61 protein-coding genes (1 of these 61 running past the window's edge) are annotated in these 55,051 nt (G+C 71.2%); 30 read left to right on the forward strand and 31 right to left on the reverse strand.

The genetic code is table 11. The annotated features are described in order from the left end of the window. Positions 1-555 precede the first annotated feature (555 nt). Positions 556-852, forward strand: a complete 297-nt coding sequence (locus AB0O28_RS06865) for a hypothetical protein (RefSeq protein WP_363637092.1) — start codon at positions 556-558, stop codon at positions 850-852. A gap of 260 nt (positions 853-1,112) precedes the next feature. Here the strand turns inward: AB0O28_RS06865 and AB0O28_RS06870 are convergent, their stop codons facing one another. The 4 genes from AB0O28_RS06870 to coxB form a co-directional block, all read right to left on the reverse strand. Continuing rightward, positions 1,113-2,282: an Ig-like domain-containing protein gene (locus AB0O28_RS06870; protein ID WP_363637094.1), complete on the reverse strand. Its 1,170-nt coding sequence runs from the start codon at positions 2,280-2,282 to the stop codon at positions 1,113-1,115. 141 nt (positions 2,283-2,423) lie between these two features. After that, positions 2,424-2,819, reverse strand: coding sequence for a cytochrome c oxidase subunit 4 (locus AB0O28_RS06875; RefSeq protein ID WP_363637096.1), 396 nt, complete (start codon positions 2,817-2,819; stop codon positions 2,424-2,426). After that, on the reverse strand, positions 2,816-4,480 hold the full coding sequence (ctaD, locus tag AB0O28_RS06880; protein WP_363637098.1) for a cytochrome c oxidase subunit I: 1,665 nt from the start codon (positions 4,478-4,480) through the stop codon (positions 2,816-2,818). Before ctaD ends, AB0O28_RS06875 begins: the two co-directional genes overlap by 4 nt. Further along, a complete protein-coding gene (gene coxB / locus AB0O28_RS06885; protein ID WP_363637100.1) occupies positions 4,477-5,172 on the reverse strand; it encodes a cytochrome c oxidase subunit II in 696 nt (231 codons plus the stop codon). The genes ctaD and coxB overlap by 4 nt, the downstream gene beginning before the upstream one ends. A 322-nt stretch (positions 5,173-5,494) precedes the next feature. Here coxB and AB0O28_RS06890 point away from each other — a divergent pair, with 322 nt between their 5' ends. Next, positions 5,495-6,628, forward strand: a complete 1,134-nt coding sequence (locus AB0O28_RS06890) for a cysteine desulfurase family protein (RefSeq protein ID WP_363637102.1) — start codon at positions 5,495-5,497, stop codon at positions 6,626-6,628. Next, positions 6,628-6,969, forward strand: a complete 342-nt coding sequence (locus AB0O28_RS06895; RefSeq protein WP_363637104.1) for a sulfurtransferase TusA family protein — start codon at positions 6,628-6,630, stop codon at positions 6,967-6,969. The genes AB0O28_RS06890 and AB0O28_RS06895 overlap by 1 nt, the downstream gene beginning before the upstream one ends. Before the next feature lie 9 nt (positions 6,970-6,978). Here the strand turns inward: AB0O28_RS06895 and AB0O28_RS06900 are convergent, their stop codons facing one another. Both AB0O28_RS06900 and erpA read right to left on the reverse strand, forming a co-directional pair. Further along, on the reverse strand, positions 6,979-7,965 hold the full coding sequence (locus AB0O28_RS06900; RefSeq protein WP_363637106.1) for a carbohydrate kinase family protein: 987 nt from the start codon (positions 7,963-7,965) through the stop codon (positions 6,979-6,981). 215 nt (positions 7,966-8,180) lie between these two features. Next, complete coding sequence (erpA, locus tag AB0O28_RS06905) at positions 8,181-8,534, reverse strand: iron-sulfur cluster insertion protein ErpA (protein ID WP_079313357.1); 354 nt, start codon at positions 8,532-8,534, stop codon at positions 8,181-8,183. Between the two features lie 200 nt (positions 8,535-8,734). On the opposite strand from erpA, the gene nadA reads away from it, so the two are divergent. Then, positions 8,735-9,889, forward strand: a complete 1,155-nt coding sequence (gene nadA, locus AB0O28_RS06910) for a quinolinate synthase NadA (RefSeq protein WP_363637108.1) — start codon at positions 8,735-8,737, stop codon at positions 9,887-9,889. A 64-nt stretch (positions 9,890-9,953) separates the two neighbouring features. Here the strand turns inward: nadA and AB0O28_RS06915 are convergent, their stop codons facing one another. The 5 genes from AB0O28_RS06915 to AB0O28_RS06935 are packed head-to-tail and all read right to left on the reverse strand — an operon-like array spanning position 9,954 to position 13,269. Further along, a complete protein-coding gene (locus AB0O28_RS06915; RefSeq protein WP_363637110.1) occupies positions 9,954-10,703 on the reverse strand; it encodes a maleylpyruvate isomerase family mycothiol-dependent enzyme in 750 nt (249 codons plus the stop codon). A 17-nt stretch (positions 10,704-10,720) separates the two neighbouring features. Beyond that, positions 10,721-11,269 carry a hypothetical protein gene (locus AB0O28_RS06920; protein ID WP_363637112.1) on the reverse strand — a complete coding sequence of 183 codons (549 nt, stop codon included), beginning with the start codon at positions 11,267-11,269 and terminating at the stop codon, positions 10,721-10,723. A 31-nt stretch (positions 11,270-11,300) separates the two neighbouring features. Continuing rightward, entirely contained in the window at positions 11,301-12,191 is an 891-nt protein-coding gene (htpX, locus tag AB0O28_RS06925) for a zinc metalloprotease HtpX (protein ID WP_363637114.1), read from the reverse strand. Then, entirely contained in the window at positions 12,191-12,469 is a 279-nt protein-coding gene (locus tag AB0O28_RS06930) for a hypothetical protein (protein ID WP_363637116.1), read from the reverse strand. The genes htpX and AB0O28_RS06930 overlap by 1 nt, the downstream gene beginning before the upstream one ends. After that, complete coding sequence (locus tag AB0O28_RS06935; protein ID WP_363637118.1) at positions 12,466-13,269, reverse strand: PspA/IM30 family protein; 804 nt, start codon at positions 13,267-13,269, stop codon at positions 12,466-12,468. Before AB0O28_RS06935 ends, AB0O28_RS06930 begins: the two co-directional genes overlap by 4 nt. Positions 13,270-13,416: 147 nt before the next feature. On the opposite strand from AB0O28_RS06935, the gene AB0O28_RS06940 reads away from it, so the two are divergent. Further along, on the forward strand, positions 13,417-14,052 hold the full coding sequence (locus AB0O28_RS06940; RefSeq protein WP_363637120.1) for a DUF3043 domain-containing protein: 636 nt from the start codon (positions 13,417-13,419) through the stop codon (positions 14,050-14,052). A gap of 28 nt (positions 14,053-14,080) precedes the next feature. Here AB0O28_RS06940 and AB0O28_RS06945 read toward each other — a convergent pair whose 3' ends face one another. Continuing rightward, positions 14,081-15,193 carry an SMI1/KNR4 family protein gene (locus AB0O28_RS06945; RefSeq protein ID WP_363637122.1) on the reverse strand — a complete coding sequence of 371 codons (1,113 nt, stop codon included), beginning with the start codon at positions 15,191-15,193 and terminating at the stop codon, positions 14,081-14,083. Positions 15,194-15,258: 65 nt separating this feature from the next. On the opposite strand from AB0O28_RS06945, the gene AB0O28_RS06950 reads away from it, so the two are divergent. After that, positions 15,259-16,257 carry an aldo/keto reductase family protein gene (locus tag AB0O28_RS06950; protein ID WP_363637124.1) on the forward strand — a complete coding sequence of 333 codons (999 nt, stop codon included), beginning with the start codon at positions 15,259-15,261 and terminating at the stop codon, positions 16,255-16,257. A gap of 102 nt (positions 16,258-16,359) precedes the next feature. On the opposite strand, the gene AB0O28_RS06955 is transcribed toward AB0O28_RS06950, so the two are convergent. Continuing rightward, positions 16,360-16,566, reverse strand: a complete 207-nt coding sequence (locus AB0O28_RS06955; protein ID WP_363637126.1) for a hypothetical protein — start codon at positions 16,564-16,566, stop codon at positions 16,360-16,362. A 175-nt stretch (positions 16,567-16,741) separates the two neighbouring features. Between AB0O28_RS06955 and AB0O28_RS06960 the strand changes: the two genes are divergently transcribed. Beyond that, positions 16,742-17,857, forward strand: a complete 1,116-nt coding sequence (locus AB0O28_RS06960; RefSeq protein WP_363637128.1) for a bifunctional adenosylcobinamide kinase/adenosylcobinamide-phosphate guanylyltransferase — start codon at positions 16,742-16,744, stop codon at positions 17,855-17,857. Positions 17,858-17,875: 18 nt separating this feature from the next. Next, a complete protein-coding gene (locus AB0O28_RS06965; RefSeq protein ID WP_363637130.1) occupies positions 17,876-18,877 on the forward strand; it encodes an adenosylcobinamide-GDP ribazoletransferase in 1,002 nt (333 codons plus the stop codon). 19 nt (positions 18,878-18,896) lie between these two features. Here AB0O28_RS06965 and AB0O28_RS06970 read toward each other — a convergent pair whose 3' ends face one another. Genes AB0O28_RS06970 through AB0O28_RS06980 form a run of 3 tightly spaced genes read right to left on the reverse strand, consistent with a single transcriptional unit; the run spans position 18,897 to position 21,279 of the window. After that, complete coding sequence (locus tag AB0O28_RS06970; protein WP_363637132.1) at positions 18,897-19,892, reverse strand: CPBP family intramembrane glutamic endopeptidase; 996 nt, start codon at positions 19,890-19,892, stop codon at positions 18,897-18,899. A 5-nt stretch (positions 19,893-19,897) separates the two neighbouring features. After that, positions 19,898-20,911: a DUF1648 domain-containing protein gene (locus AB0O28_RS06975; RefSeq protein WP_363637135.1), complete on the reverse strand. Its 1,014-nt coding sequence runs from the start codon at positions 20,909-20,911 to the stop codon at positions 19,898-19,900. Then, positions 20,908-21,279, reverse strand: coding sequence for a GntR family transcriptional regulator (locus AB0O28_RS06980; RefSeq protein ID WP_363637137.1), 372 nt, complete (start codon positions 21,277-21,279; stop codon positions 20,908-20,910). Before AB0O28_RS06980 ends, AB0O28_RS06975 begins: the two co-directional genes overlap by 4 nt. 124 nt (positions 21,280-21,403) lie before the next feature. On the opposite strand from AB0O28_RS06980, the gene AB0O28_RS06985 reads away from it, so the two are divergent. The 6 genes from AB0O28_RS06985 (at position 21,404) to lipB (ending at position 28,576) form a co-directional block, all read left to right on the forward strand. Beyond that, the gene (locus tag AB0O28_RS06985; protein WP_363637139.1) at positions 21,404-22,936 is read left to right on the forward strand and encodes a leucyl aminopeptidase; all 1,533 of its coding nucleotides are present in this window, start codon (positions 21,404-21,406) and stop codon (positions 22,934-22,936) included. A gap of 123 nt (positions 22,937-23,059) precedes the next feature. Continuing rightward, positions 23,060-24,439 (forward strand): dihydrolipoyl dehydrogenase, encoded by a 1,380-nt coding sequence (gene lpdA, locus AB0O28_RS06990; protein WP_363637141.1) that lies wholly within the window; start codon positions 23,060-23,062, stop codon positions 24,437-24,439. A 33-nt stretch (positions 24,440-24,472) separates the two neighbouring features. Next, positions 24,473-25,963, forward strand: a complete 1,491-nt coding sequence (gene sucB, locus AB0O28_RS06995; protein ID WP_363637143.1) for a 2-oxoglutarate dehydrogenase, E2 component, dihydrolipoamide succinyltransferase — start codon at positions 24,473-24,475, stop codon at positions 25,961-25,963. A 272-nt stretch (positions 25,964-26,235) separates the two neighbouring features. After that, positions 26,236-27,126 carry a TIGR01777 family oxidoreductase gene (locus AB0O28_RS07000; RefSeq protein ID WP_363637145.1) on the forward strand — a complete coding sequence of 297 codons (891 nt, stop codon included), beginning with the start codon at positions 26,236-26,238 and terminating at the stop codon, positions 27,124-27,126. A 35-nt stretch (positions 27,127-27,161) separates the two neighbouring features. Beyond that, on the forward strand, positions 27,162-27,902 hold the full coding sequence (locus AB0O28_RS07005) for a peptidase E (protein ID WP_363637147.1): 741 nt from the start codon (positions 27,162-27,164) through the stop codon (positions 27,900-27,902). A 2-nt stretch (positions 27,903-27,904) separates the two neighbouring features. Then, positions 27,905-28,576 (forward strand): lipoyl(octanoyl) transferase LipB, encoded by a 672-nt coding sequence (gene lipB / locus AB0O28_RS07010; RefSeq protein WP_363637149.1) that lies wholly within the window; start codon positions 27,905-27,907, stop codon positions 28,574-28,576. 66 nt (positions 28,577-28,642) lie between these two features. Here lipB and AB0O28_RS07015 read toward each other — a convergent pair whose 3' ends face one another. After that, positions 28,643-28,930: a DUF6204 family protein gene (locus AB0O28_RS07015; protein WP_363637151.1), complete on the reverse strand. Its 288-nt coding sequence runs from the start codon at positions 28,928-28,930 to the stop codon at positions 28,643-28,645. After that, a complete protein-coding gene (locus AB0O28_RS07020; RefSeq protein WP_363637153.1) occupies positions 28,927-29,580 on the reverse strand; it encodes a helix-turn-helix domain-containing protein in 654 nt (217 codons plus the stop codon). Before AB0O28_RS07020 ends, AB0O28_RS07015 begins: the two co-directional genes overlap by 4 nt. Before the next feature lie 81 nt (positions 29,581-29,661). On the opposite strand from AB0O28_RS07020, the gene AB0O28_RS07025 reads away from it, so the two are divergent. The 4 genes from AB0O28_RS07025 (at position 29,662) to AB0O28_RS07040 (ending at position 33,567) form a co-directional block, all read left to right on the forward strand. Continuing rightward, on the forward strand, positions 29,662-30,882 hold the full coding sequence (locus tag AB0O28_RS07025) for a hypothetical protein (RefSeq protein WP_363637155.1): 1,221 nt from the start codon (positions 29,662-29,664) through the stop codon (positions 30,880-30,882). Positions 30,883-31,121: 239 nt separating this feature from the next. Further along, a complete protein-coding gene (lipA, locus tag AB0O28_RS07030) occupies positions 31,122-32,063 on the forward strand; it encodes a lipoyl synthase (protein WP_363637157.1) in 942 nt (313 codons plus the stop codon). Between the two features lie 29 nt (positions 32,064-32,092). Further along, on the forward strand, positions 32,093-32,764 hold the full coding sequence (locus AB0O28_RS07035; RefSeq protein ID WP_363637159.1) for a DUF4191 domain-containing protein: 672 nt from the start codon (positions 32,093-32,095) through the stop codon (positions 32,762-32,764). Positions 32,765-32,769: 5 nt separating this feature from the next. Then, positions 32,770-33,567, forward strand: a complete 798-nt coding sequence (locus tag AB0O28_RS07040) for a class I SAM-dependent methyltransferase (protein ID WP_363637161.1) — start codon at positions 32,770-32,772, stop codon at positions 33,565-33,567. Positions 33,568-33,574: 7 nt separating this feature from the next. Here the strand turns inward: AB0O28_RS07040 and AB0O28_RS07045 are convergent, their stop codons facing one another. The 3 genes from AB0O28_RS07045 to AB0O28_RS07055 form a co-directional block, all read right to left on the reverse strand. Further along, the gene (locus AB0O28_RS07045; RefSeq protein WP_363637163.1) at positions 33,575-34,861 is read right to left on the reverse strand and encodes an ArsB/NhaD family transporter; all 1,287 of its coding nucleotides are present in this window, start codon (positions 34,859-34,861) and stop codon (positions 33,575-33,577) included. Between the two features lie 228 nt (positions 34,862-35,089). Further along, positions 35,090-35,548, reverse strand: a complete 459-nt coding sequence (locus AB0O28_RS07050) for a CBS domain-containing protein (RefSeq protein WP_363637164.1) — start codon at positions 35,546-35,548, stop codon at positions 35,090-35,092. A gap of 44 nt (positions 35,549-35,592) precedes the next feature. Beyond that, the gene (locus AB0O28_RS07055; RefSeq protein WP_363637166.1) at positions 35,593-35,865 is read right to left on the reverse strand and encodes a hypothetical protein; all 273 of its coding nucleotides are present in this window, start codon (positions 35,863-35,865) and stop codon (positions 35,593-35,595) included. 250 nt (positions 35,866-36,115) lie between these two features. On the opposite strand from AB0O28_RS07055, the gene AB0O28_RS07060 reads away from it, so the two are divergent. Both AB0O28_RS07060 and AB0O28_RS07065 read left to right on the forward strand, forming a co-directional pair. Then, positions 36,116-37,120, forward strand: coding sequence for a sensor histidine kinase (locus AB0O28_RS07060; RefSeq protein ID WP_363637168.1), 1,005 nt, complete (start codon positions 36,116-36,118; stop codon positions 37,118-37,120). 13 nt (positions 37,121-37,133) lie between these two features. Beyond that, a complete protein-coding gene (locus AB0O28_RS07065; protein ID WP_363637170.1) occupies positions 37,134-37,790 on the forward strand; it encodes a response regulator transcription factor in 657 nt (218 codons plus the stop codon). A 60-nt stretch (positions 37,791-37,850) separates the two neighbouring features. Here the strand turns inward: AB0O28_RS07065 and AB0O28_RS07070 are convergent, their stop codons facing one another. After that, a complete protein-coding gene (locus AB0O28_RS07070; RefSeq protein WP_363637172.1) occupies positions 37,851-38,312 on the reverse strand; it encodes an RDD family protein in 462 nt (153 codons plus the stop codon). Between the two features lie 108 nt (positions 38,313-38,420). Here AB0O28_RS07070 and AB0O28_RS07075 point away from each other — a divergent pair, with 108 nt between their 5' ends. The 3 genes from AB0O28_RS07075 to AB0O28_RS07085 all read left to right on the forward strand — a co-directional run bounded on the left by AB0O28_RS07075 (position 38,421) and on the right by AB0O28_RS07085 (position 42,027). Then, positions 38,421-39,476, forward strand: a complete 1,056-nt coding sequence (locus AB0O28_RS07075; RefSeq protein WP_363637174.1) for a hypothetical protein — start codon at positions 38,421-38,423, stop codon at positions 39,474-39,476. 169 nt (positions 39,477-39,645) lie between these two features. Next, positions 39,646-41,070, forward strand: coding sequence for a type I glutamate--ammonia ligase (gene glnA / locus AB0O28_RS07080; protein ID WP_363637176.1), 1,425 nt, complete (start codon positions 39,646-39,648; stop codon positions 41,068-41,070). Between the two features lie 219 nt (positions 41,071-41,289). Further along, positions 41,290-42,027: a hypothetical protein gene (locus AB0O28_RS07085; RefSeq protein ID WP_363637178.1), complete on the forward strand. Its 738-nt coding sequence runs from the start codon at positions 41,290-41,292 to the stop codon at positions 42,025-42,027. A 273-nt stretch (positions 42,028-42,300) separates the two neighbouring features. Here AB0O28_RS07085 and AB0O28_RS07090 read toward each other — a convergent pair whose 3' ends face one another. Beyond that, complete coding sequence (locus tag AB0O28_RS07090) at positions 42,301-42,759, reverse strand: VOC family protein (protein WP_363637180.1); 459 nt, start codon at positions 42,757-42,759, stop codon at positions 42,301-42,303. A 264-nt stretch (positions 42,760-43,023) separates the two neighbouring features. Between AB0O28_RS07090 and AB0O28_RS07095 the strand changes: the two genes are divergently transcribed. Continuing rightward, entirely contained in the window at positions 43,024-43,422 is a 399-nt protein-coding gene (locus AB0O28_RS07095) for a hypothetical protein (RefSeq protein WP_363637182.1), read from the forward strand. Between the two features lie 159 nt (positions 43,423-43,581). Here AB0O28_RS07095 and AB0O28_RS07100 read toward each other — a convergent pair whose 3' ends face one another. After that, the gene (locus AB0O28_RS07100; protein ID WP_363637184.1) at positions 43,582-44,823 is read right to left on the reverse strand and encodes an MFS transporter; all 1,242 of its coding nucleotides are present in this window, start codon (positions 44,821-44,823) and stop codon (positions 43,582-43,584) included. A gap of 83 nt (positions 44,824-44,906) precedes the next feature. On the opposite strand from AB0O28_RS07100, the gene AB0O28_RS07105 reads away from it, so the two are divergent. Then, complete coding sequence (locus AB0O28_RS07105) at positions 44,907-45,779, forward strand: LysR family transcriptional regulator (protein WP_363637186.1); 873 nt, start codon at positions 44,907-44,909, stop codon at positions 45,777-45,779. 119 nt (positions 45,780-45,898) lie between these two features. Then, complete coding sequence (locus AB0O28_RS07110; RefSeq protein WP_363637188.1) at positions 45,899-46,450, forward strand: hypothetical protein; 552 nt, start codon at positions 45,899-45,901, stop codon at positions 46,448-46,450. Between the two features lie 31 nt (positions 46,451-46,481). On the opposite strand, the gene AB0O28_RS07115 is transcribed toward AB0O28_RS07110, so the two are convergent. Together AB0O28_RS07115 and AB0O28_RS07120 are read right to left on the reverse strand one after the other, a co-directional pair. Further along, positions 46,482-46,976 carry a hemerythrin domain-containing protein gene (locus tag AB0O28_RS07115; RefSeq protein WP_363637190.1) on the reverse strand — a complete coding sequence of 165 codons (495 nt, stop codon included), beginning with the start codon at positions 46,974-46,976 and terminating at the stop codon, positions 46,482-46,484. Positions 46,977-47,074: 98 nt separating this feature from the next. Further along, on the reverse strand, positions 47,075-47,596 hold the full coding sequence (locus AB0O28_RS07120; protein ID WP_363637192.1) for a GNAT family N-acetyltransferase: 522 nt from the start codon (positions 47,594-47,596) through the stop codon (positions 47,075-47,077). Positions 47,597-47,881: 285 nt separating this feature from the next. Between AB0O28_RS07120 and AB0O28_RS07125 the strand changes: the two genes are divergently transcribed. Beyond that, positions 47,882-48,421 (forward strand): hypothetical protein, encoded by a 540-nt coding sequence (locus tag AB0O28_RS07125; protein ID WP_363637194.1) that lies wholly within the window; start codon positions 47,882-47,884, stop codon positions 48,419-48,421. A 93-nt stretch (positions 48,422-48,514) separates the two neighbouring features. Here AB0O28_RS07125 and AB0O28_RS07130 read toward each other — a convergent pair whose 3' ends face one another. Next, a complete protein-coding gene (locus tag AB0O28_RS07130; protein ID WP_363637264.1) occupies positions 48,515-48,682 on the reverse strand; it encodes a multicopper oxidase domain-containing protein in 168 nt (55 codons plus the stop codon). Positions 48,683-49,322: 640 nt separating this feature from the next. On the opposite strand from AB0O28_RS07130, the gene AB0O28_RS07135 reads away from it, so the two are divergent. Continuing rightward, entirely contained in the window at positions 49,323-49,772 is a 450-nt protein-coding gene (locus AB0O28_RS07135; RefSeq protein ID WP_363637196.1) for a LysR substrate-binding domain-containing protein, read from the forward strand. Between the two features lie 48 nt (positions 49,773-49,820). Then, positions 49,821-50,354: a nuclear transport factor 2 family protein gene (locus tag AB0O28_RS07140; protein WP_363637198.1), complete on the forward strand. Its 534-nt coding sequence runs from the start codon at positions 49,821-49,823 to the stop codon at positions 50,352-50,354. Positions 50,355-50,399: 45 nt separating this feature from the next. Here the strand turns inward: AB0O28_RS07140 and AB0O28_RS07145 are convergent, their stop codons facing one another. The 3 genes from AB0O28_RS07145 to AB0O28_RS07155 form a co-directional block, all read right to left on the reverse strand. Then, positions 50,400-50,762, reverse strand: a complete 363-nt coding sequence (locus AB0O28_RS07145) for a nuclear transport factor 2 family protein (protein WP_363637200.1) — start codon at positions 50,760-50,762, stop codon at positions 50,400-50,402. Beyond that, positions 50,759-51,997 carry an MFS transporter gene (locus AB0O28_RS07150; RefSeq protein ID WP_363637202.1) on the reverse strand — a complete coding sequence of 413 codons (1,239 nt, stop codon included), beginning with the start codon at positions 51,995-51,997 and terminating at the stop codon, positions 50,759-50,761. The genes AB0O28_RS07145 and AB0O28_RS07150 overlap by 4 nt, the downstream gene beginning before the upstream one ends. Before the next feature lie 79 nt (positions 51,998-52,076). Then, complete coding sequence (locus AB0O28_RS07155; RefSeq protein WP_363637204.1) at positions 52,077-53,381, reverse strand: hypothetical protein; 1,305 nt, start codon at positions 53,379-53,381, stop codon at positions 52,077-52,079. Positions 53,382-53,542: 161 nt separating this feature from the next. Between AB0O28_RS07155 and AB0O28_RS07160 the strand changes: the two genes are divergently transcribed. Further along, positions 53,543-54,349, forward strand: coding sequence for an SAM-dependent methyltransferase (locus tag AB0O28_RS07160; protein ID WP_363637206.1), 807 nt, complete (start codon positions 53,543-53,545; stop codon positions 54,347-54,349). A gap of 42 nt (positions 54,350-54,391) precedes the next feature. Here AB0O28_RS07160 and AB0O28_RS07165 read toward each other — a convergent pair whose 3' ends face one another. Next, positions 54,392-55,051, reverse strand: the final stretch of a protein-coding gene (locus AB0O28_RS07165; protein WP_363637208.1) for a bifunctional [glutamine synthetase] adenylyltransferase/[glutamine synthetase]-adenylyl-L-tyrosine phosphorylase. Its footprint extends 2,337 nt past the window's final position; 660 of the gene's 2,997 nt are visible here — the last part of the coding sequence; the start codon falls outside the window, past its right edge; the stop codon is at positions 54,392-54,394.

Raw genomic sequence — 55,051 nt, forward strand, 5'->3', positions numbered from 1 at the left:
GGCGCGACCGGACCCACAGGACTGACAGGACCGACCGGCGACACCGGCGCGACCGGACCCACAGGACCAACCGGAGCAACCGGAGCAACCGGAGCCACGGGCGCGACCGGACCGACAGGAGCCACCGGCGCGACCGGACCTACGGGCGACACGGGAGCCACCGGACCCACCGGAGCCATCGGCGCGACAGGACCCACGGGACCCACAGGACCAACCGGGCCGACCGGGCCGACCGGCGCAACCGGGCCCACGGGGCCGACGGGCGCAACCGGACCTACTGGACCCACCGGCGCGACAGGACCGACAGGAGCCACGGGACCGACAGGACCGACGGGCGCGACCGGACCGACAGGCGCAACCGGACCGACTGGACCCACCGGGCCGACCGGGCCGACAGGACCAACCGGAGCCACGGGCGCGACAGGACCCACGGGACCGACAGGACCCACGGGCGCATTCGGCCCCACGGGACCCACCGGGCCCACGGGCGCGACCGGACCGACAGGAGCCACGGGGCCGACAGGGCCCACCGGGCCGGCGGTGAGTAATAGCACGGTGGTCAACGACGTCAACGAGTTCATCGGGCTCGTGCAACCCGGCGGGGTGCTATTGATCCGTGATCCTCGGACGGCGCCGCCATGGCACAACCTGACAACGCTGGCCGGTTATCCCGCGGGCGTGGTTGACGTGTCCCTGTCCAGCCAGAACACCGTGGTTCATGTGACGGTCAACACGTCGACCGGTGGCGTATTTCAGACCACCTGTACGGTTCAGCCCACTCCGGGCACCAGTGGCAACCCCGCCTGGCCGGGCAACTGCACCGCGTTCATCAACGTCACTCCACCGCTGTAGGTCCGAGCGCGACCTTGAGTGCTTCGGCCTGTGCGGCAGAAGCGCAGGCCGGCGGGATAGTCGTGGTTCGCCATCCCTGTCCTCACCGGAGCGGGCTCGTACCTGCGGTGGGGACAGCGGCCCGCTCCGGTCTGGGCGGCGCACACGGTCACGTTCTCAGTCGATGAACAGTGGGTTAGGCCGGGCGGCGTCCTTGTTCGCTGCCCGGCCTGCATTCGGTGGTCGAAGGCCCGCCGTACGCCCTGAAGGATGACGGGCGATCAAAGGGCGTCGGCGGGGGCGGCGCGCAGGCGGCTGTGCCTGAGCCAGACCGGCCAGGAGTCCTGCCAGTAGCTCCAGCCGTTGGTCGCCTCCAGTCTGCGTGGCGTGCCCTCGACGATGATCGGGTCGCCGATCAGGGTGTTGTTCTTGAACCACTTGGCGTTCTCCGGGCTGACGTTCACGCAGCCGTGGCTGACGTTCGAGTTGCCCTGGTCGCCGACGGACCACGGGGCGCCGTGGACGTACTCGCCGGTGTTGGAGATGCGGACGCTGTTGTACACGGTCGTCTCGTAGTAGCCGGCCTGCCCCGGCGAGGCGTCCGGCGAGGTCATGACCGTGACGTCCTCCCTGGACATCGCCACGTGGATGCCGCTGGTGGTGTGGTGGCGGAGCACGTCGCCCATACCCGCGCTGATCGGCATGTTCTTGATCTGCTTGCCGTCCCGCTCGATCTTCATGTGGTGGGTCTGGGTGTTGGCCACGCTGATCTGCGAGCGGCCGATCTCGAAGTCCCGGACGTAGTCCTGCTTGCCGTACATGCCCTCGCCGCCCCTGGTTCCGGCCAGGCGTGCGGTGACGCGGACCTTCGTGTACGTCGGCCAGTACTTCTCGGGGCGGAAGACCACGTTCTTGTCGTCGAGCCAGTGCCAGGCGCCCTCGATGGGCTTGGACGCCTGCAGGATCAGGTTGCGCTCGACGGACACGCGGTCGGTGATCGGCTTGTCGAAGGTGATGATGATCGGCATGCCGACGCCGACCGTCAGGCCGGTGTCCTGTTTGTTGGGCAGCAGGGTGGAGATGCCGAAGGTCTTGGCGGCCGGTTTCGTCGCGAAGCGGACGGTCCTGGTGGTCGAACCGCCGGAGCCCGCGGCCGCCGCCTCGACGCTGTAGGCCGTTCCCGGGGCCATCGGGCGCTCGCTGCGCCACTGAGTGCGGTCGGGGCTGAACACCCCCGCCACGGTCCGTCCGGCGGCCTTCACGGCCACATGAGTCAGCTTGCCGTTCGCCGTGCCGATCAGGATCGGAAGCTCGGGCGGCAGATCGGCGGCGCCGTCGAGCGGACTGATGCTGATGGCCGTTCCGGACCCGCGATCGTCGTCCCGCCCACCTGACGTGGAACACCCGGCAACCACCACGAGAAGGGCCAGCGCCCCCGCACCAGCACGCACGTTCGTCCCCCTAGCGTCGCTTTCCGGGGGTTATTCCCAGGTGACTTACCGTTCGGGCAGCCTGGGGACCGCGTGGCGGCAAAGAACGCGAACGGCCGGTCGGCGAGATCGCCGACCGGCCGTCCGATGGGGTTCACGTGATCAGTGCGAGAAGTTGCCCCGGTAGTACTGGAACACGAACCCGATCATGCTCATGACCGTGCAGAACAGGCCGATGAAGAACAGCCACCAGCCGACCGCGAAGCCGAAGAAGGTCAGCGCGGCCGACAGGCACACGAACAACGGCCACCAGCTGTGCGGGCTGTAGAAGCCGATCTCGCCCGCGCCGTCGCTGATCTCGGCCTCCTTGTTGTCCTCCGGCTGGTCGCCGATGCGACGCGCGGTGAACAGCAGGTAGTAACCGATCATGAAGGCCAGGCCGACGGAGATCGCCATGGCCGTGGTGCCGGTCGGCTCCTTGGACCAGAACCAGTAGACCACGTCCGCGGCGGCGAAGAAGATGCCGCAGAGCAGGAACATCCATCCCTGGATCTTCATCGGGACTCCTCCACCAGCTCAGGCTTGGCGGTGATGTGCGGGTACTTGAGGTCGAACGCCGGACGCTCGGACCGGATGCGCGGCAGCGACAGGAAGTTGTGCCGCGGCGGCGGGCAGGAGGTCGCCCACTCGAGCGAGCCGCCGAAGCCCCACGGGTCGTCCACGGTGACCTTGGGCGCCTTCCGCCACGTCACCCAGACGTTGTAGAAGAACGGCAGCGTGGACAGGCCCAGCAGGAGCGCGCCGGCCGAGGAGACCATGTTCAGGTCGGTGAAACCGTCGGTCGCCGAGTAGTCGGCGTAACGCCGGGGGAAGCCGATGACGCCCAGCCAGTGCTGCACCAGGAAGGTCAGGTGGAAGCCGAAGAACAGCAGCCAGAAGTGAAGCTTGCCGATCTTGTCGTTGAGCATCTTGCCGGTGAACTTCGGCCACCAGAAGTAGAACCCGGCGAACATCGCGAACACCACGGTGCCGAAGACCACGTAGTGGAAGTGGGCCACGACGAAGTAGGTGTCGCTGATGTGGAAGTCCAGCGGGGGCGACGCCAGGATGACGCCGGTGAGACCACCGAACAGGAAGGTCACCAGGAAGCCCACCGCGAACAGCATCGGCGACTCGAACGACAGATGACCCCGCCACATCGTGCCGATCCAGTTGAAGAACTTCACACCGGTCGGCACCGCGATCAGGAACGTCATGAACGAGAAGAACGGCAGTAGCACCTGTCCGGTGACGAACATGTGGTGCGCCCAGACGGTGACCGACAGGCCCGCGATGGCGATGGTCGCGCCGACCAGGCCGACGTACCCGAAGATCGGCTTACGGCTGAAGACCGGAAGGATCTCGGTGATGATGCCGAAGAACGGCAGCGCGATGATGTAGACCTCGGGGTGCCCGAAGAACCAGAACAGGTGCTGCCACAGCATCGCCCCGCCCGTGGGCGAGTCGAAGATGTGCGCGCCCAGCTTGCGGTCGGCCTCCAGAGCGAGCAGCGCGGCCGCCAGCACCGGGAAGGCCAGCAGCACCAGGATGCTGGTCAGCAGGATGTTCCAGGTGAAGATCGGCATCCGGAACATCGTCATGCCGGGGGCGCGCATGGTGAGGATCGTGGTGATGAAGTTCACCGCGCCGAGGATCGTGCCGAGGCCGGACAGGGCCAGGCCCATGACCCACAGGTCGCTGCCGAGGCCGGGCGAGGTGACCGCGTTCGACAGCGGCGCGTACGCGGTCCAGCCGAACGACGCGGACCCGTTCGGGGTGAAGAAGCCGGAGACGGCGATCGTGCTGCCGAACAGGTAGAGCCAGTAGCTCACCATGTTCAGCCGGGGGAACGCCACGTCGGGGGCGCCGATCTGCAGCGGCATCAGCTCGTTGGCGAAGCCGGCGAACAGCGGCGTCGCGAACATGAGCAGCATGATCGTGCCGTGCATCGTGAACAGCTGGTTGAACTGCTCGTTGGACACGACCTGCAGCCCCGGCTGCGCGAGCTCGGCCCGCATCACCAGCGCCATGAGGCCGCCGATGAGGAAGAACACGAACGACGTGATCAGGTAAAGGTGCCCGATCACCTTGTGGTCGGTCGAGGACAGCCACTTGGCGATGACCGTCCCCTTGCGGTACGGCCGTACGGAGACGCCGACCGGTTCCTGGATGGCGGTCACTGCGCACTCCCCGCCTGGCTCTTGATGTACTGGTCGAACTCGGCCTGCGGGACGAGCTTCACGGAGAACAGCATCTTGCTGTGGTCGGTGCCGCAGAGCTCGGCGCATCGGCCGATGAAGACGCCCGTCTTGTCAAGCGTCGTGATCTGGAAGTGGTTGTGCACGTTGCCCGGGAAGACGTCCTGCTTGAACAGGAACGCCGGCACCCAGAACGAGTGGATGACGTCGGGCGAGTGCAGGTCGAACTGCACCTGGGTGTTGACCGGGAGCACGAGCTGCGGGCCCTGCGGGTTCTCCGCGCTCTGCTTGCTGAGGTCCACCGGCACGCCCGCGACCACGGCCTTCTGGCCCTGGTATTCGGTCGTGAAGCGCCAGCTCCACTGGTAACCCTCGACGGCGACCTTGACCGGGGCGGCCTTGGTGATCCGCGTGATCTCGGTCTCGTCACGGGCCGTGAAGTAGAAGAAGACCGCCACCATGATGACCGGGACCACCGTGTAGAGGATCTCGATCGGCAGGTTGTAGCGCACCTGCGGAGGCAGCTGATCGGGGCTGTTCTTCTTCTTGCGGTGGAAGATGCACGCCCAAAGGATCAGTCCCCAGACGACCACACCGGTGGCGAGAGCCGCGATCCAGCTCCCGTTCCAGAGCGTCTGAACGATGCCGGCCTGCTTGGTGACACCTTCCGGCATGCCCCCACGGGACCACTGATCGATCGCCTGGTTGCTACACGCCGTCCCGGACGCCACCAGCAGCGCCACGGCGGCGGCTCCGGGCAACCGGCGGCGTGCCCACGGTCGCCGTGTCGTACGGCGGGTCGGACTCACGGATCGCCTACCCCACAGATGAAGCCCAAGGGTTCCTCCCCTGGGCGGTTTTTCCAATTGACCCTTGGGTGAGACCGGCGCCAACGTTCTGGCCGGTCTGCCCTTTACTTGGTTGAGTTCACGCTGGGGGACACATTAGCGCGGACCGGCGCCGCCCCTCTGAGCAGCCCCCGTTAATGTCCTAACTGTGGCCTACCTCGACGCGGCTTCGACCGAGCCTCTCCATCCCGCGGCCCGTGACGCCTTGCTGGCGGCGATCGACGCAGGTTGGGCCGATCCCGCCCGCCTGTACGGCACGGCGCGCCGCGCCCAGATGTTACTGGAGCGCGCGAGGGCGGAGGTAGCCGAACTGATCGGCGCCCGGCCCGACGAGGTGTCGTTCACCACGTCGGGAACGCAGGCCGTCCACCTGGGGGTGCTCGGGACGCTGGCCGGCCGCCGCAGGGCGGGGACGCGCCTGGTGGCGGGCGCCGTCGAACACTCCAGCGTCCTGCACGCGGGCGCCCTCCACGAGCGCGCGGGCGGCGAGGTGGAACTCGTGGGCGTGAGCCGTACGGGCCGGGTGGACGCGGGCGCGTTCGCCGAGGCCGTCGCGCGGCCCGGCACGGCCCTGGCGTGCCTGCAGACCGCCAACCACGAGGTCGGGACGCTCCAGCCGGTCGAGGAGGCGGCGCGGGCCTGCCGGGAGGCGGGCGTGCCGCTGCTGGTCGACGCCGCTCAGTCGGCGGGCCGGCTGCCGGTCCCCGAGGGCTGGTCGGTCCTCACCGCCAGTGCCCACAAATGGGGCGGCCCGGCCGGGGTGGGCGTGCTGGCGGTGCGCAAGGGCGTGCGCTGGCGCTCGCCCCTGCCCGAGGACGAGCGGGAGCGGCGGCGCGTGCCGGGGTTCGAGAACGTGCCCGCGATCGTGGCCGCCGCCGCGGCGCTGCGCGCCCGGGCCGAGGAGGCGGAGGCCGAGGGGCGACGGCTGTCGGCCCTGGTCGATCGGATCCGCGCCGAGGTGCCCCGCCTGGTGCCCGACGTGGAGGTCGTCGGCGACCCCGCCATGCGGTTGCCGCACATCGTGACGTTCTCCTGCCTGTACGTCGAGGGCGAGGCGCTGCTGACGGAGCTCGACAAGTCCGGTTTCGCCGTCTCGTCCGGCAGCTCCTGCACGGCGAGTACGCTTCGTCCATCGCACGTTCTGGAGGCAATGGGCGTGCTTACGCATGGGAACGTGCGGGTATCGCTGCCCCGTGGCGCGTCCGAGGACGACATCGATCGCTTCCTCGCGGTGCTCCCGGACATCGTGCGGCGGATCAGGTCGAGCTTGGGGGTGCACTGATGTGGCGCAGACGGACGGGCGGCGGCGCCAGGCGCTCATCGGAGACGGCTCGGGAAACGGCCCGGGAGGCGGCGCAGGACGGGCCCGCCGAGCCGGTACGGCCGGCTGAGCAGCCCGCGCTGACGATCGACGCTCTGGGCCGCAAGTGCCCGATCCCGATCATCATGCTGGCCGAGCGGATCAACCAGGTGGCGACGGGCGGCGTCGTGGCCGTGCTGGCCGACGACCCCGCCGCGTTCACCGACGTTCCGGCCTGGTGCCGGTTGAAGTCACACGAGCACGTGGGGAGCTACGAGCTGCCGCAGGGCGGCTGGTCCATCCACGTGCGCCGCAACTACTGAGAGCCGGTCTCAGGCGTGGTGGCAGCGGGCGTGCGCGCCCACCTCGTCGGCCGCCTCGGAGCCGTACGCCGCCGCGAACCGCTCCAGGAAGACCCGCTGGCTCAGCTCGTACTCCTGGCAGCCGACCCGCTCCAGCACGTGGGTGGCGGTGAGGTTGCCGACCTGGCCGCAGCGCTCCAGGGACAGTCCCCACGCGAGGCCGGCGAGGAACCCGGCACGGAAGGCGTCCCCGACGCCGGTCGGGTCGGCCTTGCCCAGCTCGGGCGCCGGCGGGATGTGCAGCGGCGGCTCGCCCTTGCGGTCGATCCTGGCGCCCTTGGGGCCGAGGGTGGTCACCCGGACGCCGACCCGGTCGAGGATCTCCTCGTCCGACCAGCCGGTCTTCTGCCCGATGAGCCCCAGCTCGTAGTCGTTGCTGAACAGGTACGCCGCGCCCTCGACCAGCTGGCGGATCTCCTCGCCGGGCATGCGGGCGAGCTGCTGCGACGGGTCGGCGGCGAACGGGATGCCCCGCCGGCGCGCCTCGTCGGTGTGCCGCAGCATGGCGGCCGGGTCGTTGGGGCTGATCAGGACCAGGTCGAGCCCGCCGAAACGCTCGGCGACCGGGCCCAGCTCGATCTCCCTCGCCTCGGCCATCGCACCGGTGTAGAACGAGGCGATCTGGTTGTGGTCCTCGTCCGTGGTGCACAGGAACCGCGCGGTGTGGCGCAGTTCGGAGATGTGAACCGAGTCGCAGTCGACGCCGTGGCGCTCCAGCCAGGAGCGGTAGTCGGCGAAGTCGGTGCCGACGGCGCCGACGAGGATCGGGGCGAGCCCGAGGCAGCCCATGCCGAAGGCGATGTTGGCCGCGCATCCGCCACGGCGGATCTGCAGATCGTCGACGAGGAACGACAACGACACCCGGTCGAGCTGCTCGGCGATGAGCTGGTCGCCGAAGCGGCCGGGGAACGTCATCAGATGGTCGGTGGCGATGGAGCCGGTGACGGCGATGCGCACGGGGTCATTCTCCTCGTTGTCAGCATCAGGGAGACGGGGGGCAGGGATGGTGGTGATCCCGCCGAACCCACTGAGCGTACCGTCTCGGAACATGACGACGCCCCGCACGAAAGAATCCGTGCGGGGCGCTGCGTGCACGTCGCGCCGGGGGCGCTCCGGGCGTCGCCGGACGCGCGCCCGCCGTCGATCGCGGCGCTCGGCAGTTGCGCCGTTCGTCAGTTGAACGAGTCGCCGCAGGCGCACGATCCCGTCGCGTTGGGGTTGTCGATGGTGAAGCCCTGCTTCTCGATGGTGTCCACGAAGTCGACCGTGGCCCCGATGAGGTACGGCGCGCTCATCCGGTCGGTGACGACGTTCACGCCGCCGAAGGTGGAGACCACGTCGCCGTCCATCGACCGGTCGTCGAAGAAGAGCTGATAACGCAGGCCGGAACAGCCACCCGGCTGGACGGCCACCCGAAGCTGCAGCCCTTCCTCGCCCTGCTGCTCGAGCAGGCTCTTGACCTTGGCGGCGGCCGCGTCAGTCAGGATCAGGCCCTGCTGAGTGGTCTCGCTGCTCTCAACCGTCATGTGCTGACTCCCGCGTCTGCGCCAACCGCCCATCGGGGCGGTCGATTGGTTCCGACGTCCTACCTAGACGCTACCAACACCCGTGCGGCCCTACACATTCCATGTTCCGTTCCCCACCGGCAACCTCGCGACGAACCACGCGGCGCGTTGTGTAATGATTAGTCGTCAGTTAGACGATAAGTCCCCGAGGGGGTGTGGTCGTGACGATCACCGAGACCGGCCTTCCGCTCTTCATCCTCGGCCAGGGCACCGACCCGCACAGCGAACGCGGCGTCGACTGCCCGGGCGAGCTGCCTCCCGCGTCCGACCCGACCCTCGTGGAGCGCGCCCGCGCGGCCAAGGAGCGGCTGGGCGACCGGCTGTTCGTGCTCGGTCACCACTACCAGCGTGACGAGGTCATCCAGTTCGCCGACGTGACCGGCGACTCGTTCAAGCTGGCCCGCGAGGCCGCCGCCCGGCCCGAGGCCGAGTACATCGTGTTCTGCGGCGTCCACTTCATGGCCGAGTCGGCCGACATTCTGACCAGTGACACGCAGAAGGTGGTGCTCCCCGACCTGGCCGCCGGCTGCTCGATGGCCGACATGGCGACGTTCACCCAGGTCGAGGACTGCTGGGACGCCCTGGAGGACGCCGGCATCGCCGACCGGGTGGTGCCGATCACCTACATGAACTCCAGCGCGGACATCAAGGCGTTCTGCGGACGGCACGGCGGCGCCGTGTGCACCTCCTCCAACGCCCGGCGCGCCCTCGACTGGGCCTTCGAACAGGGCGAGAAGGTGCTGTTCCTGCCCGACCAGCACCTGGGCCGCAACACCGCGGTGCTGGAGATGGGGCTGTCGCTCGACGACTGCGTGGTCTACAACCCGCACCGCCCGAACGGCGGCCTCACCCGCGAACAGCTCGAGAACGCGAAGATGATCCTGTGGAAGGGCCACTGCTCGGTCCACGGGCGTTTCTCCGCCGCGTGCGTGGACGAGGTGCGGGCCCGTATCCCCGGGGTGAACGTGCTCGTGCACCCCGAGTGCCGCCACGAGGTGGTGACCAAGGCGGACTTCGTCGGCTCGACCGAGTACATCATCAAGAAGCTCGACGAGGCCCCGGCCGGGTCCGCCTGGGCCGTCGGCACCGAGCTCAACCTGGTGCGCCGGCTGGCGAACCGGTTCTCCGACAAAACCATCACGTTCCTCGACAAGACCGTGTGCTACTGCTCGACGATGAACCGCATCGACCTGCCGCACCTGGTCTGGGCCCTGGAGTCGCTGGCCTCGGGCGAGGTCGTCAACCAGATCACGGTCGACGCGGACACCACCCACTGGGCCAAGGTCGCCCTCGACCGCATGCTCGCCCTGCCGTGACACCCGGGCGGGCGGCCACCCGGCTCGATCCGGGTGGCCGCCCGGCGGGCCGGGTGTGATCGGCTCAGGTGATCCGGGCGCGCTCGCGCCAGAACCGCAGCAGTTCGTCGTCGCCCCGGACCGCGTCGGGCTCGCGCCGGTTCCACAGCGTCAGCATGAGGTCCCCGGCCGTCGGCGCGCTCACGGTGACGTCGGCCGGGCCTTCGGACCTCTCGTAGGTGAATCCCGTGTGGGTCAGCCGGACGAGCCAGGCCCGGCCCGTGCCGGTCCGCCAGGCGATCGCCTCCCCGTCGCGTCTCAGCTCGGCGACGAGCGGCTGCCATCGAACGTACGGGAGCACGTCGAAGAACTCCTCCACGCCGTCGGCCGCGACGTCCTCGTCGATCCGGGGGGCGATGCCGAGGGCGATCTCGGCGTCCGCGCGGTGGACGACGGTCTCGTGGAGCTGACGGCGGGACCAGAACCGGGCGTGCCGGTCCCCCGCCCATCCCCACATCTCGGTGTCCGGGTCGCGTCCCTTCAACGCGTCCGTGAGCAGGACGCCTCCCGCCTCCAGCCAGCCGGCGGCCTCGGCGAAGTCCTCGGGAAAGCCGTGGTCCATGGCCTCGCGGTCGTACCGGCGCGGCGCGGCGTCGCGCACCATCGCGGCCGCCCACCGGTGGACGGCCCCCGTGTGCTCGACCAAGGCGCGCAGATCCCAGCCGGGGCAGGTGGGGACGGGGATGGTCGCCTCCCGGCCCCGTACGGCCTCGGCCATCCGGCCGATCTCCGCGGCCGCGGCTTCGGTGTAGCGCAGGTGGGTCCACAAGGTCATGCAGGCTCCCTCAACGATCAGAGGCCGGGGGCGCCCCAGACGGGGAACCAGCTCGCCAGCTCGGGTTCGATCTTCAGCTCGCGTTCCAGGACACCACGCACCTGCAGTTCCAGCGCGTTGTCGCGGCGTGGTTCGCCGGCGGGGGCGAAGGGGTAGAACGTTCCGCGCTTGTAGAGGTACACGATCGCCAGCTTCCGGTGCGAGGGATCGGCGAAGGTGACGAGCGAGCACAGCAGCGACGGGCCGAACCCGGCCGACTCCAGTGACGAGTTGGCGGCGTGCAGGTCGGTCACGAGCCCGGCCACGTCCGGGTTGCGCACCTGCAGCCAGGTGTAGCCGTAGGAGTCCCGGGAGACCTCGACCCTGCCCATCAGGGCCTCGATGTCCTGTTCGAGCCGGGCGAAGGCGCCGCCCTCGGCGGCGCGGAAGCACACCGCGCCGGTGCCCGCCGGGGCGAAGCCGGTGGCGGCCTGCAGCGTGACGGCGGCGGACGGCAGGGCGAACAGCGCGTCCAGGTCGGGCCTGGCCGGCTTGGAACGGCCGAGCAGGGCGTCGAACCAGCCCATCAGCGTGTCCCCGGCATCAGCGGCACCCTCATCAGCGCCCCAGCGCCGCGGAGATCCTGGACAGCTGCTCCAGCCTGCGCTCCAGCGGCGGGTGGGTCGACAGCAGCGAGGCGACGCTCTGGCCCGACAGGGCGGGCGCGAAGAAGAACGCGTTGAACGGCTGGGCCTCCCGCAGGTCCCTGGTCGGGATCCTGCCGATGTCACCGCTGATCTTGACCAGGGCGCTGGCCAGGGCGCTCGGCTGCTGCGTCAGCAGTGCGCCCGCGCGGTCGGCGGCCAGTTCGCGGTAGCGCGACAGTGCCCGCGTCAGCAGGAAGCTGACGGCGTAGACCAGGCCGGAGACCGCGAAGATGATCAGCCCGATCGGGGGGCCGTTGTCGTTCCTCCGGCCGCCCAGGCCGGTGTAGAGCGCGAAGCGCGTCATCAGGCCGGCCACGACCCCCAGGAACGAGGCGATCGTCATCACCGCCACGTCCCGGTGGGCCACGTGGGACATCTCGTGGGCCAGCACTCCTTCGAGCTCCCGCGCGTCGAGCCTGCGCAGGATGCCGGTGGTCACGCAGACCACCGAGTTCTTCTGGTTGCGACCGGTGGCGAACGCGTTCGGCATGTCCGAGTCGGCGATCGCCACCCGCGGCTTCGGCATCCCCGCCATCGCGCTCAGCCGGTCGATGATCCCGTGCAGCTCGGGGGCCTCCTGCGGCGAGACCTCCCGTCCGTGCATCGCGAACAGCGCGATCTTGTCGGACAGGAAGTACTGCGCCAGCAGGAGGACCCCGGCGATCACGAGCACGGTGACCGCCCGCACACCCACCGCGACCAGGACGGCCACGAACGCGACATAGAGCAGCCCGAGCAGGAACATCGTCACGGTCATCCGGACGCTGAGGCCGCGATCAGGGGCGAACCGCGTGGAGGCCATCAGCCAGGGATGAGCCCGGTGTCCCCGAGCATCTCCCGCACTTCCTCGATCGAGGCGTCGGCCGGCGGCAGGATCAGCTCGGACGGCTCGAGCGAGTCGTCCGGCAGGGCCTTGCCGACGTGACGCACCTTGTCGAGGAGCGCGTGCAGCTTCGTGCGGAAGTCGTTCTCGTCGCCCGACTCGATCGCGGCTTCCAGCTCGCCGTCGAGCTCGTTGAGGACGTCGATGTCGGCGGCGCCGATCTCGACCTGTCCCTCACCCATGATTCTGACGATCACAGTCCCTCCCCCGGCTGGCGCAGCTGCTGCGTGTGCTGCGGGCTGGACGGCGCGGCCTGGCCCTGCTGCTGGCCGGGCTCGATCGCGCTCCTGGGCGCCGGGCCCTGGCCGAGCTCGGCCTTCATCTTGGCGAGCTCCAGCTCGATGTCCGAGCCGGCGCCCATGCGGTCGAGCTCCGCCTGGATGTCGTCGCGCTGCCCGGTGAAGTCGTCCAGGGCGCCGCTGGCCAGCAACTCGTCGATCGCGCCCGCGCGCGCCTGCATCTGCGCGGTCTTGTCCTCGGCCCGCTGGATGGCCAGGCCGACGTCGCCCATCTCCTCCGAGATGCCGGAGAACGCCTCGTTGATCCTCGTCTGGGCCTCGGCCGCCGTGTAGGTGGCCTTGATGGTCTCCTTCTTCGTACGGAAGGAGTCGACCTTGGCCTGGAGCCGCTGACTGGCGAGGGTGAGCTTCTCCTCCTCGCCCTGCAGGTTGCTGTACTGGATGCGCAGGTCGGCGATCTGGGCGTTGAGGCCGTTGCGGCGGGTCAGCGCCTCGCGGGCCAGATCCTCGCGCCCGGCCGACAGGGCCTGCCTGCTCTGGTTCTCCAGCTTCGTGGCCTGCCCTTCGAGCTGGTTGATCTGCAGCTCCACCCGCTTGCGGCTGGTGGCCACGTCGGCCACGCCCCGGCGGACCTTCTGCAGCAGCTCAAGCTGGCGCTGATAGGAGTAGTCCAGCGTCTCTCGCGGATCCTCCATCTTGTCCAGGGCCTTGTTGGCCTTGGACTTGAAGATCATGGAAAGTCTCTTCATCACGCTCATGCGCGTCGGCCGTCCCCTTCTCCAAGGTTGTGCGTGGGTGATCCCAGCCGTCTCAAGCCCCTTGTCAGGCGGCGTAACCGCCTGGGTTCACCCTACGCATAACGCGCGAGGGCGTCACTAAGTTGCACTCCCGGTAGGCTGGGCGACGTGTTCCGACGTCGCACTCAGACCTCAGCGGAGGACTCCCCCGTCCCTGTAGAGGATCCTAAGCCCCAAGGCACCCCGGGGAAGGGCCGTCCCACCCCGAAGCGGCGCGAGGCGCAGGGCCGCCGCCGCTCCCCGGTGACCGCCCCGGCCAACCGCAAGGAGGCCTACCGCCAGGCGCGCGAGCGCGACAAGGCGCTGCGCGCCAAGCAGCGCGAGGCCATGCTGCGCGGCGACGAGCGGGCGCTCCCGGCGCGCGACCGCGGCCCCGTGCGCAAGTTCGCGCGCGACTGGGTGGACTCGCGGCGGCTGCCGGGGCAGTATTTCCTGCCCGTCGTGTTCGTCATCATGCTGTTGTCGATGGTGCCGTTCCCGATTCCGGTCCGCTCGGTCGTCATGCTGGCCTACACGCTGTCGCTGCCGATCGTGATGGTGCTCGTGCTGGCCAGCTCGTTCTACGTGGCGACGAGGGTCAAGAAGGACGCGGCGGCGAGATTCCCGGGCGAGGACCTCAAGGGCATCGGCTTCTACGCGGCGATGCGCTCGTCCCAGATGCGCCGCCTGCGCTTCCCCAAGCCCACGGTCCTGCCCGGCGGCATCCCGGTCGCGCTCAAGGACACGGCCGGCGCCAAGAGGTGATCCACACGGCCGTCTGACCTCGGGCGCCTCACTCCCACTCCAGCACGCCCTCGCGCACCACGGGGACCGACCCGCCCACCGGGCCGCCCTCGGCGAGGGCGTCCGCCGTGGCCTTGAGCAGCGCGTGGTACGACGACCACTCGTCCTCGAAGTACGGCGTCTCCCAGTCCGCCGACCCCACGCCGCCGGTGGCGGAGTTCGTCACGAGGTAGTCGCCGAAGTCGGAGGAGTAGGCGAAGGGGATACCTCCGCCCATCTCGCATGCCTCGGGCCAGGAGGAGACGATCCCCCGCGCGCCCATGATCGCGTGATACGGCGGAAGCTGGAACGCCGCCGAGCCGCGGGCGCCGTTGTGGCGCAGCAGCGAGGCCCGCAGCGAGTCGGGGATGGGCGTCCCCAGCCGCGCCTCGGCCTTCGCCACCAGCCGGGGGCTCGCCGGGCCGTTCAGCGACGCGTACGTCCGGGGCGCGTGCGTCTTGAGCCATCTCTCGATGCGCCGCCACTGCCGGTTCACCGCGGTCGTCACGCGGCGCGAGATCGGCCGTACGACGGGAGTCGTCGATGCCTTCCGGACCTCGCACGCGGGAGCGGAGGACGGTGCCGGCTCCGGGGGCGCGGCCCCCGCGCCCCCGGAATCGGCGCCCGCGGGATCGGCGGACGGCGCGGAGTCAGGCGCCACCGGGCAACCGGCCGCGAGGCAGGGCCCTGCGGAGTCTCCCACGTACACCGTCCAGCCGAACGACGCCTCGGGCGCCGGGCCGAACACGGAGTCGTCCAGTATCTGCGCGCCGATGGCCAGCAGGCCGAGCGCCGCGGCCGCCACCACCCAGCGGCGCGGCACGATCCCGCGCGGCCGCTCGCCCCTGGGAAGCCCGGCGAGGAGACGAGCGATCGGCGCGCCGCCCTCCGGCCGGTCGTACCTCTCGAGGTCCTCCGCCGTGGGCCACCCGAGCACGGGCTCGGGGCCGCGCCCGGCCGGCTCCGGCACGGTCTCCCGCCGCCGGTCCGCGCGCGGAGCGGACGGCACCGGCACGGCGACGCGGCGCCGGCGAACCGCGATGACCAGCCCGGCGGCGACACCGGCGGCCAGCGCGACGGCCAGGGCCAGTCGTACAGGGCGAGAGATGATCAACCGGCGCACGCCGGGCACCCTACCGCGAACCACCCGAAGGGCTTGTCCCGGCGTGATGACCTAGGGTCAGAGGCATGGAATACCGTCATCTTGGCCGCAGTGGCCTCATGGTCAGCGAGATCAGCTACGGCAACTGGATCACCCATGGGTCCCAGGTGGAGGAGGACGCCGCCGTCGAGTGCGTCCGGGCGGCTCTCGACGAGGGCGTCACGACCTTCGACACCGCCGACGTCTACGCCGGAACCAGGGCCGAGGAGGTCCTCGGCCGGGCGCTGAAGGGCGTACGCCGCGAGTCGCTGGAGATCTTCACCAAGGTCTACTGGCCCACGGGTGAGGGCAAGAACGACCGCGGTCTGTCCCGCAAGCACATCGTTGAGTCGATCAACGGGTCGCTCCGCCGGCTCCAGACCGACTACGTCGACCTCTACCAGGCACACCGCTTCGACGTCGAGACGCCGCTGGAGGAGACCCTGCGCGCCTTCGACGACCTCGTCCGGCAGGGCAAGGTGCTGTACGTCGGCGTGAGCGAGTGGACGGCCGACCAGATCGCCCGGGCGCTCAAGATCGCCGACGAGATGGGGTTCGACCGCCTGGTGTCGAACCAGCCGCAGTACTCGATGCTCTGGCGGGTCATCGAGGCCGAGGTCGTGCCGCTGTGCGAGAAGGAGGGCCTGGGCCAGATCGTCTGGTCGCCGATCGCGCAGGGCGTGCTGACCGGCAAGTACCAGCCCGGCCAGCCGCCGCCGGCCGGGTCCCGCGCCACCGACCCCAGCGGCTCCGGCTTCATCAGCCGGCTGCTGGAGGACGACGTGCTGCGCCGGGTGCAGGACCTCAAGCCGATCGCGGCCGACCTCGGGCTCACGATGGCCCAGCTCGCCGTGGCGTGGGTGCTGCAGAACCCCAACGTGTCGTCGGCCATCGTCGGGGCCACCAAGCCCGAGCAGGTGCGCGACAACGTCAAGGCCTCGGGCGTGAAGCTCGACGCCGAGGTGCTCAAGAAGATCGACGACGTGCTCGGTGCGGTCGTCGAGCGCGACCCGGCCAAGACCGTCAGCCCGTCCGCCCGTCCCTGATCCCGGCTCCGGTCCTGCCGATCGGCGGGGCCGGCCGGGGGTGGCGGGGGCGCGACCGCGCCCGTCGTGGTCGCGCCCCCGCCGGGACCGGGCCGCGGGCGGTCATTCGGCGCGCAGCGACATCCCCGAGTATTCGACCCGCTCGTCCTCCATGAGCGAGACCTGCTCGACACCGGACTCGAGCAGCTCGCGCCAGCTCTCCCCCAGCCACGACTCCGCGTCCGACTGGCTGGAGAAGATCTCCCGCGGCAGCGGCCGGTCCGTGACCTCGCCGCCGTTCGCGTCCTCGTAACGCCACCGCCAAATCATCCGCACCCGCTCCTTCGGTTCCTCGCCGTCCCGCGCCGGGGCTCACGCCCGGGCCGGTACGGCACAAAGACCGTGCAGCCGGACCCTATCCTCTCTGCCCGGACGTTCACTCCCCCTGGCCGCCCCCTCCCGATGCGGGGGCCCGGCGACGACACGGACGTGGAAAGGCAACGGCATGAAGATCCGTCTGGAGGGGACCGCGGGCCCGGAGGGCTGGCCCGTCCCCGGCTGCCCCTGTGCGTCCTGCGGCCGGCTCGCCCCCGGCCACCGCCGCCCGGTTTCCGTCGTCGTCGACGACGGCGTACGGCTCCCGGACCCTGCAGCGGGACCGGCGCGGGGCGGGGCGGCGCCCGCGGGTGCGCCGGGACGGCCGCCCCGGCCGCGGGACCCCCTCCCCGGCGGGCATGTGATCCGCCACACCGCCGACGGCTGCGAGGTCACCGGACCCGACGGCGGCCGCCTGCTGTACGCCGTGGGGCCGGCCACCGGCTCCCCCGAGCCGGACGCGGGCGCGCCCTTCGACGTGGTGCTCATGGACCTGCCCGACCGGCCGGAGCGGCTGGGCGACCTGCGTCGTCGCGGGCGCGTCACACCTGCCACCCGGATCATCGCGCTGCACCTCGATCACCGTGTCCCGGCCGAGAGCGAGCTGGCCCGCAGGCTCGGCTTCTGGGGCGCGGCGGCCGTACCCGACGGGACCGTCGTGGAGACGGCGAGCGCGCAGGCGGTGCTCCGGGCGCAGCCACGCCGGACGCTGCTGCTGGGCGGGTCACGCTCCGGCAAGTCCGAGGAGGCCGAGCTCCGCCTGGCCGCCGAATCCGAGGTCACCTACGTCGCCACCGGTCCCTCGGGCGGGGACGACCCGGCCTGGCTCGCCCGCGTACGGGCGCACCGCGTACGGCGCCCGGCGCACTGGCGGACCATGGAGACGACCGACCTCGTGACCGTCCTGTCCGGCGGCCGGGGGACGTTCCTCGTCGACGGGCTCGGCACCTGGCTGGCCGCCGTGTTCGACGAGTGCGCCGCATGGCCGGACGACACGCGTCCGGACGACCACCGCCCGGCCCTCGACCGGGTGGCGGAGCGGTGCGACGCCCTGGTGGCCGCCTGGCGCGGCACCCGCGCCCGGGTGGTGGCGGTCAGCGACGAGGTGGGCCTCGGGGTCATCCCCGCCACTCCCGCAGGGCGGCTGTTCCGTGACGCGCTCGGCCGCCTCAACCAGGCACTCGCCCGCGAGTCGGAGGACGCCGCCCTTGTGGTCGCTGGCCGGGTCGTCCCGCTGCCCCTCTGAGAACTACGATCTTCCCCTGTGCCCGACGAACCTCGGATAAGCGGCCTCGGCGCGGCCTGGCGGCTCGCGGTCGGGACCTTCACGGTCCTCCCCGTGCGGCCGGTGGAGGTCGATCGTGCCGTGGCGGGACGCGCCATGGCGCTGGCGCCCTTCGTCGGGCTGCTGCCCGGCCTGATCTCCGCCGTGGTGCTCGTGGCCGCCGGTGCGGTGTCGGGCTCGCCGCTGATCGGCGCCGTCCTCGCGGTGGCGGCGCTGGCCTGGCTGACGCGGGCCCTGCACCTTGACGGCCTCGCGGACCTCGCCGACGGGCTCGGCAGCGGCAAGCCGGCCGACGGGGCGCTGGACGTGATGAAGCGCTCCGACATCGGCCCGTTCGGGGTCGTCACCGTCGTGATCGCTCTGTTCGCCCAGGTGGCCGCGCTGTCACGGGACGACTCCGTCGCCTGGGTCGCGCTGGTGACGGCCGTCGCGACCGGCAGGCTGGCGGTCACCTGGGCCTGCCGCGAGGGCGTGCCCGCCGCCCGGCCCACCGGCCTCGGCGCGCTCGTCGCCGGCACCGTACGGCGGGGCGTCGCGATCGGGGCCACCCTCGCGACGGCCGCGTTGATCGCGGCGCTCGCACTCGTCGCGGCCGACGGCCCCCCGGTCCTGCGCACCCCGGATCTCGGCGGGTCCGAGGTCGCGGTGGACGCCGGAGCAGCGCTCGATCCGGCGAGTTACTTCGGCGGCCTCTACACCGACTACGGCTATCCCGACCGGGCCTTGTCTCCCGGAGAGGTCTACGAGTGGGCCGCCGACGCGGGGGTGCGGCCCGCCGGCTTGCTGCACCGCCTGTCGGACGATCCGTACCTGATCACGGCGGCCGGGCTGCTGCTGGCGATGGCCGCCGGGCTGGGGGCGGCCGCGCTGCTGCGCCGCCGGGCCGTACGGCGGCTGGGCGGCGTCACGGGCGACGTGCTCGGCGCCCTGGTGGAGACGGCCACGACGGTCACGCTGCTGTCCGCCGTCCTGCTGCTGTGACGCCCGCGTGACGTGCGCGTCAGCGCGGCGCGGTGACGGGGCGGAGGCGGTGGACGAGGAGGGCGACGACCGCGAGCAGCACCCAGCCGACGACCCCGGTGATCCCGGCGAGCGCCGGGTTGGGCGGGGCCGCGGCGTCGCCGAGGAGCAGTGCCAGGCCCGTCGTGGCGTTCACCGAGGCGTGCGCGACGACCGCGGGCCACACGCTGCGCGAGCGCAGCCGCACCCAGCCGAGCAGCGCGCCGAAGATCACACAGAAGCCGATGAACACCGGCGCGGCCCAGGCGCCGAGCGCCGGGTAGTTGTACCCCTTGAGCGTGAGCGGAGCGTGCCACAACCCCCAGATCACCCCGGACAGCACCAGCGCCGGCCACACCCGGGCGGGCCGCCACTCGCCCGGGCCGCTCTCCCCCGCTACGGGGCCCGGCGAAACCGGCGCGTGGCCCGGCGACACCGTCCCGTGGCCGGGTGAGACCGCCGGGTCGCCGAGCAGGCGCGGCAGCAGCCAGCCCCGCCAGCCCCACTCCTCCCCGAATGCGGGGATCGCGTTGAGGAACGGGGCGATCAGCACGGCCTGCACGGCCTGCACGACGTACAGGACCCGCGGGTCCAGCGGCACCCGGCCGAGGGCCGCGCCCAGTTGCGCGCGGTACAGGCTCAGCCCGGCGGCATCGAGGCGCGCGACGCCCGCGGCGGCGCTGGCCAGGAGGGCGACGGCCACGAGGAGCGGCACGCCGAGCAGGGCCGCCGCCAGGAGCGCGACGGTCCTGCCCCGCTTCGGGCCGAACGTGAGACCGGTCGCCCACGCGAACTGCCTCGCCGTCGTGGCGCGCCGCCGGGTGAACCGCACAGCGAGTACGCCCAGGGAGGGCGTGAACATGATCACGATGCCGAGGAGCTGGAAGGCGGGCGTGCCCAACCGCACGGCTCCCGTCCAGACGGGCAGCGCGATCAGCCAGGAGGCCCCGAACGCGACGAGGAGGAAGAGCCAGACATCGGCGTGGCGCCGGATCACGGTCATCACCTTCCGACGAAGGGGCGACGGCGGGCGACAAGGGCGTTGATCAGGGCGGCGCCCGCGGCGGCGTCGTCCACCGTGATCGCCAGCTCGCCGCCGGAGGTGTACCGGACGACCAGGCACTCGCCACCGCGAATCATGATGGTGGCGTGTCCGGGAAGGCCGCGATAACCCCAGCCGCCCACCTGGCCCGGGTACCGCTCCTCCGCCCAGGCCCGCTCCACGCGGTCGAGCCGCACCCTGCGTGAGGGCCACCGCAGCGGGCCGGCCGACACGGTCAGCGCCTCCGGCACGACCCGCACCGAGACCGACGACAGCATCACACCGACCACGGCCGTCACCGCGAACGGCACGACGGCGCCCCAGCCGATGGACGACCGGCCGGTCAGGGTCAGCCCCGCGATCGACGCCCCGGCGGCGAGTGCCACGAGCACGAGCCAGGTCGCCCATGACGCGCTGGCGGTGGAGACCCACACCTGCCGCTTCCGCGGATCGAGGTCGATGAGGGGTCCCGTCCGCGGCGGCGCCGGGGAAACGTCCGGCCCGCGGCGGCCAGCGAGCCGGCCCAGCGCCCCGAGTGCCATCGGCGCGACGACGACCATGGCGACCTGCCAGGTCATGCCCGCCGCCCGGGTCCAGTGGCCGCGATCGAGGTTGGCCGCGATCGTGAAGGCCTGGATGAGGACCATGAACCCGCCCGCCCAGGCCAGCCCGGCGCAGGCCCAGGCGCGCGGCGCCCGGCGGGCCAGCGTGCGGGCCCGCGCCGCGACGCCTGCGCAAAGCCCCGCGACGACGGCCCACAACACGACCGGAAAGAGGACGAAGGCCCCGAATGTCATGGAGCCGTCGGGCCGCCCCGACGCCCCCCAGTGAGTGGCCAGCGGGTCCGGCAGCCGGTCGGCGAACGCCAGCGGCACCGCGACGAGCACGGCGGCGACCAGGACGGCCCAGGCCGCGGAGGCCAGCAGGAATCGGGTGCGGAAGCCGGTCACGGCGTCGTGCTGGGGGCCGGTCATGCCATCTCCTCGCTGATGTCCTTGATGAGGGCGACGACCTCGTCCGCGCTGACGCCGTACTCGGCCGCCTCATCCAGCAGCTCTCGCGCACGCGCCCTGAGCACCTCACGCCCGTCGGGCCGTCGCAGCACCGACACGCCTCGCCCGCGGCGGAACTCCAGCAGGCCCTCGTCCCGCAGGTCGCGCAGCGAGCGCAGCACCGTGTTCGCGTTGACGCCCAGCGCCCGGGCCAGATCGCGGGCCGGCGGCAGCCGGTCGCCCGGAGCGACGTCACCGGCCCCGATCGCGCGCCTGATGGCGGCGGCCACCTGTTCGTGCAGGGGCCGCGGATCGTTGAGGTCGAGTGTGAGCAACATAGTGCTATTCACATTAGCACTATGCCCCCGGAAGGTCCGAATGGAGCTACTTTCATTGGCATCATCCGGCGCGCCGATAGGTGGGATGAACCCTCGTTTATGCGTAGCCGAGTGAGCCCAGCTAGCATCGGCTCACGTGACCACAGTGCGCATAAACGCATCTGACGCGGTCTCCATCGAGACCGGTGCTCTCATAATCGGCGTCCACACGACCCCGGAGGGTCCGCGCCCGGCCCCCGGAGGCGAAGGCCTCGACCAGGCCCTGGACGGACGACTCGCCGAGATCCTCACCACCATGGGGTTCAGCGGCAAGGCCGAGGAAGTGGCGAAGTTCCCGACTTTCGGAGCGCTACCCGCACCCGTCGCCGTCGCCGTGGGCCTCGGCGACGCGCCGCAGGACGGCCCAGAGGACGGCCCAGAGAACGGCTACGACCTGGAGACCCTGCGCCGCGCGGCCGGGGCGGCCGTCCGCTCCCTCGCCGGTACGGCGTCCGCGGCGCTCGCGCTGCCCGCCCGTACGGCCGCCGAGGCGGAGGCCGTGGCGCTGGGCGGCCTGCTGGGCGCCTACGACTTCACGCGGTACCGCACGGGTGGTGACCGCAAGCAGCCGGTCGGGGAGCTGACCGTCCTGTCCGGCGCGGCCGGGGCCGAGGAGGCCCTCGCGCACGCGGCCACGCTCGCCGACGCGGTCACCCTCGTCCGCGACCTGGTGAACACGCCGCCCTCGGACCTGTGGCCCGCGCGTTTCGCCGAGATCGCCCAGAAGACGGGCGGCGAGGCCGGTCTGTCGGTCGAGGTGCTGGACGAGACCAGGCTCAAGGAGGACGGCTACGGCGGCATCATCGGCGTCGGCCAGGGCTCGGTCAATCCGCCGCGTCTGGTCCGCGTGGCCTACAGCCACCCCGAGGCCACCCGGAAGGTCGCCTTCGTCGGCAAGGGCATCACCTTCGACTCCGGCGGCCTGTCGCTCAAGCCCTCCGCCTCCATGGACTGGATGAAGTCCGACATGGGCGGCGCGGGAGCCGTGTTCGGCGCGCTCGTCGCGATCGCCCGGCTGGGCCTGCGCGTCAACGCGGTCGGCTACCTCTGCCTGGCCGAGAACATGCCCTCGGGCAGCGCCCAGCGCCCCTCCGACGTCCTGCACACCTACAGCGGCAAGACCGTCGAGGTGCTCGACACCGACGCCGAGGGCCGCCTGGTGCTGATCGACGGCATCGCCCGCGCCGCCGAGGACGAGCCCGACGTGATCATCGACGTCGCCACCCTGACCGGCGCCCAGATCGTGGCGCTCGGGTGGCGTACGGCCGGCGTGATGGCCAACGACGACGATCTGCGCGAGGAGATCGTCCGCATCGCCGGGGAGCAGGGCGAGGGCGCCTGGGGCATGCCGCTGCCCGCCGAGCTGCGCAAGGGGCTCGACTCCGCGGTCGCCGACATCGCCAACCTCCAGCCCGAGCGGTGGGGCAGCATGCTCGCCGCGGGCATCTTCCTGCGCGAGTTCGTCCCCGAAGGCGTCCCGTGGGCGCACGTGGACATGGCCGGGCCCGCGTTCAACAAGGCCGAGCCGCACGGCTACACGCCCAAGGGCGGCACCGGCGCGCTGACCCGCACGCTCGTCGCCGTCGCCGAGCGCTACGCGGGGAACGGCACGTCCGCGCAGGCTGTTTAAACAGGAAGACGGCTCCGCCGCGGCGGGCCCGCGGGCACGGGGCGGGGCCACGAACTTCCGGGACAAGTGAAAAGATGCTGCCGGGTCCATCCGGCGGTGCGAATACGACCAAGGAGCATTCCAGTGGCTGATGGCAGCGGCCCCTACGACATCGTCGTCCTAGGTGGCGGTAGCGGTGGTTACGCCTGTGCCCTGCGGGCGGCCGAGCTCGGCATGAACGTCGTCCTCATCGAGAAGGACAAGGTCGGGGGCACCTGCCTGCACCGCGGCTGCATCCCCACCAAGGCGCTGCTGCACGCGGCCGAGCTCGCCGACCAGGCTCGCGAGGGCGAGTCGTTCGGCGTCCGCACCCGGCTGGAGGGCATCGACGTCCCCGGCGTCCACGCGTACAAGGACAAGGTGATCGGGGGCCTGTACAAGGGCCTGGCCGGCCTCATCAAGAGCAAGAAGATCACCGTGGTCGAGGGCGAGGGCCGCCTGGCCGGCCCGGGCCGCGTCGTGGTCGGCGACCAGGTGTACGAGGGCCGCAACGTCGTGCTGGCGACCGGTTCCGTGCCGAAGTCGCTGCCCGGCCTGGACATCGACGGCGAGAAGGTGATCAGCAGCGACCACGCGCTGGTCCTCGACCGGGTCCCGTCCTCGGTCGTCATCCTGGGCGGCGGCGTGATCGGCGTCGAGTTCGCCAGCGTGTGGCGCTCGTTCGGCGCCGAGGTCACGATCGTCGAGGCGCTGCCGCACCTGCTGCCGCTGGAGGACGAGTCCAGCTCCAAGCTGCTGGAGCGCGCCTTCCGCCGCCGCGGCATCAAGTACGAGCTGGGCGCCAGGTTCGAGAGCGTCAAGACCACCGACACCGGGGTCGTCGTCTCCCTGGAGAACGGCAAGACCCTCGACGCCGAGATCATGCTGGTCGCCGTCGGCCGCGGCCCGGTCTCGGCCGGCCTCGGCTACGAGGAGAACGGCGTCACGATGGAGCGCGGCTACGTGCTCGTCAACGAGTTCTGCCAGACCAGCGTGCCGGGCGTCTACGCCGTGGGCGACCTGATCCCCACGCTGCAGCTCGCCCACGTCGGCTTCGCCGAGGGCATCCTGGTCGCCGAGCACATCGCCGGCCTGAACCCGGTGCCGATCGACTACGACGGCGTGCCCCGCATCACCTACTCCGAGCCCGAGGTCGCGTCGGTGGGCATCGCCACGTCGGTCGCCCGCGAGCGCGGTCACGACGTCGTCGAGCTGAACTACAACCTCGCCGGCAACGGCAGGAGCAAGATCCTGCAGACCCAGGGCGAGGTCAAGGTCGTCGCCGAGCGCGACGGCCGCGTGCTCGGCGTCCACATGGTCGGCAGCCGGGTGGGCGAGCTGATCGCCGAGGCCCAGCTGATCTTCAACTGGGAGGCCACGGCCACCGACGTCGCCCAGCTCATCCACCCGCACCCGACCCAGTCCGAGGCCCTCGGCGAGGCGATGCTGGCCCTGGCCGGCAAGCCGCTGCACGTCCACAACTGAAGCCCTCCTAGCGAACGCGAGAGAAGACACACCATGCCGGTCTCCGTAACCATGCCCCAGCTCGGCGAGAGCGTTACCGAGGGCACCGTCACCCGCTGGCTGAAGAAGGAAGGCGACCGCGTCGAGGCCGACGAGCCGCTCCTCGAGGTGTCGACCGACAAGGTCGACACCGAGATCCCTTCGCCGTCCGCGGGTTACCTCACCAAGATCATCGTTGCCGAGGACGAGACGGTCGAGGTCGGCGCCGAGCTCGCCCTGATCGACTCCGAGGCGGGCGCCGCTCCGGCCGCCGCCGAGCCCGCGGCTCCCGCCCCGCAGCCCGAGCCCGAGCCGGAGCCCGCCCCGGCCCCCGCGCAGGCGGCGGCGCCCGAGCCCGCGCCGATCTCGTCGATCCCGCAGCCCGCGCCCGCCGTGGTGACGCCGCAGCCGGCGCCCCAGGCGCCCGCCCAGGCTCCGCAGGCTCCGGCTCAGCAGGCTCCGCAGCCGCAGGCGCCCGCCCCGGCCGCGCAGCCGAGCGAGCCGACCCCGCTGCCGTCCGGCGAGAGCCCGTACGTCACGCCGCTGGTCCGCAAGCTCGCCGCCGAGCACGGCGTCGACCTCGACGCGCTGACCGGCACCGGCGTCGGCGGCCGGATCCGCAAGCAGGACGTCATCGAGGCCGCCCGGGTGCAGCGTGAGCAGGCCGCCGCCGCTGCCGCCGCTCCGGCTGCCCCGCAGGCGGCGCCCGCCGCCCCGGCCCAGGCGCCCACCGCCCCGGCCGCCGCCGCGCCCGCCGCGTCGGAGGTGCGGGTGGACACCACGTTGCGCGGCCGTACGGAAAAGATGTCGCGCCTGCGGCAGACCATCGCCAAGCGCATGGTGGAGTCGCTGCAGGTCTCGGCCCAGCTCACCACCGTGGTCGAGGTCGACGTCACCCGCATCGCGCAGCTCCGCAACCGGGCCAAGGACGACTTCCAGCGGCGCGAGGGCGTGAAGCTGTCGTTCATGCCGTTCTTCGCGCTGGCCGCGGTCGAGGCGCTCAAGCAGCACCCGAAGCTGAACGCCACGATCAACAGCGAGACCAACGAGGTCACCTACTTCGACGTCGAGCACCTCGGCTTCGCGACCGACACCGAGCGCGGCCTGCTCGTCCCGGTGATCAAGAACGCGGGCGACCTCAACATCGCCGGGCTCGCCCGTAAGATCGCCGACCTCGCCGAGCGCACCCGCACCAACAAGGTGAGCCCGGACGAGATCACCGGCGGCACGTTCACGCTCACCAACACCGGCAGCCGGGGCGCGCTGTTCGACACGCCGATCCTCAACCAGCCGCAGGTCGGCATGCTGGGCACCGGCGCGGTCGTCAAGCGCCCGGTCGTCGTGGACACGCCGGAGGGCGAGGTCATCGCGGTCCGCTCTATGGTGTACCTCGCGCTCAGCTACGACCACCGCCTGGTGGACGGCGCCGACGCGGCCCGTTTCCTCACGACGATCAAGCACCGTCTCGAGGAGGGCCGCTTCGAGGCCCAGCTCGGCCTGGCGTAGCCGTACGCCCGGGGCCGGCGTGAGCCGTACGCCCCGACGCCGTTGGGCCGTCCCGCACGTCGCGGGGCGGCCCTCGGCGTTTTCCGGCAGGTCCACGGCACAGCCAGGCGGTCCATCGAGCCGGCGCAGCCGGACGGCACAGTCCGCCCTCCTGCGGGGCGTGCGCCGGCGGCGGGAGCGACGTCCCGGGTTTCCTGCCGCGCGGCTCGATCAGCGCGCCCGTCGCGCGGTGAAACCGCTCCCCGCGTGGTAGTGAACTGTGCGTGGAGACGATGACGGCAGTGGTGACGGGCTCTTCTGGACTGCTCGGAACGGCCCTGGTCGGCGCGCTGCGCGCCGACGGGCACGAGGTGCGCCGGCTTGTACGGCGCACGCCCGCCGGGCCCGACGAGCGCTTCTGGGACCCGGCGAACGGGATACTCGATCCGGCGGCGCTGGAGGGCGCGGACGCCGTCGTCCACCTGGCCGGGGCCGGGATCGGCGACCGCCGGTGGTCCGAGGCGTACAAGCGTGACCTGGTGGACAGCCGCGTCGGCGGCACGCGCACCCTCGCCGAGGCGCTGGCCCGGGCGGAGGGGGGACCACGGGTGCTGCTGTCCTCCTCCGCGGTCGGCTTCTACGGCGACACCGGCGACCGGGAGGTGGACGAGTCGGCGCCGCCGGGCCGGGGCTTCCTCGCCGATCTGGTGCGCGGCTGGGAGACGGCCACCGAGCCCGCCGGGGAGGCGGGCGTGCGGGTGACGCTGCTGCGCAGCGGCATGGTGCTCACCGGCCGGGGCGGCGCGCTCGCCCGGATGCTGCCGATCTTCAAGATGGGCGCGGGCGCCGTGCTCGGCAGCGGCAGGCAGTACGTCTCGTGGATCTCGCTGCCCGACTGGGTCGGCGCGGTGCGCTTCCTGCTCGCCCGCGAACTGGCCGGGCCGGTGAACCTCACGGCTCCCGAGCCGGTGACCAACGCCGACTACACCGCCGCGCTCGCCAGGGCGCTGAAGCGTCCGACGATGCCGGTCCCGGCCCCGCGGTTCGCGCTGCGCCTGGCGCTCGGGGAGTTCGCCGACGAGGCCCTGCTCGCCGGGCAGCGGGTGCTCCCCCGGCGGCTACTCGACGCAGGTCACCGGTTCGCCCATCCCACCATCGGCGAGGCTTTGGCCGCCGTACTCTGAAGAGTCATTCGATCCGGGAACGGGAGTGGTGGGGCATGAGCCGCATCGGGCAGTCGCACATCGTCGCCATCGGAGGCGGATCATTCCGGCAGACGGAGCGGTACGGGTTCGTCGAGCCGACCGCGCTGCTGCGCTACGTCCTCGACCTGACCGGGCAGGACCGGCCCAAGCTCGGCCTGCTCGCCACCGCCACCGGCGACGACGCCGACTGGCTGCTCAAGATGTACGGCGCGTTCGCCCGCTGGGACGTCGAGGTGAGCCACCTGACGGTCTTCCCGATGCCGAACGTCGAGGACCCCCGCGAGTGGATCCTGGAGCAGGACGCGATCTACGTGAGCGGCGGCAGCGTCGCCAACCTCGCCGCGCTGTGGCGGCTGCACGGCCTGGACGAGGCGTTCGCCGAGGCGTGGCGGGCCGGGATCGTGCTGTCCGGGCAGAGCGCCGGCGCGCTGTGCTGGCACGTCGGCGGCAACACCGACTCGTTCGGGCCGCGGCTGCGCCCCTGGGCCGAGGGTCTGGCCCTGCTTCCCCACTCCTGCGGCGTCCACTACAACTCCGACCCGCAGCGGCGGGCGCTGCTGCACGAGTCGGTCGCGTCGGGCGAGCTGCCCGAGGGGTACGCCGCCGACGAGGGCGTGGCGCTGCACTACGTGGGCACCGAGTTCATCCAGGCCGTGACCATCGATCCCGAGGGGTACGCCTACCGGATCGAACGGGACGGTCCCGCGGTCAAGGAGCTGCGTATCGAGCCCCGGCTGCTGACCTCTACGCTGTGACCGTGAAGGGCGATGGGAATGTGAAGGGCGTGGCCATCGTCCGCCTGGGGGTCGACGTACCGTACGAGCAGGCCTGGACCCTGCAGCGGCGGCTGCACACCCGGCGGGCGGCCGACGAGATCTCCGACCTGTGCCTCATGCTGGAACACGCCCCCGTCTACACGGCGGGCAAGCGGACGCTGCCGCACGAGCGGCCGGTCGACGGCACGCCGGTCATCGACGTGGACCGGGGCGGGAAGATCACCTGGCATGGTCCGGGTCAGCTCGTCTGCTACCCCATCATCCGCATCGGCGACGTGGTCTCCTACGTCCGTTCCCTGGAGGAGGTCCTGATCCAGGTCTGCGCCGACTTCGGGCTGACGGCGCGGCGGGTCGAGGGCCGCGGCGGGGTGTGGGTGCCCGGCGATCCCGGGCACGGGCTGCCCGACCGCAGGATCGGCACGATCGGCATCAGGGTCTCCGGCGGGGTCACCATGCACGGCTTCGCGCTCAACTGCGTCAACGACCTGAGCTGGTACACCCGCATCACCGGTGACGACGCCGGCGTCACGTCGCTGTCGGCCGAGACCGGACGCCGCATCACGGTCGACGAGGTCATCCCGTTCGCCGGCAAGCGCCTCGCCGAGGCACTCGGCCAGGAGCCGTACGACCTGTACGAGGAGGACCTCACCTGACGGGCGGGCCGCCTCGCGCCCGCCGCCGCCGTCCGTGCGGCGCCTTCCCACAACCGCGGGACACGGCTACACGCCGCGGCCCTTGCGGCGGATCTTGATCTGGCGCATGTCGGTCACCGCGATCCGCAGGATCTCGTACGGATGCCCGTGCGCGTCCAGCGCGGCCATCGCCCCCAGCGCGGCCTCGTCCTCGCCGTCGTCCGGGCCCGCGGGCACCTGGCAGCGGAAGGTGAAGGCGGACACGCTCGCGTCGTGGGTGAACGAGCCGTCCTCGGTGTAGGCGGCGCCGCCCGCCGCCATCACGGCGGCCCGGCCCGCGTCGTCGAGGCCCCCGAACTTCCCTCTGATCGTCACTCTGAACACGTTGATCCCTCTCGTACGGCGTAGGTGCGGACGCGCTCGCCCAGGAGGCCCTCGGCGACGTCGAGCAACTCCAGCACGGCGGCCGCGATGGCGTCCGGGCTCTCCCCCGCCGCCGTACGCCGCCCGATCTCGGCGTACACCAGCGAGTGGAGGCAGCCGATGTGCCAGGCGACCACGCGCGGCAGCGGATCGCCGGCGTCCGCGCCGGTCTCCTCGGCCAGGGTGACCGCCAGCGCCTCGGTCATCTGACGGCCGAGGTCCTCCAGCCGGGCGGTCAGTGTGGGGGCGGCCCGCATCATCTCCAGGACACGCCCGAATCCCGCGCTCAGCCCGACGCTGCGGTCGCGCCCGTGGATCTCCCGGCGCAGGTGCTCCAGCACCGCGACGGCCGCCGGCTGCCCCGGCGGCCGTTCCCGCACGATGTCGGCCAGCCGCCGCGGCGACGCCTCCTCGGGCGGGAGGACCAGGTCCTCCTTGGCCTCGAAGTAGTTGTAGACGGTGTTGACCGAGACCTCGGCGGCCTGCGCGACCTCCGCCATCGTGACGTTGTCGAAGCCGCGCTCCACGAACAGCCCGACCGCCACCTCGGCGATGCGCTGCCGGGTCTGCCGCTTCTTGCGCTCTCGCAGTCCCTCGGCCATTCCTGCACTCTAATGCAAAGTTGCAGCCCATTGCATTTTTCGGGTCTCGCCGAGCGGCACGGCCTCGGACATACTCGCGGCGTGCCCTCCTTCTCACCCCCCGACGAAGTCCGCGCCGATTCGCTCCCCCCTGACGCCAGGAGGCGGTTTCTGCGATTACGGGGCCGGCGGCTGGACAGGCCCGGCTGGACGGCCGCCAGGCTGCTCTCCTTCGCCCTGGCTGCCGTCGTCCACGCGGTGACCGCCGCCATCCTGGCGGGTGCCGTCCTCGTCGTCGCCGGCTGGCACGGCAGCGTGATCGGCTGGCTGCTCGGCGGCGTGCTCGCCGCCATCGCGATAGTGACCAGGCCCAGGGCCGTCCGGCTCCCGGACGGCGCGGAAGAGGTCACCCGGGCGGAGGCGCCGGCCCTGTTCGACGTGGCCGGCCGGATCGCCGGCGCGGTCGGAGCGGAGCCCCCCGCCGCGATCTACCTGCACGACCGCCTCTTCCGGTGCGCACACCTGCGGACCAGGGTGGGGGGCGGGCCAGGGGGCGGCGTATCGGGCGGCGTATCGAGCAGGGTGCGGCGGCGGCCCGTGCTGCTCGTCGGCCTCCCACTGCTGCTCACCCTGACGCCGCGCGAGCGGGCGGGCATGCTCGGCGCGGAGCTCGCGCGCGACGTCAGCGGCGACCCCGGGCGCGGCCTGCTCGTCCCGGCGGCGCTCGTCACCACGGGCAAGTGGCGGCACGCCCTGATGGACATGCGGGTGGACCGGTTCCCCGACTTCGGCGACCCCCTGCTGGCGCACCACGGCGGACCGGGGGGCAGGATGGCGTCGCAGGCGATCGGCAAGGTCGCCGGGTGGGTGCTGGTGTGGCCGCTCCTGCTGGCCGAGCTCGCGTTGCGCCGGCTCGTCTCCGCGCAGGCACAACACGCCGTCCACTACGCGGACCAGGTCGCGGCCCGCGCCGTCTCGTCGCGCGCCGTCGTCGAATACCTCGACGCGCTCACCATGGCGGAAAGCCGCCTCACTCCGGTCATGGCCGCGGCCAGGCGCGGGGAGACGGCCGAGGAGATCCGCCGCGCCGTGCTCTCCGGCGACGCCGGCCGCGAACTGATCACCGCACGGCGGGAGGACTCCCTCGCCGGGCAGGGCGCCTGGCAGGCGGAGCCCCCGGCGGCGCTGCGGGCCGTCCTCCTCGAATCCGCCGGCGTCGGCGACGGCCCGGTGAGTCTCGGCCCCGGCGAGTCGGACCGGATCGACGCCGAGCTGTCCCGTCACCTCGCCCGCGCGGTGCGGGAGCTGTCCCACGGCACCTGATCGCCGGGCCGGAAATCGCGCCCTCACGCGTGAGGTTCCCCACGTCGCCGCCGCCTCCGGCGCGAGAGGCCAGAGGGCCGGGCTTCCTCCGGAGGTTCCGGTGAAAGCAGGTAATAAGCTGGGTTTGTGAACGAGCGTTCCGACAGGCACGCAGGCCCGCGTACGGCGCCGGGCCCCGTGTTCCCGCTCGGACCCCGGGCCCGCGGACCGCTGCCGCGGAGTGCTGCGAAGGAAGTCGAATGACCGTCGCTCCTGAAGGCCGAAAGCTCCTCCGCCTGGAGGTGCGCAACAGCCAGACCCCCATCGAGAAGAAGCCGCCGTGGATCAAGACGCGGCTGCGCAACGGCCCCAACTACAACGAGATCAAGTCGTTGGTGAAGGGCGCGGGGCTGCACACCGTGTGCCAGGAAGCGGGCTGTCCCAACATCTCCGAATGCTGGGAGGACCGCGAGGCGACCTTCCTCATCGGCGGCGACCAGTGCACCCGGCGGTGCGACTTCTGCCAGATCGACACCGGCAAGCCGGCGGAGTACGACAGGGACGAACCGCGCCGGGTCGCCGAGTCGGTGCTCCAGATGGGCCTGCGCTACGCCACGGTGACCGGCGTCGCCCGTGACGACCTGCCCGACGGCGGCTCCTGGCTGTACGCGGAGACCGCCCGGCAGATCCACGAGATGGTGCCCGGCTGCGGCGTCGAGCTGCTGGTGCCGGACTTCAACGGCGACCACGGCCAGCTCGAAGAGGTCTTCTCCAGCCGGCCCGAGGTCTTCGCGCACAACATCGAGACCGTGCCCCGGATCTTCAAGCGGATCCGGCCCGCGTTCCGGTACGAGCGCTCGCTGCAGGTCATCAGCATGGCCCGCGAGGCCGGGCTGGTCACCAAGTCGAACCTCATCCTCGGCATGGGCGAGGAACGGGAGGAGGTCACCCAGGCGCTGCGCGACCTCCACGAGGCCGGATGCGACCTGGTGACGATCACCCAGTATCTGCGCCCGACCCCCCGCCACCACCCCGTGGACCGCTGGGTCAAGCCCGAGGAGTTCGTGGAGTTCCAGCGGGAGGCCGAGGAGATCGGTTTCGCCGGTGTCATGTCCGGTCCGCTGGTGCGCTCGTCCTACCGGGCCGGCCGTCTGTACCAGCAGGCCGTCGCCGCCCGCGTGGGCGAGTCTCGTTTTCATTAAGTCAGCTCGGCGTTTGTATCCTTCACACCATGGCGAAAGACGCAGCGGCTCCGGGACGCCTCAAGCAGCTCCGGATGGTCGCAAAGATCATTCAGCAGGCAAACCCCAAGGGCATGCCGATCGTCTACGCGTCGGCTCTGGCAACGCTCGTCCTGTTCGTCGTCATCGGCGTGATCTTCAGCTGGACGTGGATCGTGTTCGGCGTCTTCGCCGCCGTACTGGTCGGGATGATCGTCTTCAGCCGCTTCGCGCAGAGGTCGCAGTACTCGATGCTCCACGGCCAGCCGGGGGCGACGTACGCGATCCTGCAGAGCCTGCGCGGCACCTGGTACGTCGAGGAGAAGCCGGTCGCGGTCAACCGCGACCAGGACCTCGTCTTCCGGGTCGTCGGATACCCCGGGGTCATCCTGGTCTCCGAGGGCCCGCCGAACCGGGTGCAGCGCATGCTCGTCGCGGAGAAGAAGCGTGTCCAGCGAGTGGCGATCGACGTGCCCGTGTACGACGTCCAGTGCGGTGACGCCGAGGGCCAGGTCCCCCTGGCCAAGCTTCAGCGGCACATGATGAAGCTGCCCCGCAACCTCAAGAAGGGCGCGGTGTCCGAGGTCAACAACCGGATGCGCGCGCTCACCCCGGCCGTTCCGATGCCGAAGGGCCCCATCCCCAAGGGCGCCCGCATGCCGCGCGGCCCCAAGATGCGCTGACGACGTTGGACCTCGTGGGAAGGCGGCCGGTCTCCCGGTCGCAGACCTCCCGGGCCAACCGGGGCTGGTGGGACGGCGCGGCCGACGAGTATCAGGCCGAGCACGGCGGGTTCCTCCGCGACGACGGCTTCGTGTGGTGCCCGGAAGGGCTGGACGAGGCCGAGGCCCGGCTGCTCGGCGACGTGGCCGGGCGCCGGGTCCTCGAAATCGGCTGCGGCGCCGGCCAGTGCGGCCGATGGCTGCTGGGGCGGGGCGCGGCGGCCGTCGGCGTCGACCTGTCCCACCGGCAGCTGCAGCACTCCCGGCGGATCGACATGTCCGCCGGGGTGCGGTTGCCCGTCGTCCAGGCCGACGCCGAGACGCTGCCGTTCGCGGACCGGTCGTTCGACCTCGCGTGCTCGGCCTACGGAGCGCTGCCGTTCGTCGCCGACGCCGGGGCGGTCCTGGCCGAGGTGCGCCGGGTGCTGCGCCCGGGCGGTCGGTTCGTGTTCTCCGTCAGCCACCCCGTCCGGTGGGCCTTCCCCGACGATCCGGGCCCGCGCGGCCTGACCGCCGACCGCCCCTATTTCGACCGGTCGCCGTACGTGGAGTTCGGCGAGGACGGCGAGCCGTCCTACGTGGAGCACCACCGGACGATGGGCGACTGGGTGGGCCTGATCGCCGCCTCCGGCCTCGTGCTGACCGGCCTGACCGAGCCGGAGTGGCCGCCGGGCCACGACCGTGCGTGGGGCGGCTGGAGTCCGCTGCGCGGCCGCCTGCTGCCCGGCACGGCGATCTTCCAGTGCGTCAGGGCCGCGTCGTAGTCCGGCGTCAGGCGAAGTAACGCAGCCAGACGTACACCCAGGCCATCGTGATGCTGAGCGCGGTGACGAGGACGCCGTACTTGGTGAACTGCCAGAAGCCGATGCGGTGGCCGGTCCGGGCGGCGATGCCGACGGCCACGACGTTGGCGCTCGCCGCCACCGCGGTGCCGTTGCCGCTGAAGTCGGCCCCCAGGGCGAAGGACCACCACAGCGCCTGCCCGGTCCGCGCGTCCGGGACCTGCGCGACCATCTCCTCGACGACGGGCACCATCGTGGCGACATAGGGGATGTTGTCGAAGAACGCGCCGAGCACGCCGGACCCGAACAGCAGCGCCGTGGCCGCGAGGAAGTGGTCGTCGCCGAGCGCGCCGACGGCCCAGCCGCCGATCGTCGCGATGACACCCGTGTTCACCAGCCCGGCGACCATGACGAACAGGCCCATGAAGAAGACCAGGGTGCCCCACTCGACCTCGCGCAGGACATCCTGCACGTCGGCGCGGGACACCAGCAGCATCACCCCCGCGCCCACCAGGGCGACGATCGACGGCTCCACGTGCACCACGGAGTGCAGGCAGAACCCCGCGACGACCCCGCCGAGGACGATCAGGCACCGCGCGAGCAGGCGCGGGTCGGTGATCGCCCGTCGCTCCTGCAACGCCATCACCGCGGCCACGCGATCCGGGTCGTAGCGGAACGACCCACGGAACAGCACCCGGGTGAGCAGCACGAACACGACGAAGATGACGACCACGATCGGTGCCATGTGGACCAGGAAGTCGTTGAACGTCAGCCCGGCACGGCTGCCGATGATGATGTTGGGCGGGTCGCCGATGAGCGTCGCCGCGCCGCCGATGTTGGACGCGAGGACCTCGGCGATCAGGTACGGCTGGGCGGGGATGCGCAGCCGGTCGCAGACGACCACGGTGACCGGTGCGACGAGCATGATCGTGGTGACGTTGTCGAGAAACGGCGAGGCGATCGCGGTGATGACCATCAGCATGATCATCAGCCGGTACGGCCGGCCCTTGGACTTCTTCGCCGCCCAGATCGCGAGGTAGTCGAAGACCCCTGTGTGCTTGACGACACCGACTATGATCATCATGCCGAGCAGCAGGAAGACGACGTTCCAGTCGATGCCGGCGGTCTCGGAGAAGAACACCTCGTCGCCCGGGATCAGCCCCAGCACGGCCATCGCGCCGGCGGCGACGAGGACCACCTTGACCTTGTGCACCTTCTCCGAGGCGATGAAGGCGAAAGCCGTCAGGAAGATCGTGAAGGATGCGACGGCGCTCACGTACGGTGTCCCGGAGGTCCGGGGGTGAGCGCGCGTCGTACGGACTTCCGGCACGGCGTGCCGGGGTGAAGGCGCCGCGACGACGGCGGCATGGCGGAGCGGTGAATGATCGAACCTCCGGATCACGGACATGTCGCGTGACGCGACGCGGCGGAAGGGACGAGGACGGCACCCGAAAGGACGGCTGCCGAAAAGCGCGGGGCGGCCCCGCGGCTCCCGCGGCGGGGGTCAGTCGCCCGGCGGGACCAGCGCCAGACTGGTGAGCAGTCGCTCCAGCGTGATCGCCCCGGCCAGGGTGCCGTCGCGGCCGACGACCGCGGCGATGGGGCTGCGCAGCCGGGTCATGAGGGCGGCCACTTCGAGCAGGGTCGCGTCGAGGGGCACCGTCACCGGTCTGGGCGGCTGGGGCGGCAGGCAGTCTCCCACCGTTATGCCGGCCAGCTCCTGCCAGAAGCGGTCGGCGTGGGCCTCGTCGATCGCCCGGGCCAGGGCCGGGTCCTCCTGATAGGCCCCGGGAACCGCGAGACGCAGGACCTGGGTGCCGGGAAGCACCCATCCCGGCCGTCTCCCGGCGTCCACCACGATCAATCCGGGCATCCGGTTCAGCACCATGATCCGTACGGCCCGGGCGACGGGGTCGTGGACGGTCACCGTCGGCAGGTTCACGACGACGTCGCGCGCTTGCATCAGATCACCACATCTGTCGGAAGGTCGGACTGTGTGCGGCATGGTCACCGAGCCGCCTCGGTGAACTCGGCGAAGCGGCGTTCGAGACGGGCGAGCCGATCGAGGACGGGCCCGCTGTGCAGGATGTCGGCGAGCTGATCGGCCTCGCGCTGCTCCAGGGTGATCGCCTGGAGCGGCGTGTCGGGCTTCGCGGGGTCGTAGACGAGGAGCCGGCGACGGCCGGACTTCTCCACGAGCACGCCGAAGCGCCGGCCGTCGCGGGTGACGCACTGGTACACGGCGGCGACGCCGGGCAGGGTGACGCGGGTCACGTCCATCTCAGGTGCCTCCGATCGGTGACAGGCCGGGATCAGGGCCGGTTCCGCGCCTCTTCCGCGCGGGTCGCGACGCCCGCCGGCCACAGCGGACGAGCCGTCGCTGTCTGTGCTCCAGTCTTCGAGACGGCCGTGGGCCACCACCATCGGGTCGGGCACCCATATCAGGAGAGGTAAGACATGTAGGGACACCCAGAAGATGGGAGGCACCCCACATGGACACCTCCGTACGAGAACGAGCAGGCTGTCAGCCGTGAAGGAGCGCACCGACCGGCGGACCGGCCGGCCGCCGAGGAAGTCGCGGCACCCGGCCCGGGCCCTGTTCTGGCGACTGTTCGCGATCAACGGCCTGGTCTTCACCGTCGGGACGTTCGTGCTCGCGCTCTCCCCGGCCACGGTGTCCTCACCGGTCCTGCTGACCGAGATCCCGGTCCTGACCGTGGGGCTGGCTCTGATCATCACGGCCAACGCGCTGCTGATCCGCAAGAGCCTGGCCCCGCTCGACGCGCTCACCACCCTCATGCGGCGGGTCGACCTGCTGAGGGCGGGTGACCGGCTCACCGACAGCGGCAACGGCGATCTAGCCCAGCTGATCGGCACGTTCAACGAGATGCTCGAACGTCTCGAAGCCGAGCGCAGCGCCAGCAGCGCGTACGCGCTGGCCGCGCAGGAGGGGGAACGACGGCGGATCGCACGCGAGCTGCACGACGAGATCGGCCAGAGCCTCACCGTGGCGCTGCTGGGGCTCAAGCGCGTCGTCGACCGGGCGCCGGAGGATCTCCGGGATGAGCTGTGCTCCGCCCAGGAGACGGTCCGGGCCAGCCTGGACGAGGTGCGGCAGGTGGCGAGACGGCTGCGGCCCGGGGTCCTGGAGGACCTCGGGCTGCACAGTGCGCTGAGCGCGCTCAGCAGCGACTTCTCGCAGGCGAGCGGGATACCGGTCACCCGTGAGGTCGACACCGGCCTGCCCGCCCTCAGCGGAGAGGTCGAGCTCGTCCTCTACCGGATCGCACAGGAGGGGCTGACGAACGTGGCCAGGCACTCGCACGCCCGCCATGTGGAGTTGTCACTCAGGCAGGAGAGGGGACAGGTCATGCTGCGCATCAGCGACGACGGGCGCGGAGGCGCGCGCAAGGAGGGCGCCGGGATCCGCGGAATGCGCGAGCGCGCCCTTCTCATCGGCGCCCGGCTGACCGTCGACTCCCCGCCCGGCGGCGGCACGGACGTGCGCCTGGTCATACCCCCCGCACGCGGTTGAGGAGAGCTGAGCCGTGGAGAGCCGCACGACCCGCATCCTGCTGGCGGACGATCACGCGCTGGTCCGCCGCGGGCTGCGGCTGATCCTCGACGCGGAACCCGATCTCATGGTGGTCGCGGAGGCCGCCGACGGGGCCGAGGCGGTCGAGGCCGCCCGCTCCGAGGAGATCGACCTCGCCATCCTGGACATCGCGATGCCCCGCATGACCGGGATCCAGGCGGCACGCGAGATCTCACGGCGCGCACCCGGCATCCGCATACTGATCCTGTCGATGTACGACAACGAGCAGTATTTCTTCGAGGCGCTCAAGGCCGGCGCCTCCGGTTACGTGCTCAAGTCGGTCGCCGACCAGGACCTCCTGGAGGCCTGCCGGGCGGCGATGCGCGGAGAGCCCTTCCTCTACCCCGGCGCGGTCACCGCCCTCATCCGCGACTACCTGCAGCGTGCCCGGCAGGGTGAGCGCATGCCGGACAGCATCCTGACGCCGAGAGAGGAGGAGATCGTCAAACTCATCGCCGAGGGCAACTCCGCCAAGGAGATCGCGGAGACGCTCTTCATCAGCGTGAAGACGGTCGACAGGCACCGCGCGAACATCCTGCAGAAGCTGGGCATGCGCGACCGGCTCGAACTGACCCGCTACGCCATCCGCGCCGGTCTCGTCGAACCATGATCCCGGCCGCCCCGCGGGCCCGGGCGACCGGCGCCGCGTGGTCCGGTTCCGGTGGTCCGGTCAGAGGTCGACCACGACCGTTCCGCTCGCGCGGTCGTGCAGGCCGCGCCGATCGCGGTCCCAGATGAGCGCGGGCACGGCGAGGCACAGCAGCAGCGTGCGGACCAGCACGCCGAAGAAGCTCGGCCGCCCGCCGTCGAGCCCGGCCACGCGGATGCCGAACAGACGCATCCCCAGCGTCATGCCGATCGTGCCGACCAGCAGGACGTACTCCGCGGCGAAGATCCCGAGACCGACCGAGGCGACGTCGTTGCCCTGAAAGCGCAGCAGGCCCCCGGCGATGGCCCAGGTGCACAGCAGCCAGTCGACGACGACGGCGCCGATCCTGCGCCCCCACCCCGCGACCGATCCGGGGCCCTGCTCGGGCAGGCCGAGGCGCTGCCCCGGGTATCCGAGATCCACCCCGGCGGCCCGCGGGCCCCCCATCCAGGTCTGCGTCCATCGCGGCTGCCGGTCACTCATGGTTTCCCAGCGTATCGGGGAGGGGCACCGGTCTGGCGTCCGCCCGCGAAGCCGGACATCATGGGCAGGCCATCGCATGAAATCCCGGTTATCGTGAATCGTTCCGACATGAACGCTTTGGAGGGAACCGTGCGGCCGGCGGACCCGGATGACATCGACGCGCGCTTCGAGGCGCTGGTCGCGCAGTTCGACGAGGACGAGATCCGGCGGATGACCGCGGCGGCCGAGTCGGACTCGTTCACGCCGGGCCGGCGCCGCCGCCCGGCCGTGCTGGTCGCGATCGCGGGCCTGATCGTGCTCGTGGGGCTCGTCGTCACCATGCGGCCGGACGTCCTGGACAAGCTCCGCATCGCCCGCTCCCCCGCGGGAAACGAGGACCTGATCGTCTCCGGCCCGGTGATCGCCCGGCAGGCGCCCGTGACGACGCCGATCCCCGACGGCGAGGAGGGCCTGTTCGACCACGGCCCCGTCCCGGCTCCGCCCGCCGGCCTCTTCGCCGGCACTCCCGCCGCCGGCTACGCCGACGGGGAGCAGGGGCTGGTCATGCCCGCGGCGCGCGCCCTCGGCGGGCTCACGCGGGAGGAGGTCGGCCGGGCCCTGTCACGCGTACGGCGACTGCTGTCGGCCGCGCACCTCGACCCCGCGACGGTGCGGGGCGAGCGCCCCGAGGAGTTCATCCGCCTGCTGCATCCCCGGCAGCGCGAGGCGTTCCTGCGCCGCCTCGGCGACAGCGGCCCTTCCGGCACCCGGTCCTGGCTGTTCAGCCTCGCCCCGGGCACGGCCGAACCGGCCGGGGACGTCGTGAAGGTCTCCGGCGAGACGACGATCTCCAAGAGGGCCGGCGGAGGCGTCACGATCGAGGCGGACTACCTGTTCGTCCATCCGGTCAGCCGCCCCGGCGCCCCCTCGACGGTGACGAGGATCGTCGAGCACCACAGGAACGAGTTCAGCGCATACCGGGAGGACGGCGGGCTCGTCGTCTGGCTGGCCGCGGACAAATCGGCGGTCTTCGGCGCGAATTGCACCGAGGGCGACGGATTCGTTCACCCGCGGTTTCCCGACGATCCGCAAGGATCGCGGCCGTCCGGCGAGCCCGCCGATCCCTACGACCGCGCCTCCGGCCTCTCCGGAGAAACGCGCTGCCCGGCCGCGTTAGGGTCCTGACCTGCGAGAAGGCCGTACGATGGAGCCCGGGGAACGGCGGGCCGACGTTATCGCCGCGCCTGCGTGGGTAGCGCTTTCCCTTAACACGCGCGAAACAGTCGAGACACGGGGCGGAAACGGCACCGGCCTACCTTCGGCATGCTGGCCCATGCCCCTGGGAGGTTCGAGAGTGTTCAACTCAGCCGATGACGTCCTCAAGTTCATCCGGGACGAGGGTGTGCAGTTCGTCGACGTCAGGTTCACCGACCTGCCGGGGACGACGCACCACTTCACCTTCCCGGCCGAGAACTTCGGCCCGGAAGTCTTCACCGACGGCCTGATGTTCGACGGCTCGTCGATCCGCGGGTTCCAGGCGATCCACGAGTCGGACATGCTGCTGCTGCCCGACCCCACGACGGCGGTGCTGGACTCGTTCCGGCAGCACAAGACGTTGAACATCAACTTCTTCGTGCACGACCCGCTGACCGGCGAGGCCTACAGTCGCGACCCGCGCAACGTGGCCCGCAAGGCCGAGGAGTTTCTCAAGGGCACCGGCATCGCCGACACCGTCTACTTCGGTCCCGAGGCCGAGTTCTACATCTTCGACGACGTCCGCTTCGAGACGAGGCAGAACGCCGGCTACTACTTCATCGACTCGATCGAGGGCGCCTGGAACACCGGCAAGGCGTCCGAGGGCGGCAACCTGGGCTACAAGCCGCGCTACAAGGGCGGCTACTTCCCGGTCCCGCCGATGGACCACTTCACCGACCTGCGCTCGCAGATGGTCCGCAACCTCATCGACGCCGGCGTCGACGTCGAGATCCAGCACCACGAGGTGGGCACCGCCGGCCAGGCCGAGATCGACTTCCGGTTCGGCACGCTGCTGAAGACCGCCGACAACCTGATGCTGTACAAGTACATCGTCAAGAGCACGGCCATCCAGGCGGGCCGTACGGTCACGTTCATGCCCAAGCCGATCTTCGGTGACAACGGCTCCGGCATGCACTGCCACCAGTCCCTCTGGAAGGACGGCGAGCCGCTGTTCTACGACGAGGTCGGCTACGCCGGCCTGTCGGACATGGCGCGTTACTACATCGGCGGCCTGCTCAAGCACGCCCCGTCGCTGCTGGCCTTCACCAACCCGACGGTGAACTCCTACCACCGCCTGGTGCCCGGCTACGAGGCCCCGGTCAACCTCGTCTACTCCCAGCGCAACCGGTCGGCCTGCATCCGCATCCCGATCACGGGCTCGAACCCGAAGGCCAAGCGCATCGAGTTCCGCGTGCCGGACCCGTCCTGCAACCCGTACTTCGCCTTCGCCGCCATGCTCATGGCCGGCATCGACGGCATCCGCAACAAGATCGAGCCGCCGGAGCCGGTCGACAAGGACCTGTACGAGCTGCCGCCTGAGGAGGCCCGCAACATCCCGCAGGTGCCGGGTTCGCTGGAGGAGGTGCTCCAAGCGCTGGAGGCCGACCACGACTACCTGCTGGAGGGCGGCGTGTTCACGCCGGACCTCATCGAGACGTGGATCTCCTACAAGCGCGAGAACGAGGTCGACGCCATCCGCCTCCGCCCGCACCCGCACGAGTTCGAGCTCTACTACGACGTGTGATCGGCGACCGCGTGGCGTCAGCGCCCGAGACGATCAGGAGCGACGCGAGGTAGTGCCGCAAGTCGTGGAAGCGGAAAGCCCGTGGGAAGGTCCTGCACCTTGCCGCGGGCTTTCCGCATCGCGCGCTCAGGCTTCCGGGGACCGACTTGCGCGCCGTTGTCGTCGCACAACGGGAAAACGGACGCGCGGCAAGGGCATGAGCAGTGTCAGGCTGTCCGGGTGACCTCAGCCGAGATAACCCTCATCCGTGCCGCCGCAGCTCGAAACAACGCCGATTGGTGTGCCTCGGTCTGCCGGTCTCATGGCATTGCGAACAGCTTCGGCGAAACGGCCTGGCGCAGTGCCTGTCGCACGCCGCCGTACTATCCCGACGTTGTCACCTTGCGCCCCGACGCAGTGCCGGCCGACTTCCTGTCCGAGATCGACACGGCCTCGGCCGGGTGTTCGATCAAGGACAGTTTCTCCGCTCTCGACCTCACAGTGGACGGCTTCGTCGAATTCTTCACCGCCCAGTGGGTGTACCGCGAAGCAGGGCTCCCCGGACCGGCAACGCCGCCCCTGCCTGTCGAACGGGTCTCCACGGCCGCCCGGCTTCGCGACTGGCAGGCCGTCTGGCACGGCGGTGACCCGGCCCCGGATGTCTTCCGGCCAGCGCTGCTGGACGACCCGTCCGTGCTGGTGCTCGCCCTTCACGACGGCGAGGACCTCCGCGGGGGTGTCGTCTTGAACCGCAGCTCCGGGCTGGTCGGCCTCTCCAACCTCTTCGTCGCCGACAGCAGTGACATTGCCGCGGCCTGGTCATCAGCGATCACCGCAGCTGCCGACCACTTCGCGGGCCTTCCCCTGGTCGGCTACGAGCGTGGTGACCATCTCACGCACGCGCTCGCCAGCGGCTTCAGCGCGATCGGTCAACTCCGCATCTGGGTGGCGAGCGGACACATCAACGACGAAATCTAGGGCCAGCGGAAGGCATCACCCGACAGCGAGACGTCGTCCATCACCCGATGTCGCACACCTGAGGGGAGGCCCCTGGTCCTGCCGATAGTTGGTGAATTGCCGCTTCGCAGTGACAGCCGAAGGTGGGTGGCGTTGTCCGTAGCGCTCTGTACGGCATCCCTAAGTCGCCGACCTCGTGGACCTTCGAGCATCGGCCCGCTGCCGCTCCGCGGCGGGGTCGAGGCGGACGGGATGGGGCGAGGGTTGCGGCGTGGTGGCGAACTCTCCGGCCGGCTACGTAGCGGCGATCTGGATGAGCGCGATCGCGTTGCCTTCGGGGTCGGTCACTGTGGCCTTACGCCCGGCGTCACCGACCGTCTCGATGTCGCCGCTTCGGATGCCCCGCGCGTCCAGTTCGGCCACCGCTTGGTCGAGATCGGACACCGAGATGGTGACCAGGCTCCGGCCGGCGCGTCCGGCGTCCTCGATGACGTACAGCCACGCGGTGTCGGCGACTCGCCACATGACCTCATTGTCGGCCACGACGACATCGGCGGCCCTGCCGAACAACCGGGCGTACCATTCGACAGCGCCGGGGAAGGCTTCGACCGCTACTGCCGCGAAGAGTGTTTCCATCGTCATGGGTGCACCCTGCCAGAGGAATCGCGCTGCCAGAGGAATCGCGACGTTGCCGATCTTGCCGTGCGCGTTCACCGTGATGGTCGGCCGAGCATCTTCCCTGAAGATTTCCACCTGTCGTCGAACTCGGACAGGCCGCCAACAGGAGCGCGAACGACAGCGACTTGAGCGGGTTCGGGTGCCGTTATGGGCATCGCCGCACCCCAGGACTGGATATCGGTTCTGACGCCGCTCCTGCTGACGGGCTTTTCTGCCCCTGGGTGCTCCAACAGAACCGGAACTCGGACATCACGATCTTCAGTGGTGCCGCAGCGTAGCATTTCGACAGGCGAGCACGAACAGGCGGGCTCGTGAGGCCCCCGATCGGGCGGTGCGCTGATGGATCTCTCCGGTCTCGAGAGCCTGCGTCTGGCCGCGGTCACCGCGGCCCTGTTCACTCACGAATCCGACGCTCCCGAACTCCTGCACGTATGGCTCCACCTTGAGACGACGACCGTCGTGGTCCGCGACACCGCCGACTGGGCTCTGCGCGTCACGCCGGACCAGCCGGGAGAGAGCTACATCATGGAGGAGCTCGGCAGCCGTGTGGACATCGTGCCCGCCCCCGCCGAGGTGCCCTTCGTCCGGCATGTCGGCGAGCGGCTCGTCCGGGTGACAAAGGGCTTCGACACGGAGGATCCCGCCCAGTGGGTGAAGGCGGAGTTCGTCTTCGAAACGGGACGCGTCATCGCGGCAGCCTTCGGAGGCGACCTCCACCTGCGTCACGGACTGCGGTGACGGCGAGGCCGGCACGAACCGACCTGGAATCACCGGCAGGTGCCGCTTACTCCACGCGAAGAGCCCACGGCAGCGTGACCGTTTACAGGCCCGGGGGATGCGTGGACAACCAGTCCCACAGGCCGGTCAGCGTTCGGGGGTCGAGCGCGCTGTCGGGGGTCACCCTGGTGTTGTATCCGACGCAAGGGCGGGGGTTCTGCGCAGCAGAAGGGTGAGGGCGCCGGTGGCGGTGAGCAGGAGCACGGCGAGTGCGACCACGCCCGGCCACCCGGCGTCCGTCCAGGCGCGGCCCGCGAGGCTGCCGAAGACGGAGGACCCGAGGTAGTAGGTGAACAGGTAGAGCGACGCGGCCTGACCCGTGGACACTCCGCCCGCGTACGCCCGAGCCGGGACCCATCCGCTGGCCACCCCGTGGACGGCGAAGAAGCCCACGGTGAGGAGCGCGAGCCCGACGACCACGACCGGCAGTGAGGACGACAGCGTGACCAGGGCGCCGGCGACGGCCAGGAGACAGCCGAGCGGCGTCACATTCCGGCGCCCGTAGCCGTCGGCCAGCCGGCCGAACACCGCGGAGCTCACCGAGCCGAGGGGATAGACGAGGAACATCAGGCCGGCGGCTCCCACGCCAAGGTGGAACGGCGCGCCCGCGAGCCGGAAGCCCAGGGTGTTGAACACCGCGACCAGTGCCCCCATCGAGCAGCCGCCGATGCCGTACAACGCGAGCAGCCCGCGGTCCGACACCGCGCGCAGGCTCCCGCGGAGCAGGGCACGGACGCCCGCCGGGGCCGCGGTGAAGCGCCGGGAGGCCGGCAGCAGCACGCGTACGGTCAGGGCGCACAGCAGACCGAGCACGGCGGCCGCGGCCAGGGCCCACCGCCAGCCCGCGGCCTGGGCGACCCCGCCGGTCAGGAGGCGACCGGCCATCCCGCCGAGCGCCGTGCCGCCGACGTACAGACCGGCGGCGCGGGCGTGCGTGGACGGGTGCAGCTCCTCACGCAGGTAGGCGGTGGCCACGGCGGGAAGCCCTGCCAATGTGACGCCCTGGAGTGACCGCAGGACCATGAGCGCCGGCCAGCCGGGCGCCAGCGCGCACGCCGCCGCGACGACGGCGGACGCCGTCAGCGACAGATGAATCAGCCGGGTACGTCCGACGACGTCGGACAGGGGGCCGGCCACCAGCAGCGCGACGCCGAGCCCGAGCGTGGTGAGCGACACGCTCAGCGTGCTCTCCGCGGTGGACAGCCCGAACTGCGCGGCGAGCTCGGGCAGGATCGCCTGCGTGCTGTACAGCAGCGCGAAGGTCGCCACCCCGGCCGCGAACAGCGCGACGACGACGCGCCGATACCCGGCGGTCCCCGGCAGGTGTCCGTCCACGGCAGAGGTCTCAAGAACAGCGGTCACCCCAACGACTGTGCGCTTCCTGCCGCTATGCGTCTAATGCCACAAACCGCCGGTTTCGATACGCATTGCGTATGATGGCGGACATGCTGCTCCGGGACCTGTCCTGGCTGGTCGCCCTCGCCGACCACCAGCACGTGACCGACACCGCCGCCGTCCTCCGCACCAGCCAGCCGACGCTCTCCCGCGCCCTCGCCCGGGTGGAGGCCGAGCTCGGCACCCGGGTGTTCGAGCGTGCGCCGGACGGCGTCCACCTGACGCCGAACGGGAGACTCGTGGTGACGGCCGCACGCGACCTCACGGCGCGCTACGAGCAGTTGCTGGCCGATCTGGGGAGGCTGCTCGACCCGGACAGCGGCGTGGTGCGCCTGGCCTTCCTCGACTCCATCGCCACCTCTCTCGTCCCGCGGCTGTTGCGCTCCTTCCACGAGCACGCTCCCCGGATGCGCATCCTGCTGCGCCAGGAACCCGCGCACGAGATCGTCCAGGACCTGCGCACCGGGGCCGCCGACCTCGCGATCACCTCCCCGCGTCCCCCCGGAGAATTCGGCTGGCATCCCCTGCAGGAGGAGCGGCTGGTGCTCGTCGTGCCGCCGAGCCACCGGCTACGCGACCGGGAGGAGGTGGAGCTCCGGGAGCTGGCGGACGAGGAACTCGTCACCACTCCGGTCGGCTTCGGCTACCGCGTCCTGGTCGACGCGCTGCTGCGCGACGCCGGGGTGTCCCCGGCGGTCTCCTTCGAGAGCCAGGACCTCGCGACCATCGAGGGCCTGGTCGCCGCCGGGCTGGGCGTGGCCATCGTCCCGGAACCCTTCGCGGGCCAGTCCGGCACCGTCGGCGTCAGGATCGCGGCGCAGGCCGCCCGCCGCACCATCGGCCTCACCTGGCGTACGGACCACGTCCTGGCCGCCCCCGCCACCCGCTTCCGGGACTTCGTCATGACGCCCGCTCCAAGCTGATCCCATCCGCCGAGCCCGGGGTCGCGCGGCAGCCCGAGGAGGCCGAAGCCCGGCCGCTAGCGGCCGCGAATCTCTGGGATTCCAGGTCGCTGCGGAGGCTGGTCGGCCAGGATTCGAGAATGGCCGGCAACGGGACGCACAGGGGTTGGTGGTGGGGGTTGGCGCTCACCACGCCGATGGCCGCGGCTTATGCCCTGACCGTTGTCGCCATGGCCCGCCCCGGCGGCAGCTTCGTGCTGTTTCTGGTGATCGTGCCTGCGTGGTTCCTGTCCGGGCTGATGTGGCTGGTGCTCCTCTTCTACCGTGACTACAGACGCAGTCGCTGGGCCCTCGTGCCGCCCCTCGCCGGAGTCCTCACCCTCGCGCTGGTGGGCTTCGGCATCCCCATGAAGCTGGCCTTTCTGGTCTCCGAACCGGCCCTCGCCCGCTACGCGCGGTCGCTGCCGGAAGACGAGCGCTGGGCGAGCGTGCAGGAACGCGTCGGACTGTTCTCCATCAACGGCGTCCGGCGATGGAACGGCGTCACGCACCTTCGTGTGGCCGACGCGGGCGGCATGCTGGAGGAGTGCGGTTTCGCCTACCTGCCGGGCGGTGACGCGCGCGTTCTCGACGTCTCCAGCGCCGAGCGGCTGTCGGGCGGCTGGTACGCGGTCTGCCTCGACTTCGACTGACACCGGGCGCCGGATGCTCCCAGGATCCCGTTCAGGATTCGCTCTCGTCCGTACGCAGGAACTCGGGGCGGGAGCGGTGCCAGTCCGGGGCGTCCAGCGCGTTGAGCGCCGAGACGATCCGCTTCTCCTCGTAGACGAAGTGCGTCTCCATGAGCGCGGCCACACTGTCCAGCTCACGGCGCACCTCGGCGGGGTCCGCCGCCTGGTCCAGGGCGCCGACAAGGGCCTGGAGCCGCCGGAGGGAGTCCTCCACCAGGCGGTGGTCGCGGCGCAGTTCCTCCAGCACGGGGCGCAACTCGGGGAACCGCCGGGCGAGCTCGGGGAACGCGCCGTCGTCCTCACCGGTGTGGTGACGGTTCAGCGCGGAGCAGAAGGCCAGGCAGTGGGCCCGAAGTTCGCGGGGCCGGGTGCCGGCCAGATGGGCGTCGATGCTCTCGCGCAGCTCCGCGAGCTCCTCGCGGAGCCAGATGTGTACGTCGATCAGTTGGTTGCCGAACGCCACCAGGCGTCCATGCGATGTCGTCAAGGTCATCCCTTGTACCGGCGCCTCCATGCCCTCGGCGGCCTGTTTGCCGGGTGCACCGCGACGCTGGTGAAGGATCTATCACCCCGCCGGTCGACGGGTCAACGGTGCGGCTCCCGGCGGTAGCGGACCTCGGTCAGCGGGAAGCCGTCCGACTCGTCCCGCTGTACGGCGCCGTCGGGGCGCCAGCCGCCGCGCTCGTAAAACCGCCGCGCGCGGCTGTTCCCGTCGACGACCCAGAGAATGGCCTGCTCATACCCGGCGGCGGCGAGGCTGTGCAGCGCGGCGGCCATGAGACGCCCGCCGATCCCGGCGCCCCACACCTCGGGCATCAGGTAGATCGCCGAGACCTCCCCCACCGAGGCGGGGTCGACGTCCTCGTCCCGTCCGGGGCCGAGCGAGGCGAACCCGGCGACGGCGCCGTCCGTCTCCGCCACGAGCACCTCCGTACGCCGCGGTGAGGACTCCCCCAGCAGCCGTTCCCAGACAGGCAGGCGCATGGCCGGGGTGAGCCGGTCGAGATATGCCTGGGGCATGAGCCCCGGATAGGCGGCCTGCCACGACCGCACATGGACGGCGGCGATCGCCTCCGCGTCCGCCGGTTCGGCGCGTCTGATAACCATGCGCACTCCATATCCGCCTGCGCTGCCGCGCCCCCGTTATACACCTCACTACCACCCGCGAACCGGATCGATATTCACAAAAAGGCTTCCGGTGGACTTTTGTGTGGCCTAACCTCGTCGCCCGTGAAACTCGCCGAGATCGCGCTCGCCGGTTCGGTGGCATTGGGGCTCGTCCCGGCCGTCTCCGGCACGGCCGCCGCCCATCCGATCAAGAGCAGGACCCTCACGGACGACCGCCTGTAGGGCGCGGGACCGTTGCCGGCCACCGGCTGCCGGGAAAGGCCGGTGAAGAAGGCGGACGCGAGGTCCGCCAAGGTCTATCTGAACGAGGTACTGAACTGTCTCAACCGCGCCTGGACCGCTGAACTGAAGCAGACGGGCCTGAAGCAGTCCCGGGTGAAGCTCACGTACGCCACCAGGCCGCCGGCGAAGTTCTGCGGCTCGAAGTGGCGCGATTTGGACGCCTACTACTGCGACGCGTCGCGCACCATCCTGATCGTGCTTTCCAAGGACCTCCTGGAGGAGCCGGGGGATCTCCACCTGTTCAACCTGCCGGCGTCCAAGTACGGGGAGCACGTGCAGAACGTCACCGGCATCTACCGGGCCTGGTTCAACGTCGACTACCGGAGCAAGGCCGAACTCCACGAGCAGACCCGGCGAGACAGCCTGCAGAGCTACTGCTTCGCCGGAGCCTCCCTGCGAAGCTTCTGGAAGTCCTTCCGGCGTGACCGCGAGGACTGGGACGACCTGCTCTACTATCTGCGCGGCTGGGCGAGCAAGTACGACGGGAACAGGCAGTCGCTCACCTACTGGATCAACGAGTGATTCACGTCCGGCGACCCGGGGGCCTGCAACACGTGGACCGCCCCGTCCTCGAAGGTGGCGTGACGCCGCCGTCGGCTGACGGGCCCGGGCGGCCTAGACGATCTCGAGGTTGGCCATCATGCCCATGTCCTCGTGTTCGGCGTTGTGGCAGTGGAAGAGGTAGCGGCCGCGATAGCCGTCGAACCGGGTGATGGTCGAACGGCAGGCCGCCGATGAGCCAGCCGTGGCCCGCGTGCATCCGCCCGGCGCGGAAGGCGAAATCGCGCACCCTGACGGCGTCCGAGCGCCGCCATGCCGGCAGGTCGGTGGACAGGGCGCGGGGGACGCGGCTGTCGTCGGCGGCCCTGCGCGCGACCCGGAAGGCCATCACGTCGCGGGTGCGGCCGGAGCCGAGCCGGTTGACCACCCTGACGAGGCCGCCGATCGGGACGCCGGAGAAGTCGACGACGATGTCGTAGCGTTCCGCGGGCGCGATCGGCAGCAGCGTGTGGACGACCGGGACGGCGAGGAGTCCCTGGTCGGCGCCGATCTGGACGAGGTCGAGGCGGCGCCCGTCGTCGGTGACCGCTTCGAGTTCGTAGTGGCGGGCGTTGGACGCGTTGAGGATGCGCAGCCGATGGCGGGCCGCGTCGGCCTCGTGCACGGGCCACGGCGCGCCGTTGACCAGGATGACGTCGCCGAGGACCCCGGCCAGGTAAGGCTCGCGGACACCGGGCCGTACACGCAGGGTGGGATCGAGGGCGGGATAGGAGAGGCCGCCGCCGGCGGCGAACGCCCGGTCGGCGATCATGAGGGGCAGCTCGCGCGGCCCGGCGGGCAGGCCGAGGGCGTCCTCGGCGTCGTCGCGCACGATGTGCAGCCCGGCCAGGCCCCGCCAGATCGCGGGGGCGGTGCAGAAGGCATGGAGTCGACGCGGCTGTTCGACGAGGCCGTGGGTGTGGCCATGCCGCTCGATCACCCGCTCGCGGGCCGCACGTCCGTGAGCATCGACGAACTCGCCGGGCAGCCATTCGTCACCGCCCGCAAGGGGCACTGGCTGCGCCGGCTGCTCGACCGGCTCTTCGCCGCACGAGGTCTCACCCCCAAGATCGTCTGCGAGAGCGACGAGCACATCGCCATCGCGGAGCTGATCGGCGCGGGCCTCGGCATCGGCCTGGTCCCCGGCTTCGCGCGCCGCGGCGACCCGTCTGCTCCCGTCGTCTGGGTCGCCGTCGACAGCCCCGACTGCCGTCGCACGGTCACCCTGTACTGGGGCGCCGACAGCCACCTGTCGACCGCCGCCCGGCTGATGCGCACCACGATCACCGGCTGGGACTGGATCACCGGCGAACCCCGCGAGACACACCGCTGATCAGTTGCCGGGCATCCCCGCCTGCGGGGATGCAGGCGTCGCGGCCCCATGAGTAAAGAAGGGCCATCCGCGGGACCTGACATTTCCGGGTGCTGTCCGGTCGAATCAGCGAGAGACACCGAATCGAAGGGACGGGCAGCGATGCCTACGCAACGCGAGGAAGACGAAGCCATCATCAGGCGGCAGATCGGCAGGATCGTCGAAGGGATCCGGGCCAAGGATCTCGAAGGCATGAAGCGGCTCTACGCCACGGACGTCGTGTCCTTCGACGTCGAGCCTCCGCTGCAGCATGTGGGGATCGACGCGAAACTGAAGAACTGGGAGAACGCGTTCGCGTTCTTCCAGGATGTGGATTACGAGGTTCGCGACCTGACCCTCACCGTGGGCGATGACGTCGCGTTCGGTCACTGCTTCGGCCGGCTCAGCGGCACGCTGAGGAACGGGACGGCGACGAGCGGCATGTGGGTCCGGGGCACTTTCTGCTTCCGGAAGACCGACGGCGATTGGCTGATCGCGCACGACCAGGTTTCGGTGCCGCTCGACATGTCGAGCGGCAGAGGAGTCACCGACCTCGAGCCCTGACGGGTCGCGGAAGGACGCCGCGGGCGGTGCCACCCACTTCGCCGATCACCCGCCGGTGCCGTGGTAGGTCCACATCTCGGCGAGCAGGCCGTCCTCGACGCGGATGAGCCAGACCAGCGGGGTTCCGTCCGCGTCCTGGCCACGGCCGGCGTTCCCGACGACGGCCACCAGGTCGCCCTCGCCGAGGACGGCGTCGATCCGGAACCGGAGGTCCGGGCGGGCGCCGCGGATCCGCTCGACCGCCTCCCGAACGCCCTGCGGCCCGGCCACCTCCGGATGCGCGTGATCCACCCAGTCCGGGCTCAGGATCTCCTCGGCCGCCGAGGCGTCGCCGGTGTTCCACATCTCGAAATAGCGCGTCGCGAGCCGCCGGGAAGAGCGCGACCGGTCGTCGTTCACGGTGTTCATCTCACATCCAAGGTCCGTACGGGTGACAGGAACAGCAGGAGCGGCCACAGCAGGGTCGCGCCGCCCAGGATGAGCAGGGCCGGGCGCGGGCCGATCCAGGTGCCCAGAGCGCCGGCCAGGAGCGGCCCGAGCGGCAGCAGTCCCGCCTGCAGGAAGTGGGTGGAGCCGTTCATCCGGCCGAGCATGCCGGGCGGGCACAGCAGCTGGCGCGCCGTCTGGGCCGCGGTCGTCTGGACCATCCCGGCGGCCGTCAGGAAGGTGAAGACCAGCCCGACGGTCCACTGGCCGGCCAGGCCGGGCGGCACGAGGGGGGTGACCAGCTCGAAGGGGGCCGACAGCAGGGCGCCGAGGACGATCACGCGGCCCATGCCGAGCCGGGCCGTCACCCGCCCGGCCACCATGCTCCCGGCGACCCCGCCGACGAGGCTCAGGCCGTAGACGAGCCCGGCCGCCCGGGCGCTCCAGTCCAGCTCCCGCACGACGTACAGCAGCCACACGGAGCTGATCCCGCGCAGCAGCACGGCGCTGACCGCCCCGGAGAGGGCGAGCACGCGCAGCACCGGCTGGGCGAGCACGAACCGCAGCCCTTCGGCGATCTCGCCGAGGAAGCGCCCGCGGTGCGGGGTGCGCTCGGGCTTCGGCTCCCGCAGGCGCATCGACGCCAGGGCCGCGGCGCTCACGGCGTACGAGAGGGCGTCCGCGGCGACCGCGCGGGCGGCGCCGACCAGCCCCACCAGGACGCCTCCGACGCTCGGCCCGGCCATCTCGGCCAGGCCGCGCGCGGTGTTCATCGTGGCGTTGGCGTCGGTGAGCCGGTCCCCGCCGAGCAGCACCGGCGTCAGGCTGCCCGCCGCGGTGGCGAAGACCACGCCCAGCGCGCCGACGACCAGGGTGACCCCGTAGAGCTGGGCCATCGTGACCCGGCCCGCCACGGCGGCGACCGGCACCGACGCCATGACCAGCGCGCGTCCGGCGTCGCAGGCGATCATGAGCCGACGCCTGCGGTGGCGGTCGGCCAGCACGCCGGCCGGCAGCGAGACGAGCAGCGCCGGCAACGTGCTCATGGCCCCCAGCAGCGCCACCTCGAACGTGGTGGCGTGCAGCACGGCGACCGCGACCATCGGCAGGGCGATCCAGCTGATCTGCGAGCCGAACAGGCTCACCGTGTGGCCGCTCCACAGCAGCATGAAGTCCCGGTGCCGCCACAGCGACCCGGCCGGCCCTCGCCCTCGCACCCGGCTGACCGTACGCACGCGGATCCGGCCGCCGCAACCGGATATCGCCGTCGCGGCCCCCGATGTCCGGGCGGGCGTGTCAGGAGGGGGTGGAGCCGGAGGCCCGGGTGCGCAGGCCGCTCAGGCGGCGCAGGATGTCCCACCAGAACGGCGCGCCGAACAACAGAGCGACCAGGGTGATGAGGAATCCCGGCCAGTGGCCGGGCGCTGTGACACGCCGCCACCAGTCCCCTCCGTGCCAGGCCCACGCCGGCCCGCCGGACCCGTCCATCGTGACGCTCACCGGAGCGTGCGTGAAGATCTTCACGAACGCCGGGGTGCTCAGCACGTCGGTGACGCACGCGTACGTGTCCCGACCCGGCTCGCACTGCTCACGCAGCGGCTCCAGCGCCTCGGGGCCCGACTGGCCGAACGCGGACACCGCGCCGCGGTAGGCGTTGTCGCGCAACAGGGTCTTGCCGTACTCCAGGGAGTCCATGCTGAACACCAGCGTCACGACGAGCCCGAGCGCGACGATGACCCAGCGGACGTAGCGGCGGTAGAGCAGGCTGAGCCTTTCCATCTCGCCGTCGAACCAGTCCTCGACGCCGCGGCGGAACGCCTCCAGATCGTGGCTCGCCCTGTCCCACACGGCCTTGAGCGGGCGGGAGAAGGGGCTCTTGAGCGCGTCGAGGTCCCGCATGAGCACCTCCACACCGCCGTGCTCGGTGGCGATCTCCATGACGGCGACGGCGAAGCGCGCGGGCGGGATGTCGGCGATGCTCGTCCTTCCGCGCTTGGCGTGGTCGATCTCCTGCAGCCGTTCGTGCAGCAGTTCGGCCATCGACTTGCCCTCGCCCGGCGGCAGCACACCCTCGGCGCGGTCCGCCGTGACGACGGCGGTCTCCACCGGATCGGCCTGTGCCGCGGGGTGAGCGGGGTCCGCCGGCTGCCCGGCCGTCATCGGTCCGGCGGCCATCTGCTCGGCGGCCATCTGCTCGGCGGCCACGGACCCGGCCGCGGCGGCGAGCGGCGGGCTCTCCACCGGCGGCGGCTGACGGCTGAAGGCGGGCCGCGGATCCCGGCCGAACGGCAGCCGCGCGAACACGCCCATCACACTGGCCGGCAGGCGCGAGCGGCCCTCCTCCGCCGCCTGCGTCAGCGGCGTCCGCGCCTTGCGCCCGAGCCTCTTGAGCGCGTCCAGGACGCGGTCGAGCCGCGAGGTCCCGTCCGCCGTCTCCGCGCCGTCGAGGGTGTCACGCAGGTACGCCCACAGAAACTTGCTGCGGATTCCGAGCAGCCTGACGATGCCCTCGTTGATGCCGCTGACGAGAAGCGACAACAACAGGAAGGCCAGGATCAGCCCGATGGCCAGATCGGCGTAATACGAGATCAAAGAGATCACCCGTACCGTTGATACAGCGTCACCCTTCGCGAGGGCAACGCTTTCCGCGACCTCCGATATATCGATCGAAATTCCACGACTTCAATTCGATCAAGCGGCCTCGGCGCGCCGGGGCGAACGGATAAGATCAATTAAAACCGCCTCCCCTCTTGGAGTACGGCATGGCCGACGACGCGCCTGCGAAGCTCAACATCTCGGTGCCGCATCCCGCCCGGGTGTACGACTACTGGCTGGGCGGCAAGGACAACTTCGAGGCCGACCGCAAGGTCGCCGAAGCCGTGATCACCGCCTCCCCCGGCATCGTCGAGGGCGTCCGGGACAACCGCGCGTTCCTGGGCCGTGCCGTACGGTTCCTCGCGGAGCAGGGCATCACCCAGTTCCTGGACATCGGCACCGGCATCCCGACCCAGAACAACACCCACGAGGTCGCGCAGGCCGTGAACCCCGCGGCCAAGGTCGTCTACGTCGACAACGATCCCATCGTGATGGTCCACGCCCGCGCGCTGCTGCGGAGCACGGCGGAGGGCAGGACCGCCTACGTCGAGGCCGATCTCCGCGACCCGGACGCCGTACTCAAGCACCCGGACACGCTGGCGACGCTCGACTTCGAGCAGCCGATCGGCCTGGTGATCGTGGGCACGCTGATGTACATCAAGGACGAGGACGACCCGTTCGGCGTCGTCAAGCGCTACACCGACGCGCTCGTGCCCGGCAGCTACCTCGCCGTCTCCCACGTCACCGACGACTTCGCCCCCGAGAGCCTGAGGGCCTTCGCCGAGGCGTACAACGCCGGGTCCGTACCGCTCGTCCTGCGGACCGGCGCCGAGATCAGCCGGTTCTTCGAGGGCTTCGAGCTCGTGGAACCCGGCCTGGCCGCGCTCGGCGAGTGGCGTCCGGACCCCGACGACGCCCCTCTCCCGGCCGACCACGTGCACGGCGCGTACGGAGTCGTGGGCAGGAAGCTCTGACCCTCCGGGCCCGGGCCCGTGGTCGGCCCTCGGTAGAAGTGGTCAGTCCTCGTAGAAGACGCGCTCCACCACGGTCCTGGCCCGCCGGGTCGCGCGCCGGTAGTCCTCGACGAAGTCCTCGGTGCCCTCCGGCGGGTAGCCGAGCGCCCGCGCCAGCAGCACGCGCTCCTTGACGGGGGTCGGGATGCTGTCGGCCGCCCGCCCGCGCACCAGCATGATGGCGTCGCGGATGCGCGAGGCGAACAGCCACGCCTGCGCGAGCACCTCCTCGTCGGCCGGATCGAGCAGGCCCTCCCCCGCCGCCGCGCGCAGCGCGTCCAGGGTGCGCGTCGTGCGCAGCGCCGGTACGGCTCCCGCGTGCCGCAGCTGGATGAGCTGGGCCACCCACTCGACGTCGCTCAGCCCGCCCCTGCCGAGCTTGGTGTGCAGGGCGGGGTCGGCGCCGCGCGGCAGCCGCTCGGCCTCCATGCGCGCCTTGAGCTTGCGGATCTCCCGTACGGCGTCGGCGGAGATGCCCTCGGCCCGGTAGCGCAGCGGGTCGACGAGCGCGACGAACTCGCGGCCGAGTTCGGCGTCGCCGGCGCAGAACCTGGCCCGCAACAGCGCCTGGGCCTCCCAGTGCGAGGACCAGCGGTCGTAGTAGGCCCGGTAGGAGGCGATCGTGCGCACGAGCGGCCCCTGCCTGCCCTCCGGCCGCAGGCC

The sequence above is a fragment of the Microbispora sp. NPDC088329 genome (assembly GCF_040685655.1).
GTDB lineage: Bacteria > Actinomycetota > Actinomycetes > Streptosporangiales > Streptosporangiaceae > Microbispora.

Excerpts from the sequence above, each read along its gene's own strand:
- lipA (WP_363637157.1), top strand. The coding sequence starts at position 31,122 with ATGACCGTCGCTCCTGAAGGCCGAAAGCTCCTCCGCCTGGAGGTGCGC.
- AB0O28_RS06920 (WP_363637112.1), bottom strand. The coding sequence starts at position 11,269 with ATGGGCTGGTTCGACGCCCTGCTCGGCCGTTCCAAGCCGGCCAGGCCC.
- AB0O28_RS07145 (WP_363637200.1), bottom strand. The coding sequence starts at position 50,762 with ATGAACACCGTGAACGACGACCGGTCGCGCTCTTCCCGGCGGCTCGCG.
- AB0O28_RS07020 (WP_363637153.1), bottom strand. The coding sequence starts at position 29,580 with ATGGCCGAGGGACTGCGAGAGCGCAAGAAGCGGCAGACCCGGCAGCGC.
- AB0O28_RS06935 (WP_363637118.1), bottom strand. The coding sequence starts at position 13,269 with ATGAGCGTGATGAAGAGACTTTCCATGATCTTCAAGTCCAAGGCCAAC.
- sucB (WP_363637143.1), top strand. The coding sequence starts at position 24,473 with ATGCCGGTCTCCGTAACCATGCCCCAGCTCGGCGAGAGCGTTACCGAG.
- AB0O28_RS06975 (WP_363637135.1), bottom strand. The coding sequence starts at position 20,911 with ATGACCGGCCCCCAGCACGACGCCGTGACCGGCTTCCGCACCCGATTC.
- AB0O28_RS07070 (WP_363637172.1), bottom strand. The coding sequence starts at position 38,312 with ATGAGTGACCGGCAGCCGCGATGGACGCAGACCTGGATGGGGGGCCCG.
- AB0O28_RS06915 (WP_363637110.1), bottom strand. The coding sequence starts at position 10,703 with ATGACCTTGTGGACCCACCTGCGCTACACCGAAGCCGCGGCCGCGGAG.
- AB0O28_RS06875 (WP_363637096.1), bottom strand. The coding sequence starts at position 2,819 with ATGAAGATCCAGGGATGGATGTTCCTGCTCTGCGGCATCTTCTTCGCC.
- AB0O28_RS07110 (WP_363637188.1), top strand. The coding sequence starts at position 45,899 with ATGGCCGGCAACGGGACGCACAGGGGTTGGTGGTGGGGGTTGGCGCTC.
- htpX (WP_363637114.1), bottom strand. The coding sequence starts at position 12,191 with ATGGCCTCCACGCGGTTCGCCCCTGATCGCGGCCTCAGCGTCCGGATG.
- AB0O28_RS06950 (WP_363637124.1), top strand. The coding sequence starts at position 15,259 with ATGGAATACCGTCATCTTGGCCGCAGTGGCCTCATGGTCAGCGAGATC.
- AB0O28_RS07035 (WP_363637159.1), top strand. The coding sequence starts at position 32,093 with ATGGCGAAAGACGCAGCGGCTCCGGGACGCCTCAAGCAGCTCCGGATG.
- AB0O28_RS06895 (WP_363637104.1), top strand. The coding sequence starts at position 6,628 with ATGTGGCGCAGACGGACGGGCGGCGGCGCCAGGCGCTCATCGGAGACG.
- AB0O28_RS07095 (WP_363637182.1), top strand. The coding sequence starts at position 43,024 with ATGGATCTCTCCGGTCTCGAGAGCCTGCGTCTGGCCGCGGTCACCGCG.
- AB0O28_RS07105 (WP_363637186.1), top strand. The coding sequence starts at position 44,907 with ATGCTGCTCCGGGACCTGTCCTGGCTGGTCGCCCTCGCCGACCACCAG.
- AB0O28_RS07120 (WP_363637192.1), bottom strand. The coding sequence starts at position 47,596 with ATGGTTATCAGACGCGCCGAACCGGCGGACGCGGAGGCGATCGCCGCC.
- AB0O28_RS07000 (WP_363637145.1), top strand. The coding sequence starts at position 26,236 with ATGACGGCAGTGGTGACGGGCTCTTCTGGACTGCTCGGAACGGCCCTG.
- coxB (WP_363637100.1), bottom strand. The coding sequence starts at position 5,172 with ATGCCGGAAGGTGTCACCAAGCAGGCCGGCATCGTTCAGACGCTCTGG.
- AB0O28_RS06960 (WP_363637128.1), top strand. The coding sequence starts at position 16,742 with ATGAAGATCCGTCTGGAGGGGACCGCGGGCCCGGAGGGCTGGCCCGTC.
- AB0O28_RS06955 (WP_363637126.1), bottom strand. The coding sequence starts at position 16,566 with ATGATTTGGCGGTGGCGTTACGAGGACGCGAACGGCGGCGAGGTCACG.
- AB0O28_RS07140 (WP_363637198.1), top strand. The coding sequence starts at position 49,821 with ATGAGTAAAGAAGGGCCATCCGCGGGACCTGACATTTCCGGGTGCTGT.
- erpA (WP_079313357.1), bottom strand. The coding sequence starts at position 8,534 with ATGACGGTTGAGAGCAGCGAGACCACTCAGCAGGGCCTGATCCTGACT.
- AB0O28_RS07160 (WP_363637206.1), top strand. The coding sequence starts at position 53,543 with ATGGCCGACGACGCGCCTGCGAAGCTCAACATCTCGGTGCCGCATCCC.
- AB0O28_RS07050 (WP_363637164.1), bottom strand. The coding sequence starts at position 35,548 with ATGCAAGCGCGCGACGTCGTCGTGAACCTGCCGACGGTGACCGTCCAC.
- AB0O28_RS07075 (WP_363637174.1), top strand. The coding sequence starts at position 38,421 with ATGAACGCTTTGGAGGGAACCGTGCGGCCGGCGGACCCGGATGACATC.
- AB0O28_RS07135 (WP_363637196.1), top strand. The coding sequence starts at position 49,323 with ATGGAGTCGACGCGGCTGTTCGACGAGGCCGTGGGTGTGGCCATGCCG.
- AB0O28_RS07055 (WP_363637166.1), bottom strand. The coding sequence starts at position 35,865 with ATGGACGTGACCCGCGTCACCCTGCCCGGCGTCGCCGCCGTGTACCAG.
- AB0O28_RS07005 (WP_363637147.1), top strand. The coding sequence starts at position 27,162 with ATGAGCCGCATCGGGCAGTCGCACATCGTCGCCATCGGAGGCGGATCA.